Origin of the sequence: Lihuaxuella thermophila (assembly GCF_900110165.1) — a bacterium.
GTDB lineage: Bacteria > Bacillota > Bacilli > Thermoactinomycetales > Thermoactinomycetaceae > Lihuaxuella > Lihuaxuella thermophila.
Map to the genome: position 1 here is coordinate 57,672 of NZ_FOCQ01000004.1, position 57,671 is coordinate 115,342.

Genomic DNA, 57,671 nt, shown 5'->3' on the forward strand with positions numbered 1-57,671 from the left:
GTTGCATGTCTCTTCGCTTACCATTCACAGCTTGATCGCTCAAATGAAACAGGGGGGATCATCCCCCCTTGGGAGTGCGTTCCTCCCTTTTTAGTACTTCAAACGGGAGTCGTTGATTATAGTAATCCTAAGCGTGGAAAGATCCACCAGCGCAATTTTTTGCGCTTTTGCTTTCTTTTTCTCAGTTTCACCATCGTCACTCCTTTCAAGCTTCATCATTTGATTTACCTTCATTCCCATCTCCGCAGTCGTGTTTTGCTTTTATTTTACCGCGACAATGTCAATTTGGCTATTCTCATTATGTGAGGACAAACTGCAAAATATGTGTCCGGATTCTCCATTTGTCCTTCCGCTATTGTTATAATAAGGCTGATTCCGCTTATTGAAGCGGTCATCGCTCATCATGCTACCGATCTCTGGATGGCTGGAGGTACACTCATGACAATAGCAAATCAAGCCAATTATACCACAGAAACAACTTTGCGGGTACGCTATCAGGAGACGGATCAAATGGGAGTCGTTTATTATGCGAACTATTTGGTCTGGTTTGAAGTGGGGCGTTCTGATTTTATTCGCAATCAGGGATACTCCTACCAACTGTTTGAAGAGCGGGGCTTGCTTTTGCCCGTGGTTGAGGTTCAATGCAAATATTTGGCGCCTGCCAGATATGATGAAGAAATCGTGGTACTCACCCGATTGGCTGAGTTCTCCGGCGGGAAGATGGTTTTTGAATACCGGATTATGAGAGCCGAAGACCGGAAGCTGCTGGTAACGGGTATGAGCAAGCATTTATGGGTAAATAAGGAGATGAAACGGGTGAATATCAAGCATCTGTACCCGGAAGTGTTTGACAAACTGGCGGCGTTGTGCCCGAAGGAAAAGGATGGGTCACGGTGTTCTGGTTGATTGTAGGGATCATCATTCTGGTTCCGGTGATCGAGCTGTGGGGTCTGATTACGGTCGGCAGCTGGATTGGGCCGTTCCCTACGATTTTGCTGGTAATCGCAACCGGAGTGATCGGTGGCTATTTAGCCCGCAGAGAAGGCTTAAACACCTACCGGCTGGCGATGATCCAGCTCCGAAACGGGGAACTGCCCGCGGATACATTGCTCGATGGCGCATGTATTCTGGCCGGCGGCATCTTTTTGTTAACCCCTGGCTTTTTCACGGATCTCATCGGATTTATCCTGGTGTTTCCGTATACGAGAGGCATGGCCAAGTTGCTTATCAAACGCTGGCTGAATAAGAAAATCCGGTCCGGTCACTTCAGCTGGTACCGAAAACGGTAAATTGCTTGGCGAGGAGAGTGACATCGGACCCGTTCGCTTAGAACGGGTCTTTTTTCATGGAGAGACGGGGGTTTTGCCTATAATAAATTTCCAGATATCGCGGAATACATGAGCCCTGTGCAAGGCGAGTAAAATAACGGATGAAACCGGTCCGATAATCAATCCCAGAAAGCCGAACAGCTTGAGCCCGACGAAAAGAGAAATCAGTGTCAGGAGGGGATCCAGCCCCACATTGGTGGCAACCAATTTGGGTTCCAGGAATTGGCGGACGACGATAATCACCCCGTACACGACGGATAAGCCGACTCCCAGATGAATATTTCCGGTGATGAATAAATAGATCACCCACGGAACGAGCACAGCGCCTACTCCCAAATAGGGAAGCAAATCGACCAGGCCGATGACAAAGGCAATAGTGAAAGCATACGGCACTTTTAAGATGACCAGGCCCAGGAACATGATGACCGCCGTAATGGAAATGAGCGTAAGCTGGGCCCGGATAAAGCCGAACAACGCTCTTTTCATGTCCTGAATCACCATGCCGCCGGTGGTTTGAATCCGGTACGGAATCACTCGGAGCAGTTTCAGGCGTAGACGCGGCCAATCCAATCCGATAAAAAAAGCGGCCAGGGTGATGAACACAAGCACGCTGAGCAGATAAGGCAGATCGCTGAGAAAGCGTCCGATTCCCGCGAGGATGCCGGTAATCATCTCTGTTCCTTTGTTGGTGATAACCCCGATATTTTCCTGAATGCTGGCTGTGATTTGCTGCTGGTGTTGAGGATTCTTCTGCAGGTATGTCTGAACGGTATCCATGATCCGTTTGAGATCCGTGTTTTCTCTGGTGAAGGTGTCTATAAAAAGCTGGCCCATTTTATTGAGAAATGCGGGCAGAAACTCTGCCAAACGGGTCAGCTCGACGACAATTTCCGCTACCAAAAAGATGAAAAAAGAAAAAATAAGGGTAAGTAACAGAAAGAGAACGAGCGTGACGCTTGCCCAGCGAGGAAGCCGTACTTTCCTTTCCAACCACTGCACCAGAGGCTCGATCATCATGGCGATCACCCAGCCGATGATAAATGGGTAGAGAAGAGGAAGTGAAAAGCTTATCAAATAATATGCGCCGACTACGATGATGAACACCGTAAAAGTCCGGATCGCGGGACCGAGCCAATAACTGTAATTCATGCAGTTGACCTCCCGAGTTTAAATCGCCGCTGAGCAATATTATAGCATTTTGGGGCTCTCCATGACAGGAACAGGGAGCCGGATTTATGTTTATTCATTCACAATTCTGACTCCCGTTGCTTGGAAGAAAAACACATAGGATGCGAATTACTTCAATTTGTGTTAAAATGATTAACGAATGAACTACGGGCACTTAAAAGGCAGATAATTTCTTTGTTTATGAAAAACTGTTTTTGTTTGCATAAGACAGTGTAAAAATACAACGGGAATCTGTTTCCAACATAAAAAAATTTGTGTAAATGCGAACATGCACTGTCTTTTCAGTAAAGTTCCCTTATAATAAAGATAAAGAATGATGGTTCATTCAGTTTGTAGCTTCAATATAAACATCTCACACAACCCGTTTCTCATGGTCAGAGGTGCTCTTGAGGTACCCTTATTATACAAGCCTGTTGTAAAGGAGCGATCATATGACGGTTGCAAAAGGTTTAGAAGGTGTTGTAGCTGTAACTTCCGAAATCAGCTCGATTGTGGATAGTGTTTTGACTTATCGTGGATATAATATTGATGAGCTGGCGGATTATTCTACTTTTGAGGAAGTTGCTTTTCTGCTGTGGAACGGCCGTCTTCCTTCCAAGGCCGAGCTGGATCAATTGAAGCGGGAACTGGATGAGAATGCAGCCATCCCGGATGCTTTGCTCGAACAGTTGAAAATCTTTCCGAAAACGGCTCATCCGATGTCTGTCCTGCGTACAGCCGTTTCCGCCCTGGCTTTGTATGATGACGAGGCCGAAGTACAGACGGTTGAGGCCAACCGCAAAAAAGCGATTAAGCTTACAGCCAAAATTCCGACAATTGTAACCGCTTTTGCCCGGATCAGACAAGGGCTGGACCCGGTCGCGCCCAAAGCGGGGATCGGCTTTGCCGCAAACTTCCTCTATATGTTAAACGGCGAAGACCCTTCCGAAGTTGCCGTTAAGGCGTTTGATAAAGCACTCATTTTGCACGCTGACCATGAGTTGAACGCTTCTACTTTCGCCGCTCGTGTCACCACCGGCACTCTGGCCGACATGTATTCGGCGATCACTTCAGCCATCAGTGCTCTGAAGGGGCCTCTTCATGGGGGAGCCAACGAACAGGTCATGGCCACTCTGGAAGACATTGGCTCGCTGGATCGGATTGAAAGCGTGATCCAAGCCAAACTGGATAATAAGGAAAAAATCATGGGCTTTGGCCACCGCGTTTACAAAGACGGGGATCCGCGGGCAAAACATTTGCGTGAGATGTCCCGCCAATTAGCCGAACAAAAGGGCAACACCCTGTGGTATGAAATGTCCACAAAAATTGAACAGCTTGTCTATGAGAAAAAAGGGCTAAAACCGAACGTCGATTTCTACTCTGCTTCTGTGTACACCTATCTCGGCATTCCCAGGGACCTGTTTACGCCGATCTTTGCCATGAGCCGCGTCACCGGCTGGACCGCCCATGTACTGGAGCAATATGCAAATAACCGGCTCATTCGCCCGCGTGCAGAGTATACCGGATTGACCAACCAGTCATATGTCCCCATCGATCAACGTTAATAGCGGTTGAGGGATAGCCATCCGTAATCTCAATTGTAGGTTCCCCTTGCGGGGATCTTCGCTGCAGCCGTATAATACTTCCAAGAAGTGCGGAAACACTTAAAACTAATATTCGAATGAAAACTCGGTCAATATGCAATTCGTGAAGAGCATGGCAAGAGTCGGCCCGATGAAGGGATCAGCCCGTCCGTTCACCGGTGCCGTGGTTGACATGGATGGGACGGGGGTCTACCCCGTCCCGGATCTTCAGTCTTTAACAGGAACTGACAAAAGGGGTGTTTTCATGGTACGGTTTGCAACGCTTGAACCACCGACAGTTGGCGAAAAAATTACAGTAACAGACGGGAAGTTACATGTACCGGACCAGCCCATTATTCCGTTTATCGAAGGGGATGGAACCGGCCCTGATATTTGGGCGGCTGCCAAGCGCGTTCTCGATGCTGCTGTGGAAAAAGCATATGGCGGAAAAAAGAAAATCGCCTGGTTTGAGGTGTATGCCGGCGAAAAAGCGAATGAAAAATTCGGCGAATGGCTCCCTGAAGACACACTGACGGCGATCCGTGAATACCGGGTAGCCATTAAAGGCCCGTTGACCACGCCGGTCGGAGGGGGAATCCGTTCCCTGAACGTGGCACTCCGGCAAGAGCTGGACCTCTATGTCTGCCTGAGGCCGGTTCGCTATTTTGAAGGAGTTCCATCGCCCGTCAAACGCCCGCAGGATGTCGACATGGTGATTTTCCGCGAAAACTCTGAAGATATCTATGCCGGGATTGAATGGGAAGCCGGATCTGAAGAAGTGAAAAAAGTGATCCGTTTCCTGCAGGAGGAGATGGGTGTCAAGAAAATTCGTTTCCCAGAAACCTCGGGAATCGGCATCAAACCGGTCTCTCAAGAAGGAACCGAACGCCTGGTTAAAGCAGCCATCGAATATGCGATCAACCATGGCCGGAAGAGCGTGACCTTGGTACATAAAGGAAATATTATGAAGTTTACCGAAGGAGCTTTTAAAAACTGGGGTTATGCTGTAGCCGAACGGGATTATGCCGGCAAGGTATTCACCTGGGCGGAGTATGACCGCATCAAAGCCGAAAAAGGGACAGAGGCAGCGAACCAGGCGCAAGCCCAAGCGGAAGCCGAAGGAAAAATTATTGTTAAAGATTCGATTGCAGACGCCTTTTTGCAACAAATCCTAACCCGTCCGGCAGAATATGATGTTATCGCTACGTTAAATCTAAACGGGGATTACATCTCCGATGCCTTGGCAGCGCAAGTGGGCGGAATCGGAATCGCACCCGGAGCCAACATCAACTACAACACAGGCCATGCGGTTTTTGAAGCAACACATGGAACCGCGCCTAAATATGCAGGGTTGGATAAAGTGAACCCGGGTTCAGTCATCCTGTCCGGCGTCTTGATGCTGGAGCACCTGGGCTGGCAAGAAGCAGCCGATATGATCTATGCCGCAATGAGCAAAACGATCAGCCAAAAAACCGTCACCTACGATTTCGCCCGCCTCATGGAAGGGGCGACCGAGGTGAAATGCTCCGAATTTGCTGATCACCTGATCAAGAATCTGTAATGAATAGCAAATCCATGACAGGTTCTTCTCAGCAATAAATTTTTAAAAGAGAGGTGAAAACCTGCTGCTTTCAGAGGAGTGACCCATCCGGCTTGCCATCACCCTGTAAACGGGAACCGGGCCGGGTGTCGGTTACGGCTTCACGAAGGAGGCACAACCCTCAGCTTGGATGAAGGCTGCCCCAAAATAGTACGGGCTCCGGGCCGGAGAAAGTACGGAAACACGAAGCCGGATGTTTCTCCGAGTTAGCAGCAGGAATGAAGATGGCAATTCGACGCAGAAAAATTTCGGTCATCGGGGCTGGTTTTACCGGTGCCACCACCGCTTTAATGCTGGCGCAAAAAGAACTGGGGGATGTGGTTCTGGTTGACATCCCGCAGGCGGAAGGACCCACCAAAGGGAAAGCGCTCGATATGTTGGAAGCCGGCCCTGTTCAGGGATTTGACGCCAACATTATCGGAACGAGCGACTACGCGGAAACGGCCAATTCCGACCTGGTGATCATCACCGCCGGAATCGCGCGTAAACCGGGGATGAGCCGGGATGATCTGGTAAGCACCAACGCCAAAGTGATGCGTGCGGTTACCGAGCAAGTGGTCAAATACTCTCCGGACTGTATTATCATCGTGTTGACCAATCCGGTGGATGCGATGACTTATGAGGTTTACCGGACGTCAGGATTCCCCAAACACCGAGTCATCGGTCAATCCGGAGTGCTGGATACAGCCCGTTTCCGGACATTTGTCGCGCAGGAGCTGAATATTTCCGTTGAAGACGTCACCGGATTTGTTCTCGGCGGCCACGGGGATGACATGGTCCCGCTGGTGCGTTACTCCTATGCCGGCGGAATTCCGCTGGAAAAAATGATTCCGAAAGACCGGCTCGACGCGATTGTGGAGCGCACCCGCAAGGGCGGCGGCGAAATCGTCAACTTGCTGGGAACCGGCAGTGCTTACTATGCTCCGGCAGCGTCGCTCGTGCAAATGGCTGAAGCCATCCTCAAAGACAAAAAACGCATTCTCCCGGCCATCGCATATCTCGAAGGAGAATACGGATACCACGATATTTACCTGGGAGTTCCCACCATTCTCGGCGGCAGCGGCTTAGAGAAAGTGATCGTGTTGGATCTGACCCCGGAAGAAAAAGCGGCCCTGGATCGCTCGGCCGAATCCGTCCGCAAAGTGATGCAAGCTCTGCCGGTATAATGGTTGATTGAACCTGAAAGCCTGGAGATCAAAACATTCTCCAGGCTTTTTTACCAGCATAAAAAATATAATTGGTAGACTATTTTTTCCACTGGTAATATTCTATTAAATACGCTAAAATGTAAGCGTATACAAGGAGGCGGTCATCATGGTTTTCGGAAAAGTCAATCCGACCGGAAAATACTGGGAAATGTGCGAAGTGGGGGACCGGGTAAGAGAAACGAGAACGGTCACCGTGAAGGATCTCTTTTCCTATCTCGGTGTCACAGATGATCAAAATCCGCTTTATTTGGAAGAGAATTATGCCATACAGGCAGGGTTTGAACAGGCGGTCGTTCCTGCCGGACTCTTTGTCGGCTGGCTTACCTCCCTGGCTTCGATGCATCTGCCGGGCCCGGGGAGTATGATCAAGGAACTTCGCCTATCTTTTCCGCAAGCGTTAAAACTGGGTGAAAAGGTAAATCTCTCTCTGGAGCTGACACATAAATGCGAACGTGAAAAAACGGTGACCTTGAAAGCGAGTGTGACGAGTCTCGGCAAGTCGATTGTAGAAGGAGAAATCGATGTGTTCCCGCCGAGGCCCCTTCGTTCTTTGTTGGACAATGCTTTTGAAAACTTTTGAATCCCTCGGAATCACGTTTTTGTCAAGGACCGCGTGGCAACCCCGGCTGACCAAGATTCATGCATGGTCAGCCGGGTTTTTATTTAGAAAAAAGAGACTGAACCCTGAGGTTCACATACGCTTGCATTCCAATTGTTCCACAGAGTGTGATAATCCCGACAATCACCGTGATTATGGGCCGCATTGACTTCACCTTTAAACGCTTCACTATTTGCATAGTTCAGCCATGCTTTTACTCCGAAGTAAACTCCAGTGGTCAGCAGGATCACTACAAAAAACCAATAAGCCAGCCTTTCTATCGGCGATGGACATACTCTTTCCAAGTTTCCAATCGTTCTCCTCCTAATTCTGTTTACAGACACTATCATACATAGAGCGAAATGTTTATTGGGAATAAAAAAGAATCTCGGATTCTCACAATGCTTCGGAGTCTCCCGCATCTTCGCGGTTGGCGGGCGATACAACAGCGGTTTCATGCTGTTTCCGACAACACGGCTTTCCCGGCAAAATTCACCTGATCGGGACCGTCACTTCTCTCCTGCTCGCTTCGATCCCGTTACCTTTCTCCATGATCCAGTTTTATTTCATTTTAGAAGGAAATTGTTTTTGTTTCTAATAAATGGGCGGATTCTTTACTGTTTCTTAACTTTGTTATGGTATGATTTGTTTTGTAAAGGAATGATGAAGCAGTTTGCTACTTCAAAATTGGAGGCCAAAAGCATGTCAAAAAAGATTTTGGTTGTTGATGATGAGCCATCCATTGTCAAACTTGTCCAGTTCAATCTGGAAAAAGAAGGATTCGATGTTGATGTCGCCTTTGATGGGCAAGCCGCCCTTGAAAAGATGAAAGAGAGGCTTCCAGATTTACTCGTGCTGGATTTAATGCTGCCCAAAGTGGATGGCCTGGAGGTGTGTCGTCGGATCAGGCAAGAAAAACGCCATATCCCCATTCTCATGCTGACGGCTAAATCCGATGAATTTGACAAGGTTCTCGGCCTGGAGCTCGGGGCCGATGATTATATGACCAAACCCTTCAGTCCCAGAGAGTTGACCGCGCGTGTCAAAGCGATTTTACGCCGGGTAGAAGCTCTTCAGGGGGAGAACAAACCGGATTCGGATCAACCGTTGATTCAAATCGGCGAATTGACCATTGATCCCGAAGGATATGTCGTAACCCGCGGCAATGCCGAAATCGATCTCACCCCGAAAGAGTTTGAGCTGCTTGTCTATATGGCCAGCCGCCGCGGTAAGGTGCTGTCCCGCGACCAACTGCTCAATGCTGTATGGAATTACGATTATATCGGGGATTCCAGAATCGTGGATGTCCATGTGAGCCATTTGCGTGACAAAATTGAAGCCGACTCACGCAACCCCGTTTATATCAAAACGGTCCGTGGAATTGGCTATAAATTTGAAGGTCCGAAAAAAACATGAGATCCTTGCGCGGAAAAATCACGGGGTCTTTTCTTCTGTTGATCGGATGTTCCGTGCTCGGAACCGGGATCTTTGTGGCCCTTTTGCTTCAGTCATCCTATTTGGACTCATTAACCGGACGGCTCACAAAAGAAGGAAAGATGATCGCGGAAACGATTGAATGGGAGAAAAACCTCGATGACCCGCATCATTTTGAACGTCAGGCCAACATCTACGGACGAACCCTGGGTGCACGGGTAACCTTTTTTGATGCTGAGGGAGTGGTACTCGGGGATTCTGCAGAGGGAAATCAGCTCAACGGGAAAGCTTTTCCTGAAGTGAAGCGGGGTTTACTCAAAAGCAGTGAACCGACTGTCATCAAAAATGATTTCCTGCACGCCACGCTGCCCGTGATCAGAAACGGCAAAGTTCTGGGGGCGATTCGCGTCTCAATGGATCTCGAGGAAGTGAATCGCTCTCTGGAGAAAGTTTGGTTGTCGCTCGCAGGGGGGCTCATCATCGCCTATTCCTTGGCGGCCTTTTTCAGTTCGCGGATTGCGGGCGGAGTGACGAGACCCTTGGAAGAAATTACACAGGTGGCAGTGGATATCGCGCAAAACAGAATCCACAAGCGGGTCCAGCAGACAGGAAACGATGAAATCGCCCGGTTGGGACGGGCGATCAACCGCATGGCCCACAGCCTGCAAAAACAGATGGAAACCATCCGGAAAAGCGAGCGCAGACTGGGAAGCATCATTGAATCGATGGAAAGCGGTCTGATCATGGTCGACTCGACAGGCCGGGTGAGCCTGGCCAACCGGGCTTTTGAACGGATGTTTGGTGTGCCGGCAGCAGATATTATCGGGGTTTCCTACAAGCGGCTTACCTATCCTTACGATTTGACCGCACTCATTACCGAATGTGCCGAAAGCGGATCACGGCTTCGCAAGGAGATCCATCTCTACTATCCGGAGGAGCGGATGCTGGAAGCCAACTTGGCCCCGATGTGGGTGGAGAAAAACGGGGTGGGTGTCGTCATCGTTTTTCACGACTTGACAGCGATCCGGCGTCTGGAGCAGCTCAGGAGAGATTTTGTGGCCAATGTCTCCCATGAGTTGAAAACGCCCATTACCTCCATTCTGGGATTTGCCGAAACTCTGTTGGACGGAGCTCTCAAGGACCCGGATACATGCAGGGAATTTTTGAAAATCATCCACGATGAAAGCCTGCGCTTGCAACGGTTGATCGGTGACCTGTTGGATCTGGCCAGCATCGAGTCGAAAAAGCTGCATCTCAATCTGAAGACCGTCTTCGTGGATTCGCTGATTCAGTCGGCGGTCAAAACGATTGAAGACCAGGTGCGCGCAAAAGGGCAAAGACTGGAAGTGCACATCGAAGAGCCGTTCGAGATCGAAGTGGATCCGGACCGTTTCAGGCAAATTATCCTCAATCTATTATCCAATGCGATGAATTACACGCCCCAGGGCGGGAGCATTACACTCGATGTCAGCCGCGAACCGCACCGGTTTCGGTTGAAGGTAACGGACACGGGAGTAGGAATCCCTCCGGAAGATCTGCCGCGGATTTTTGAGCGTTTTTACCGGGTGGATAAAGCCAGATCGCGCGATTCCGGCGGGACAGGACTGGGGCTGGCCATCGTGAAGCACCTGGTCGAGGTGCACAACGGTGAAATTGACGTGAAAAGTAAAGTAGGAACAGGAACCACCTTCACCCTTTCCTTCCCGCTCAAACAAGATCGCGATGGACCCGGTTAAACGCCGGGTTTTTTTGTACCTTAACATAATCTTTACATTCCGTTGATTGAAGGCTAATAGTCCCCCTTTATAGTTAAAGGTGATAAAGGGATTTATTTATAACTGGTAGGGGGTAAACATCCTTATGTTGAAGAAAGGTCTACTGTTAGGCGGCGTATTTGCGCTTGCATTCGGAGCAGTTGTCGGATGCTCTTCCGGTCAAGCGGGAAATGGCAATCAAGCCGGCGGGGACAAGCAATTGACCGGCTCCATCCGCTTGGACGGTTCCAGCACCGTTTACCCGATTTCCCAAGCGGTCGCTGAAGAGTTTATGAAAGAGAATCCGGGTGTGAAAGTAACTGTAGCTGAGTCGGGAACCGGGGGCGGATTCAAAAAATGGGCCAACGGTGAGATCGAAATCAGCAACGCTTCCCGACCCATCAAAGATGAAGAAAAAGCAGCAGCGAAACAAAAAGGAATTGAACCGGTTGAAATTCCGGTCGCGTATGACGGAATTGCCGTTGTTGTAAATAAAGAGAACAAATTTGTTGACAGCCTGACCGTTGAAGAATTGAAAAAGATCTGGGAACCAAACAGCAAAGTGAAAACCTGGAAAGACGTCCGTCCGGAATGGCCGGCAGAGCCGATTAAATTGTACGGGCCGGGTACGGCTTCCGGAACCTTTGACTACTTCACTGAGGAGGTCGTTGGTGAAGGTGGCAAAAGCCGTACGGATTACACGGCTTCCGAGGATGACAACGTACTGGTCAAAGGTGTGGAGGGAGACAAAAACAGCCTGGGTTACTTCGGATATGCTTACTATATGGAAAACAAAGATAAGTTGAAAATCGTAAAAATCGATGCCGGTAAGGGCGCCATTGAACCTACTGATCAAACCATCAAAGATGGCACCTATGCTCCGCTCTCCCGTAAAATCTTTATCTACCCGAGCAACAAAGTCTTAGTAAAGCCTGAAGTGAAAGAGTTTCTGAAGTTCTATCTCGAAACGGCCAAAGACTTGGTGAAAGAAGTGGGTTATGTTCCGCTGCCGGATGCGGATTACCAAAAATCTCTCGAACTGGTGAAATAACATTCCCAAGTCCCGGCTGAAAAAAGTGTGGTCCCTCCTTCCATAAAGGGAGGAGGGTGCCACATTTTTGCCTGTTTTTAACGGAAGGAGGAAGGTTAAAGCAATGTCACGATCCACAGCCCACATGCCGGACGCCGATCGGATGTTCCGCAAGAAACGGACCTGGAAGAACAGCATGGAAGCATGGATTCCTAAATTTTTGTTGTTTTGTGCGCTGATCTCGGTTGTCACCACCGTAGGAATTGTTTTCACTTTGATCACTGAGACCATTTCATTTTTTAAGGAAGTTTCGTTTGTCGAGTTTATCACGGAAACGGAGTGGACTGCTCTCTTTAGTGAAGATCAGCAAAAATTCGGGATTTGGCCGCTCATCTCGGGGACGATGCTCGTCACCGCAGGCGCGGCGGTTGTGGCGGTTCCGATCGGGCTTTTCAGTGCCATTTATCTGAGTGAATACGCACCGGACCGGGTGCGCCGGATCGTCAAACCGGTTTTGGAAATTCTGGCGGGAATCCCGACGATCGTCTACGGATATTTTGCCATCACGTTTGTGACACCGCTGCTCAGAACGTTTATGCCCGACTTAAACTTTTTTAACGCTTTAAGTGCCAGCATCGTGGTTGGCATCATGATCATCCCCATGATCGCTTCCCTCAGTGAGGATGCCATGAGCTCTGTGCCGAACAATATCCGTGAAGCTGCCTACGGGCTGGGATCCACCCGCCTGGAAGTGGCTTTAAAAGTGGTTGTGCCCGCGGCTTTGTCGGGGATTGTGGCATCGTTTGTGCTGGCTCTCTCGCGCGCCATCGGGGAAACCATGATCGTAGCGATTGCGGCTGGATCGACTCCCAATCTCACTTTCAATCCGACCGAAACGATCCAGACGATGACCGGTTATATGGTTCAGGCAGCGATGGGGGACATCAGTTATGAGAGCATTACCTATAAATCGATCTATGCGGTGGGAATGACGTTATTTGTATTCACCCTGTTGATGAATATGCTGGCACAGTATATCTCACGGCGCTTTAAGGAGGAGTATTGATGTCTGCACCTGAGACCGTATCCAAGGAGCAAGCGATCCATCAGACATCTGAGACCCGGAGCGACCGCTTTGACACATCCCGGGTGGCCTACAGGCGGATGAAAAATAAAGTGGCTCACGGATTGTTCTTTTCAGCCACATTGATCGGCGTGGTCGTGTTAGCTGTATTGCTCTTCGATATTTTTCAAAAAGGCTGGCCTTATCTGACTGCTGATTTCTTCAATAATTTTGCTTCCCGCCTTCCTTCGCGTTCCGGGATCAAAGCCGCCTTCTGGGGCTCCATCTGGATGATTGCCGTAACGGCTCCGCTCACTTTCATCCTCGGGGTCGCGTCAGCCATCTATCTGGAAGAATACAGCAAAAAAGGGTGGCTGAGCCGTTTTATCCAGCTGAACATCTCCAACCTGGCGGGTGTCCCGTCCATCGTGTTCGGCATTTTGGGTCTCACTTTGTTCGTACGGGGGATGGAGTTGGGAAAAAGTGTGCTCGCCGGCTCTTTGACGATGACTCTGCTGGTCCTGCCGACCGTGATCGTTGCTGCGAGAGAAGCGATCGCCAGCGTGCCGGGTTCGCTCCGGCAAGCATCTTACGCGATGGGGGCAACCCGTTGGCAAACCATCCGTCATGTCGTTCTGCCCTATGCATTTCCGGGGATTTTAACCGGTACGATTCTCGCCCTGTCCCGGGCCATCGGAGAAACGGCACCGCTGATTATGGTCGGGGCAGTGACCTTCCTGGCGTTTACGCCTTCTTCTGTGCTTGACGAGTTTACGGTTCTGCCGATTCAGATTTACAGCTGGATCGCGCAACCCAAAGATGAGTTTCAATATTTGGCGGCAGCCGGAATTATCGTTCTGCTCGTGATCCTTCTTTCCATGAATGCCCTGGCCATCTATCTGCGCAATAAATTTCAGCGCTGATGGATGGTGAATCGAATACCAAGGAAAGGAAGATTTCTCTTGAATCAGCTGGCAATTTCCGTACAGGATTTAAATTTGTATTACGGTGATAAACAAGCGTTGAGAAAGATCAACATGGAGATCGAAGAAAAATCGGTGACGGCATTAATCGGGCCTTCCGGTTGCGGGAAATCGACGTTCCTGCGTACGTTGAACCGCATGAATGATCTGATTCCGGGCGTCAGAATCGATGGGGAAATCATGATCCACAACCAAAATATTTATGACGATGAAGTAGATGTAGAGATGCTGCGCAAACAGGTGGGCATGGTTTTCCAGGCTCCCAACCCGTTCCCCAAGAGCATTTATGATAATGTCGCCTATGGTCCCCGCATCCATGGCATTAAGAATAAAAGCCGCCTGGACGAAATCGTGGAAAAAAGTCTGCGTGGCGCCGCTTTGTGGGATGAAGTGAAAGACCGGCTGAAAGACCGGGCCACCGGTTTATCCGGCGGACAACAACAACGCTTGTGCATCGCGCGTGCCCTGGCAGTGGAACCGGAGATTTTGCTGATGGACGAGCCGACTTCTGCCCTGGACCCCATTTCCACTTTGAAAATCGAAGAGCTCGTTCAAGAGTTGAAAAAGAATTACACCATTGTCATCGTGACGCACAATATGCAACAAGCGGCCAGGATCTCTGATAAAACGGCGTTTTTCTTAAACGGGGACATGATCGAGTACGACAATACGGATAAGCTGTTCTCCAACCCGCAAAACAAACAAACCGAAGACTACATCACCGGCCGATTCGGTTAAGGAGGAGAGATCATGGCACGCCATTTTGACCAATCCTTGCAAGATGTGAAAAAACTCCTGTTAGAGATGGGGGCCAGGGTGGAGATTGCTATTGATAAGGCCGTCAAGTCGCTGGCCTCTCTCCATGTTCCCATGGCGCAAATGGTTTGTTCAGAGGACCAAAAAATCGACGAGCTGGAATTGCAAATCGATGATACCGTTGCAAAGCTAATCGCCACTCAGCAACCGGTAGCCAAAGACTTACGCCTGCTGATCGCTGCGATGAAAATCGCTTCCGACATGGAGCGGATGGCCGACTTAGCCGTGAATATCGCTCAGGTGACGATTGAACTGAAAGAGAATAATCTGGGTTTGTTCAAGGAGCTGGAAGATATTCCGCGTATGGCGAAAATCACCCAGAAAATGGTGCATGACGGAATCAACAGCTATATTGACGGCAATATCGAATTGGCGAAGTCATTGGCCAAAACGGATGACCAGGTGGATCAACTGTACTTTGCCATCATCAAAGAACTGACCGCTTATCTGCCAGGCAGCAATGAAAACGCTGAAGTGGCGCTCAAGCTGTGTTTTGTGGCCCGCTATCTCGAACGGATTGCCGATCACGCCACCAATATCGCTGAAAGCATCGTTTATATTGAAACCGGGAAGCAAGCTGATCTCAACTAGCCGGGTTACGGAAAACTGTTCCTGTTCAAAGGAACAGTTTTTTTTCGCATAAAAGTGTATGTCCTGATGTGAAGCCGCTTTGAAAGATCCTATGGGCCGAATGCTTCGTTTTTCATTCCAATGCCTTTCAGTAGATGCGATCATTCGTTCGTTTATTTTGTGCCATTGTACTGGAAGCGGAAGGAAGCCTCATGATACAATAAACATGTTCTTATGTTGAGCGAGATGTGTATGGGTCATTGGTTCAGATAGATCGATAAAGATACGGAGGATGACCGTGGGTAAATTCGTTTTGATTGATGGAAACAGTATAGCTTTTCGCGCTTTCTATGCCTTGCCGCTCCTGTCCAGTGCCAGCGGTGTGTATACGAACGCCGTTTACGGTTTTACGATGATGCTGATGAAGGTGTTGGAAGAAGAGAAGCCGACACACCTGTTGGTGGCGTTTGACGCCGGAAAAACCACCTTCCGTCACCAAGATTATCAGGATTATAAAGGAGCGCGGGAGAAAACCCCGGGGGAACTGTCGGAGCAGATCCCTTTGATCAAACAAGTGCTGGATGCTTTTCAGATCCGTTACTTTGAGCTTGAAAACTATGAGGCCGATGATATTATCGGAACGCTGGCCCATTCCGATGAAGCGGGAGGGATGGAGACGCTCATCGTCAGCGGGGACAAAGACTTGCTGCAGCTCGTGAACGAGCGTGTGCAAGTGTTGCTGACCCGAAAAGGGGTGACGGAAACGGAGCGGTATGATGTTAAAGCGATTGCCGACAAGTACGGGCTCACCCCCAAACAGATTATTGATTTAAAAGGCTTGATGGGCGACGTCTCGGACAATATACCGGGGATCCCGGGCGTTGGGGAGAAAACGGCCTTAAAGCTGCTCCGTCAGTACCCCTCCGTCGAAGAGGTGGTCGAGCATGCGGATGAGCTGCCCGGCAAAAAACTTCAGGAAAAAGTCCGCGAGTATAAAGACCAGGCTCTTCTCAGCAAAAAATTGGCAACCATATATACCGGGGTTCCGCTGGAGTTCAGCGTCCAAGATCTGGAACTTCCGCCGCTGGATACCAACAAAGTGGCCGAGATCTTCAAAAAGCTGGAATTTAGGACGTTGCTCAACAGGCTCCCCGGAGGGAAACACGCAGACGAATCGGATCAAGCGGCTGCAGCGCCGTCGGAGATCGCTTATCAGATGGTTACCGATCAGAACCGCTCCGCAGCGGAAGGGTTGCTCAAACAGGATGATCTCGCTGTGTTTGTGGAGACCACCGAGGACAATCCCCACCGCGCCGATGTCGTGGGCATCGCAGTCTCTGACGGGGAGACCCACTTGTACATCCCGGTGGAGACAGCCCTTCACTGGAATGAATTTCAAAACTGGCTGGCCGACCGGCATCGCCGCAAGTTGGTTTATGATGTAAAAAAGACCAAGATCGCTCTGGAAAAGATAGGATTTCAACCGGCCGGTTTTCAGTTTGACGTGCTGTTGGCCGCTTATCTTCTGAATCCCTCGGAGTCTCAGTATGAATTGAGCGAGCTGGCTGCCCGTTATTTACAGAGCTCCATTCCCGCCGATGAAGAGGTTTACGGAAAAGGGGCGAAACGGCGCGCTTTGGAAGGCGAAGAACTGGCCGAGCACTTGGCCCGAAAAACTTCAGTCATTTATCAGTTGGCTCCGGTTCTGCTCAAAGAGCTGGAAGAAGCGGGTTTAAGTGAACTGATGTGCGATCTGGAAATGCCGCTTGCCCTTGTGCTGGCCGAAATGGAACAAGCTGGCGTGCTGGTTGACAAAGACCGGTTGAACGAGCTGGGCATTGAATTGAAAGAGAGTATGGACCGGCTGACGGTGGAAATTTATGACCTGGCCGGGACGGAGTTTAACATCAACTCACCCAAACAACTGGGAGAAATCCTGTTCGACAAATTGGGGCTGCCGGTGATCAAGAAAACCAAAACCGGGTACTCCACCAGCGCCGATGTGCTGGAGAAATTGGCACCGCAACATGAGATTGTGGAGAAAATCCTGCATTTCCGCCAGGCGGGCAAATTGTATTCCACTTATATCGAAGGGCTGAAAAAAGAGATCCGAGCCGACGGGAAAATCCATACCCGTTTCAATCAGACGATCGCAGCCACAGGCCGTCTCAGCAGCACCGAACCCAATTTGCAGAATATCCCGATCCGCGAAGAAGAAGGGCGGCGGATTCGCCAGGTTTTTGTCCCCTCGGAAGAGGGTTGGTACATCCTTGCGGCTGACTATTCCCAGGTGGAACTCCGCGTGCTGGCTCATCTGTCGGAAGATGAGAATCTGCGGGAAGCGTTCAGAAAAGGGGCGGATATCCACACGCAAACGGCGATGGATGTATTTGGGGTCAGTGAAGAAGAAGTTACCCCGCTCATGCGCAGGCAGGCCAAAGCGGTCAACTTCGGGATTGTTTACGGAATCAGCGATTTCGGCCTGTCGCAAAACCTGGGCATCACACGCAAGGAAGCCAAGGAATTTATCGAGCGTTATTTTGCCACGTATCCGGGGGTTAAAAGATATATGGACGCTGTGGTGGAACAGGCGAAAAAAGAAGGTTATGTCACCACTTTGCTTGGGCGCCGCCGTTATCTCCCGGATATCAACTCCCGCAATTTCAATCAGCGCAGTTTTGCCGAACGGACGGCCATGAACACCCCGATTCAGGGGACAGCCGCCGATATTATCAAACACGCCATGGTGGAGCTCGACCGGGAGATGAACGAGAAAAAGCTGAGGAGCCGCATGCTGTTGCAAGTGCATGACGAGCTGATCTTTGAAGTGCCCGAGGAAGAACTCGGGGTAATGCAGGAATTGGTCCGAAAAGTGATGGAGGGGGCTCTGCCTCTTTCCGTACCGCTGCACGTGGATGTCAATTACGGAAAAAACTGGTATGAAGCGAAATAACAACAGGGGGAGACAGGATTGCCAGAGTTACCGGAAGTAGAAACAGTCAAACGTACATTAAAGAAACTGATTGTGGGGAAAACCATTCAAGACGTATCCGTTTACCTGCCCCGGATCATCCGGCGTCCGGATGATGTAGAGTTGTTCCGCCATCATCTGACCGGTACCACCATTACCGATGTCCGGCGCAGAGGCAAATTTTTAAAAATCAATTGCGATCCCTGGGTGTTAGTGTCCCATTTGCGTATGGAAGGAAAGTACCGGCTGGCGGAACAGGATGAACCTTTGGAAAAGCATACCCATGTCCTGTTTCACTTTACAGACGGAACAGAACTGCGTTACCGCGATGTGCGCCAGTTTGGTACGATGGATCTCTTCCGGCTGGGAGAAGAGGACCATCATTTACCTCTCGCCAAGCTGGGGCCGGAACCGCTCTCTGAGGATTTCACTCCGGAGTGGTTGCTGAAGACGCTCCCGGAAAAGAAAAGCAAAATCAAAGCAGTGCTGTTAAATCAGGAATATCTGGCGGGATTGGGGAATATCTATGTGGACGAGTCCCTTCACTTGGCGGGACTGCATCCCGAACGCAATGCATCCTCGTTATCCCCGGAGGAGATCCGCCGATTGTATCACGCCATCAGGAAGACGCTGGCCGATGCGGTCGAAGCCGGAGGTTCATCCGTTCGCTCCTACCTGAACGGGCAGGGGGAAATGGGGATGTTTCAACTGAAAATCCAGGTTTACGGCCGGAAAGGTGAGCCGTGCAACCGCTGTGGACATCCCATTCAGCGCATCGTGGTCGCAGGCAGGGGAACGCACCTTTGTGCTGAGTGCCAGCGCTGAGAGCTTTTCACTCAGCCAAGCTCCCTTCGCATAGGATAGGTTATCATCCTGTCTTGCGGGGGAGTGTCGTTCATGTGGCACGGTGTATCCGTGATTTTGTTGGCATTCGCGGTGAGTATGGACAGTTTTGTCGCCGGAATCACTTACGGAATGCGCAAAATCCGTATTCCGTTGCTGTCAACGGTTATTATTGCCGTCTGTTCGGGTGCGGTGATTTTCGCTTCGATGACAGCGGGCCGTTGGCTGGGTGGTTGGTTTACCGGAACGAACGCCAGTATGACCGGGGCGACGATATTGATCGGACTGGGGATATGGACTCTTTATCAAGGACTTGTGCATTCGCGAGAGAATGAGGAGAAGCAAGTGCTGCCGGCGCGGCTGGAAACGCCCCGGGTACAGGTGTGGACATTTGAGGTGAAAACGATCGGGCTCGTGATCCAAATTTTAAAGACACCAATGGCAGCAGACATGGACCGTTCAGGCTCCATCTCGGCAACAGAAGCGGTTTTGTTGGGGACGGCACTCTCCCTGGATGCGTTTGGCGCCGGTTTGGGAGCGGCCATGATCGGGTTGTCCCCGGCCACCGTTGCGCTGGCGATTGCCGGAATGAGCGCTCTCTGTTTACGATTGGGCATGTGGGTTGGATTCCGCAGCGCAAAGAGGAGCGGAGCCGCCCGCGCTCTTCTTTATTTGCCGGGAATTTTACTTATTTTGACGGGTCTGTTGCGTTTCTTTTAAGGGAGTGTTGCATCGATGATACTGGGTTTAACGGGCGGGATTGCCACCGGGAAAAGTACGGTTGCGGCCATGCTGAAAGAGCGGGGGGCTGTCCTGATTGACGCCGATCAGGTGGCAAGGGATGTGGTGGAACCGGGCACGGAAGGTTTGGAGAGAATTCGCGAACGGTTCGGCAACGGGGTGATCCAGGAAGACGGCCGCTTAAACCGGGCCGCTTTGGGGAAAATCATCTTTAAGGATGAAGCGCTCAGGAAGGAGTTGAACCGCTTGCTTCATCCCCTGATCATGGAAGAGATGCAACAAAGAACCGGGAGTGCGCTCGCGAAAAATCCGCATGCGATTGTCATATGGGATGTGCCTTTATTAATAGAAGAAAATTTGACACAATTTGTCGAAAAAGTTATTGTGGTATATGTACCCGAATCGGTTCAGCTTCAGAGACTGATGAAACGGAATGCACTGTCTGAAGAAGAAGCGCGAGAGCGCATGGCGGCTCAGCTCAGCATCGAGGAAAAAAAGAGAGTCGCAGATTTTGTCATCGATAACAGCGATTCTTTGGAGATGACAGAAAGACAGGTTGATCAACTATGGAACTATCTAACCTTAAAAAGTGGATCAAACCAGCCATAGTTGCATTGCCGCCAAAGAGGACCATGCTCATTGCTTTTGTGCTGCTGCTCTTTTTTTTGCTGGTGGCTTCGCCCATCTTTAATCGTTTGATTTATCCGCTGGAATATGAAGAGCACATTTTTAACAGCGCGGAAGCAACAGGGGCTGACCCTTATTTGGTGATGGCCATCATTCGTGTAGAAACCAAATTTGATCCCGACAAAAAATCACGAGTCGGTGCCAGAGGGCTGATGCAACTCATGCCGGAAACCGTCAATCTGGCCATAAAAAGGGGAAATTTTTCACCTGCTTTTCGCGATTATGTCGATGATCCGGCAATCAATATACATATGGGAAGCTGGTATTTGGCGGCTTTAACGAGAGAGTTTAAGGGAAATAAAATCGCCGTGATGGCGGCTTATAATGCCGGTCCCGGCAATGTGCACAAATGGCTGGATCAGGGGATCTGGGACGGAACCCGGCAAAACGTGGCACAGATTCCTTATGGGGAAACCCGGCATTATATCCAACGCGTCTCTTTTTACTATGAAAAATATAAGCAATTGTATCGGGATCTGCCGAAAAATAAGCGGTAATTCGTTACCCTGTTCCGATTGGAACAGGGTTTTTGTTTGTTTTTGTTGCAAATTGTGCCATACTTATTATAATAAAAAGAGAGATTGGTATGTAACATAAGAGCGGAAGGAGACCTTATTCATGACACTTCGCATAGCTATCAATGGATTTGGACGCATCGGACGAATGGTGTTCCGCAAAGCCATCAGCGATCCGTCCATTGAAGTGGTGGCGATCAATGCCAGTTATCCAGCCGAAACGCTGGCCCACCTGGTTAAGTATGACACAATTCACGGTATGTTTCATCACGAAGTATCGGCCACAGAGGAAGGCATTGCGGTGAACGGTCATGTGGTGAAACTCGTTTCCAACAGAGATCCCCGTGCGCTCCCGTGGAGAGAGCTGGACATTGATATTGTCGTGGAAGCAACCGGAAAGTTCTGCGACCGCGAAGGAGCTTCCAAACATCTGGAAGCGGGCGCGAAAAAAGTAGTGATCACCGCCCCCGGTAAAAATGAAGATATTACGATCGTAATGGGTGTGAATGAAAGCGGTTACGATCCCGAACAGCACCATATCATTTCCAACGCCTCCTGCACCACCAACTGCCTGGCTCCGGTGGTGAAGGTATTGCACGATGCGTTTGGCATTGAACACGGTTTGATGACCACGGTTCATGCCTATACCAATGACCAGAAAAACCTGGACAACCCGCACAAAGACCTGCGGAGAGCACGTGCATGCGCCCAATCCATCATCCCCACCAAAACGGGAGCGGCCAAGGCACTGGGGCTGGTTATTCCTGAGCTGAAAGGCAAGCTGAACGGTTTTGCCCTGCGCGTTCCGACCCCCAACGTTTCCGTCGTTGATCTGGTGGCCGACTTAAAAACGCATGTAACGGTCGAAGAAGTTAACCGGGTCTTGAAGGAAGCTTCCGAAACAACGATGAAAGGGATCATCCAGTACTGTGAAGATCCGCTCGTATCCTCCGATTTCAACGGAAACTCCCACTCTTCCATCGTGGATGCCCTCTCCACCATGGTGATCGGTGACCGCCAGATCAAAGTCCTGGCCTGGTATGACAATGAGTGGGGTTATTCCTGCCGCGTTGTCGACCTCGTGAAGCATGTGGGCGAGGGGATGGCCCAAAAACGGGTGTTAGAGGAATTATCAGCTTAATTGTTACAAATGATCATCCCATATGTAAAGCCGTTACTAACCACGTAACGGCTTTTGTATCCGGGCCCAACCGGCCTCATGACGGCGGGATGCGTATGAATCAGCCGCCACCGGTTCCCGTTGATGGTCCTTGTGCCTTCCTCAACCTCTAAAAAAGCAGTTCCCCCGGCTTGACTCAAGCCGGGGGAAACGTTTATTTTTTGATCGGAACATAAATTTCATAGGTGCAGGCAGGAGAAGCCGGATCGTGGATGGAAGGGACAAAGCGGTGGTCATACACTTCCAGGCCCAGGGTGCTGTGATCTTTTTGGTAACCCATCTTTTCAATCCATTTCCATGCTCTCTGGTACGTGGCGGGAGCACTCTTAATGGGTCCCTTATGCGTGAAAACAGCATAGCGCTGTGTGGGAACCGTTAATGCTAACATTCCTTCCGGAACGTGATCCGCATTTTTAACCTCCACCCCGATATAACAGGTAAAATCGGTGACGCGATCATGGCAAGGGCTGACAAATACACCGGGACGCATTTGGTGGGGGATTTCGTCGATTCGTTTGAGAAATTTTTCCCAAAGCTTTGGAATCTCTCTGGACATGGTATATGGTCCTGTCCAACCAAATCCGACGATCTGAAAGGAATCTTTGGTCACGATCCGACCTTGCATGAGCGGCCTCCTTAGTTTTGAGGTAAAAAAATATAGTTTTACATAGAATATATGTTCTAAACAATTGTATTTCATCTTCTGAAAATTGGCAAGCCGGTTTTCGATTAAGAAAATTTTATTTTTTTGGCTGTCGACATTTAAATTTGCTTGTGGCTGCCTCAAAAACATGGTAAGAAAAAAGTAGTCAAGTTTTGAGCGTTGGCGGGCGAAATTGACATTGCCTTCCGAGATGTGACGTAAGTCTTCGGAGGTCTTTAAGAGGAAAAGTACCCGTTTTAACGGATCAGTCTAAAGCTTGATCGGTCGGTGACGTCAAACTAAACAAAAACAGATCGTGAGGAAGTTTCAAATGAAGCATCAAATATCTAAAAAAAATCGAATCAGAGGAATCATGATGGTGTTGGCCGGCGCCTCTCTTTGGGGGATTTCAGGAACGGTGGCGCAAGTGCTGTTTCAGCAAAAAGGATTTCAGACTGGTTGGCTGGTGTCTGTCCGGTTGCTGTTTTCAGGCGTGTTGTTGCTCAGTTTGGCCGCGCTCCGGAAACAGGAAGGGAGCATCTGGAGAGTCTGGAAGGATGCGAGGGACCGGTCAAGCATACTGATCTTCGGGCTGATCGGGTTATTGGGCGTTCAATATACTTATTTTGCGGCGGTCGAAACGGGAAATGCCACGACAGCCACCCTTCTCCAATTTCTCGGACCGGCATTTATTACCCTGTATCTTGCCCTCCGTCTGGGAAAAGTACCGCAGAAAAAAGATTTGTTTGCGCTTGTGCTGGCGATGATCGGTACATTTTTGCTGGTGACCAACGGCTCTCTGGACGGATTGACCGTATCGGGAATGGCGGTATTTTGGGGTTTGGCCTCAGCCGTTACAGCGGCATTTTACACCCTTTACCCTGACAGGCTGATTGATCGTTGGGGTTCGACGATAACGGTGGGATGGGGCATGCTGGTCGGCGGTGTCGGATTGAGCCTGATCAGTCCTCCCTGGAACCTGCATGGCCAATCGTGGTCCGTCTATACGGGATTGTTGGTGCTGTTTGTCATTCTGTTCGGTACGTTGATCGCTTTTTATTTATACCTGGACAGCCTGCGCTTTATATCGCCGGCTGAGGTCGGAATTCTCGGGAGTGCAGAGCCATTGTCCGCCGCTGTCATGTCCGTTTTATGGCTCAATCACTCGCTTGGATTGTACGAGATGATCGGAGGTTTGTTCATCATCGCAACCGTCTGTATTCTTTCAGTCAAAGCGGACGTCAAAGAAAGGGTATTTTCTGTTCCCGGCGGGAAAACCGGATGATCATAACGAAGATCAGTGCCATGTCTTCCAAGCGGATGGCCCTTTATAGTCAGAAAAAATTCCCGGAGCAGCCGGGAATTTTATTTGTCATCACTTTCTTCGGATTCCAGGATGTATACCCACTTGAGCGTGTAGCGGGGGCCGAACGGGTGGCGGATCAACTCTTTTACATGAGATTTGACCAGATAGGAATCAGTGACATAGTAAAGCGGTACAAGTGCCTGATCGTCCTGGATGAGAAACTTTTCCGCCTGGATCAGGTAACGGATTTGTTGATCGATCAGAACTGAATTGAATGCGCGTTTCATCGTCTCATCAAAAGGCGCATCTGAATATTTTCCGGTGTTCATCAGATGACCGGAGGTAAAAGTCTCCAGAAATGCAGCCGGATCCGGGTAGGTGGCGGCCCAATCCGACAGAGCCAGGTCAAATTTGCCCGCATTTTCCAACTGCAGTTTATCCGCCCGGGAGGTCGTGTTGAGCATCAGAGTCAACCCCAGGTTTTCTTGCAGTTGTTTTTTAATCTCGAGTGCCAATTCTTTTCGATTGTCTTCATAGTTCAACATGATCAACCGGAAAGGGGGCTTCGTCAATCCCAGTTCTGCGAGTCCCTCGTTGAATAACTGCCGGGCTTTGTCCACGTCTTGTTCGGGAGCTTGCATAACGGCTTCCTGACGGAACGAGGATTTGTACCCTTTCATCGAAGGGGGGATCAGTCCGCCGGCCGGTTCAGCCGCATTTTTTAACTGATCAATGATGATACCGCGGTTGAGCGCATAGGAAATCGCCTGGCGGATTTTCTTGTTCCGGAAAAAGGGATTTTTGTAATTAAAACGGATGTATTGGGTTGTGGCTGTTTGAAGCTGGTGAAACTCCGGGGATTTTTTATATGCTTCGGCAAATTCCCGTTCTACACTGGTGACGTCGATTTTGTCTGCATTGTACCAGTTTAGCTGACGGGTAGCATGATTGGAGACAAAGAAGTAGACATGCTCCAGGCGGACATTTTTTTCATCCCAGTAGCGCCGGTTTTTGCTCAAAATCACAGTCCCGTCTTCGGTTACCCGGCTGATCGTGAAAGGGCCGATATATACCATCCGCGTCGGATCTTTACCGTACGATTTTCCCTGCGATTGGATGGTATCTTTGCGGGCGGGGAGAAACGGGGTTAACGCGGCCAGGCTCAAAAAATTTCTGACCTGCCGTTTTAAGCGGACTTCCAATGTCCGGTCATCAAGAGCCCGAATGCCCACTTTATCTTCTTTCACTTCTCCCTGATGATAGCTTTCGGCATTGACGATCGGGTAAAAAAGGTAGGCGGAAGGGGAGTGGGTGCCGGGAGCTAAAATACGTTTCCAGGCATATTCAAAATCGTGGGCCGTCACCGGCTTGCCATCGCTCCACTCCGCTCTCCTCAAAGTAAATGTGTATACCGTTTGGTCAGGGCTGATGGTCAGCCTGGAAGCCATTCCCGGAATCGGTTGATGGTTTTGATTGAGACGCATTAACCCTTCGCCCGTATTGCTCAGGATATCCAGCGTGGAAGAATTATGAACGACTGCGTGATCAAAAGTTTTAATGGGATAAGGAATGGTCAAGCGTAGGATTTGTTGATCGCTCAGTTTACCGGAGGCCGAATCCGAAGCGGCTTTGCCGGCGCACCCGACCAGGCCGGCAGCCAGGCTCAAGCTGAGAACCAAGGAAAGAACCCGTCGTTTCATCAAAGCGAAAGCCCCCCATTCTTTTCGTAGAATTCCATTCGTATACAATATGGCTGATTATAGTAAACAAAATTTAATATTTTGATGGGGGGGTTATATCGTTTCATTAGGTTATTGTAAAGAAATGATTAAAAATGGGGGTGGGATGGAGGAGCTCCGCTGTCAGACCGAGCGGTTTTGTTGAAGCCACGCGATCGTTTCCCGGATGCCTTCCTTGATCTTTGTAAAGGTGAAATCGGGAAAGGCGGATTTGAATTTGCTGCTGTCCAGGTAAAACGGCGCATCATAGAGATAGTACATTTCCTCCACTTCTCTTACATCTTTGTTCAACAAGCCCATGATTCGCAACAGCAATGCTCCCGCTCGCTTGACAGCCGGTTGGCAGGAAAGCAGGTTGGCAACGTGGGAAAGGATCTCTTCTCCGCTGATCGGCTGTTCATCCGAGACATTCCAGACTTGAAAGCCGGGATGACTTGTCTCACAGATGCGAAGCAGCGCTCTGGCGGCATCCGGTACATAGATATACTCTCTTTTTAGCTGCAAAGAGCCGAGCCAGTATGCCGTCTTTCTGTTTACGATCGCCTCAAAAACCGAATGCAAAAAAGTGTTTTTGGCCTGTGGGCCGTAAAAATCGGGAAAGCGGGCGATGATGCCTTCGATTTTTCCGTCTTCATGCGCTTTTTGCAGCATTTGTTCCATTTGTTTGCGGATGTTTCCTTTTTTGGTGTGAGGGGCAACGGGATGCTGCTCGGATACTTTTTCCGTCTGCGGACGGCCATAGGCATAAACGGGATGGACCAGCACCAGTCGTCTGGCATGGCCGCTTGCTCCTTCCAAGATGGAGGACATCAGGGGAAGCTGAAGGTGTTCCCAGTCGCGGTAAGGGACATTGACGGCATGAAAGAGGAGATCGGCATTTTGTGCAGATGCTTGTACAAAGGATGGATCAGAGACGTCCCCGCGCATGATCTGCACCTGGGGCATAGCGCCGAAGAAACGATCCAATTGTTCGCCGCGTCTGGCAACGGCACGAACTTGATATCCGGCGTTGACACATTCTTTAACCAGTGAGTGGCCCATTCCGCCTGTTGCACCAAGTACAGTTGCCATCTTCTGCTTTTGTCCCTTCATGAAACAACACTCCTTTTTGACCACTGGTCAAATTTGTGGTGAAAGTTAGAGGCCCAAAGAAGTGATTTACTTCGTCAGGCCTCGCAAAATCATGTCAACAAATGATTCGGCCAGAGTCGACAGGTCTTCCCAGGAAACGGAATCCTTCAGATTGCGGGAGATGAACCCGTGCGCAGCCATGAACATCATCCAGGCGATTTGCGCGGGCGGAAGGTTTCTCAGCTCGGATTTCGCGCGCCATACATACTCCAGCAAAATCTGAAAAGCTTGATCTCCTTCCGCGACTTGATGCTGTTGAAGCTCTGCATCCCGTTCTATGAACATCAACCGGTACGGGTGCGGATGCGTCACCCCGAAGCGGATAAACGAATAGAGAACGGATCTGAGCGTCTCAAGCGGATGATGATCGGCCGTCTGCTGAAGCATCTGGTTACGCATTTCAGCAAAGTCATGCTTTAAAATTTCGCTGATCAAGGCTGCTTTGTCCTTAAAGTGATAATAAAGCGTGCCATGGGAGTAACCAAGCGTTTGCGCGATTTTCCGCATGGACACGGCTTGATAGCCTTCTTCGACAAACAAAGCTCTCGCTGTTTGCAGGACTTTTTCCCGATTAAACTTCGCCATTTTCAACACTCAGTTCCATTATTTTTGACCATTGGTCGAAAAAATCTTTATTTTAAAGTACTCTATTTTTGATCTGTTGGCAAGGAGAAAATATGATTTAATGGAAGGGGATTCAATTTCCGAATCTAGAATAATGAGTAGGGAAACGGCTCAGAAGATGAAAATTGCAGACTTTTACGGTGCGATTGTCTAATATGATAGAGAGCAGCATAATAAATAGAAGGAAGGAGGAGCTGTATTTGAAATGCCCATTTTGCGGTAACAACGGAAGCCGTGTGTTGGATTCCCGCCCTGTTCACGAGGGGAGAGCGATTCGGCGCAGGCGGGAATGCGAACAGTGTGAACAGCGGTTTACGACATTTGAAATCGTCGAAGAACAACCGCTGATTGTCATCAAAAAAGATGGGAGCAGGGAAGAATTCAGCAGGGAAAAACTGCTCCGAGGACTGATTCGCGCCTGTGAAAAAAGGCCGGTTCCCCTTGAGCAACTGGAGAGTGTGGTCGTTGAAATCGAACGGATATTGCGGCAAGCGGGTTCCGCGGAAGTTCCGTCCAAAGAAATCGGAGAAATGGTGATGGAACGGCTGGTCGAAATCGATGAAGTGGCTTATGTCCGGTTTGCTTCTGTCTACCGTCAATTTAAAGATATTAACGTTTTTGTGAATGAATTGGAAGATTTGTTGAACCGTTCAAGACGGGCGCTTGCGGATGAAAAAAGAAGGGATTCATAGGGCGGATTGGTTAAAAATGAGGTTTGTCCTCGGGTGGGGGGCCTGTGTTACAATGATACAATCAGTCTGTAACGCAGGATGAGGAGGGTCAGTAGATGGCGATGTTACGGAAAGATATCGGATGGCGTTGCCGTACCCGACGACCGATTCACAGTGATGATCTGTTCGGGCTGACCCATTTATACCAGCCCATCGTGGGAACAACAGCCGTCGCTCTTTACATGACACTGGTATATCAACTCCCTCTGCACCGGGCAGGGGTCTCGGATGTATACAAGCATTCCTACTTGCTGAAACTTTGTGCCCTCACCTTCGACCAGATGCTGGAAGCCAGATATCTCCTGGAAGGGGTGGGACTGCTCAACACTTATGAAAAACAAGACCCGGACAACGGCCGTTATTATGAGTATGAAGTGATTCCCCCGCTGACGCCAGCCAAGTTTTTCCAAAGTGATGTTTTGAGCATGACCTTGTATAACCTGCTGGGAAAAGAGCGGTACCTGGCGATTCGAAGACAATTGATCGAACCCCGGGAAACGGAAAACGCTTACACCCTGTCCGCCAATATTACCAAGTCATTTCAGGATGTATTTGGCAGTCTGTCTCCGATGGAGATGGTCAAAGCGGCTGAATTGGAGAAAGAAGCGGTTCTGGAAATCGGGACGGTCGACGAAAGCCTGCTCGACGGGCAATATCCCAGGTGGGACGACGATGATGATCTTTCCATGGTGCGCATGCGCCTCAGTTCGATTGTCGATGAAGATGTGTGGACAGACCAACTGATTGCGGAACTGCGCGAAATTCGCTTTCTCTATCAACTGGATGACTGGGATTTGCTGAAAGCTCTGCAAAACCCCTATGTCACCAGGCATGGGAGAATTGATCTCGACCGGCTCAGATCCTATGTGAAAAGCGAGTATCGCCTCCGGTTCGGCGGACCGCCGGTGATTTTGAAGCGAAACAGCCATCTGCGCGCAATGGAGCCCCCTCAGCCGAAGCAGGCGAACCGGCAGGAGAAAGAGCCGATGACGGAAGAAGAGAAGCACTTCCGCCAATTGGCGGAGATGTCTCCGTTAGAGTTGCTTGAAGCCTATCAAGGCGGGGCGAGAATCCCCGACAGCGATGTGGAGCTGGTTGAGACCCTGGTGCGCCACTACGGTCTTCCCCATGGAGTGATCAATGTACTGCTTGAATATGTTTTGCTCAAATACAACTACAAATTGCCGCGGAAATTGGTGGAAAAAATTGCGGGACAATGGAAGAGACTGGGCGTGCAAACGGTAGAAGAAGCGCTGGAACAGGCGCGCAAAGAAAACTGGGAAATCAGGAAGAAAAGATCGGAGACAAAACCCGGCGCAAAGACGGGCTGGGCGCGTTCTTCGCTCGGTGATAAGCTCCCCCGGGCAGTTCAGAAGCAGATGCAGGAAAATGCCGAGATGAAGGGGGATTCCGCTTCTGAAACCGATGATGATTTAGCGGAAAAGCAAGCGAGAGTGCAAGCCAAGCTCAAGTTGATGTATGAACGGCTCAGCGCCAGAAAACAAGAGAAGGAGAATACGCAGTGAATCGGATTGGAGAAGTGGTTAAGGCCAGCTTTCAAAAGAATAGATCTCCGATCTCTGTGGAGCAACAATTGGAGATCCTTCTCAAACATCCGGTGATTCAGGAGTTCAGGCGGAAGCACCCGGAGCTTCCGCGCGAACATTACCGGCGTTTCCTGGGACAACTCAACCAGGTCGTGATGGAGAGGGAAAACTGCAACCGCTGTTCCGGGCTGGATCGATGCCCCAACCTGGTTGCCGGCCATTTTTCTCAACTGGTCGTTTACCACGGATTGTTGGATGTGCGAATGCAGGCATGCGGCAAATTGAAGGCGCGCCAGGAACAAAAGCGGCGCAAAAGCCTGATTCGCAGCCATCATATTCCCAAAAATATCGTTGAAGCTTCTTTTGCCTTGATCGACCAGGACAATGGACGGATCGACGCGATTGAAGCAGCCATCGATTTTTGCACGCAGTTCGGGGAAGGCAGGCCGGAAAAAGGATTGTATCTGTACGGTCCGCTCGGGGTGGGGAAAAGCCTGATCGCCGGAGCCATCGCCAATGAACTGGTCAAATATGACGTGGACTCATATATGTTGTATGTACCTGATTTTATGCGTGAGATCAGCGAATCGATCGAAGATAACTCCCTCGCCGATAAGCTTTGGGAACTAAAAACCGTAACCGTACTCATTCTGGACGATATCGGAGCGGAATTTTTGACTCCCTGGAAAAGGGATGAGGTACTCGGAGCCATCCTGCAATACCGTTCGGCAGAGCGTTTGCCAACGATCTATACGTCCAATCTCGATTTGGACGAGCTGGAAGAACACCTGGCCCATACGCAAAAGGGCGGTGCCGACTGGATGAAAGCCAAACGGATCATGGAGCGGATCCGCCATTACGTCAAACCGTATTTTGTGGACGGACCCAACCGCCGTCAATCGCCATTCTCCTAGTTCTATAAAATTTTTTGGATCAAAAGTGTTGCACTCCGAACGCCGACCGTGCTATAATCACTTTTGTCAGCACTGACACAATAAAAAATGGTTCGGTAGCTCAGTCGGTAGAGCAGAGGACTGAAAATCCTCGTGTCGGCGGTTCGATTCCGTCCCGAACCACCATGGATTGCGGAAGTGGCTCAGGGGTAGAGCATCGCCTTGCCAAGGCGAGGGTCGCGGGTTCGAATCCCGTCTTCCGCTCCAATTTTTTATACGCCGGGGTGGCGGAATAGGCAGACGCACAGGACTTAAAATCCTGCGGTAGGTGACTACCGTGTCGGTTCGAGTCCGACCCTCGGCACCAAACAACACCCGTGATACGTGGAATCGCGGGTTTTTTATTTTGTTTTGGTAGGTATTTTTTGGAAGTATCATCAAACGCAACCCGAGAAGGCAGGTGGTTGGAGATTGGACATCCCTGCCCATTTCAATACTAAAATGTAAAAAATTTTATAAATATTATGTCCTTAAATGTTCCGGTCATAGCCTGAGCTGCTACTGGCTGCCTTCAAACCATTTGTTGTTTAGCTTAGAGAAAAACCTTAAAGCTCCCTGACCGGGTTTGTGTGATAAATCCACTGATCTAACAAGGATGTGTTTCATCAACCTTTGGACTTGCATCAATGTTGTATGATGGGAATGCATATCCGGATCAAAAACGAACCCGAGGAGGTTGTCTCATGCAGGGGAAAATTCAAATTGTGGGTGCTTGGGAAAACAACTTGAAACGCGTTTCCGTGGAGATCCCCAAATACAAGTTTGTCGTGGTGACCGGACCTTCCGGGTCGGGAAAATCCACGCTGGTGATGGATACGCTGCAGAGGGAATGCCAACGTTTGTATATGGAATCGATGGGCATGGTTTCCGATTCGATCAGCAAGCCCAAAGTGGATGCCATTCACGGCCTCTCGCCATCCATCAGTGTCGGGCAACATGCCACCAACCGCAATCCGCGATCCACGATCGGCACGGTCACCGACATTTATACGCTCATGCGCATCTTGTATGCGAAGATCGGGGAACGCCCCTGCCCCTCGTGCGGAGAGTTGACCCCGCCTTCCATCGCCATGGAAGAGAGTCCGGTTCGTGTCTGGGAGGAAGAAAATGCCGCCGATCAGAAACTGACGGAGCCTTGTGCCCATTGCGGCCACCCGCTTGAGAAACTGACCCTGTCCCATTTTTCGTTCAACAAACCGGAGGGGGCTTGTGAAACGTGCGACGGATTGGGCAATCGCGTCACTTTGAATTTGGATGCCGTGTTTGACCAGGAGAAGAGCTTGCGCGAAGGGGCCGTATTGATCTGGCATGATTTCGTCAAGGATTACCAACTGCCGGTTTTGGAAGCTTGCGCCAGGTATTACGGGTTCCGCTTCGACGCGGATCTTCCTTTGAAGGATTGCGATTCGGCGCAACGCGATTTGCTGTACTATGGCGTGGAGAGTGAGGAGTTCTCCCGGCATTTCCCGGATGTGAAGCCTCCGAAAACGGTAAGGCAAGGCAAGTTCGAAGGCGTCGTGACGGGAATTTGGCGCAGGTACAGGGAGAAAAACGGGGCGACAGAGGAATCGAAATTGTTTCATGAGGAGGTGTGTCCCGACTGCTGCGGGGCCAGGATCAAGAAGGAAAGCCGCCAAGTCAAGGTTGGAGGGGTGTCCATCGCGGAAGTTTCCCTGTGGTCGATCAAGGAAGCGGCGGCCTGGATGGAACGGCTTCAAAACCGATTGACACCGGAGCAACGGGAGGTGGTGGGTCCGGTTCTTCGCGAAATGCTGGTCCGGATGAAACGGCTCCTGCATGTGGGGCTGGGTTATCTGTCGCTCAACCGGCAGGTGGTCTCACTCTCCGGCGGGGAGACGCAAAGGTTAAGGCTGGCGTCCGTGCTGGATTCGGGCTTGACCGGCGTCCTCTATATTCTGGACGAGCCGACTGCGGGACTCCATCCGCGGGATACCCGGGGGTTGATCCAGGTGTTGAAACAATTGCGGGATCTGGGCAATACTGTATTGGTGATCGAACATGACGAGGAAGTGATGCGGGCGGCCGATCACATCATCGACATGGGACCGGGAGCGGGCAGCGAAGGTGGAGAAGTGGTGGGGCAAGGCCGATTGGAAGAATTGATGGAGAACCCCGCTTCCATCACCGGACGGTTTTTGAAGGAAGCGAGCCGCCCTGCCCAAAGGCGTGAACGAAGGAGCGGGAACGGCCATTTTTTGACCATCCGCGATGCGCAACTGCTCAATTTGAAAAACGTGACCGTTTCGATTCCGCTCGGATGCCTGGTATCGGTCACCGGTGTTTCGGGATCGGGAAAATCGACGCTCCTGTATGATGTGTTGGCCGCTTCGTACGAAAAGAAGAAACCCATCGGATGCGGCGGCATCACCGGATGGGAAGCGGTCGGCAATCTGATCACCGTCGATCAGTCGCCGATTGGCCGCATGCAGCGTTCCAACATCGCCACTTATACCGAAGTGTACACTGTTTTGCGCAATTGGTATGCCAAATTGCCGGAAGCGAAACGACGCAACCTGACATCCAAACATTTTTCGTTCAACACGGAAGGCGGCAGGTGTGAAAACTGCCAGGGTCTTGGCGTGGTTTCCGTTTTCATGCATTTTCTCCCGGAAATGGAAGTCCGTTGTCCCGTATGCCGGAGCCGGCGTTTCAAAGAGGAAATCCTGCACGTCACTTACAACGGGTACTCCATTTCGGACATTTTGGAAATGACCGTTCAGGAGAGTTTGCCGGTCCTCGCTGATCTGGGGAAAATCACGGGAACGATCAACCTGTTGTGTGAAGTGGGGCTGGGTTATCTGAAATGGGGCCAATCCATCCGCACATTATCGGGGGGAGAGGCGCAACGGATCAAACTTGCCAAAGAGTTGAGCAAAAAAACGAAACATCATGCGGTCTACTTGCTGGATGAACCGTCGACCGGACTCCATCCCGAAGATGTGCGCCAATTGCTCGTTCTTTTGGACAAACTGGTCGATGCCGGAAATACGGTCATTCTTGTCGAACACAACTTGGATCTCATCTCCGAGTCGGACTGGGTGATCGATCTCGGCCCGGAAGGAGGCGAAGAAGGAGGCCGCATCATGGCCGAAGGGACGCCTGAGGATTTGGTCAATATCGCGGCATCCCATACCGGGCGTTGCCTGAAACGGAAATGGGATGGGAGCTTGTGATGAGTGACAAATATGCAAGGAGAAGCGAATTTGCATGGCACGGCTGCCGGCGGAAAACCCGGTAGCCGTTTGGCTTTTTTGCCCGTCAGTCCAACAATTTCGCCACTTGGCATAGCCGGTACAAATAGTGGATGCCCCTGAGTTGTCCTTGGTTTTTGCGGTTCAGGTTTTCCAGGGAATCACGGGCGATTTTTTTCGCTTGTTCGATCTGGTCGTGATCCAACTTGTGGATGAGTTTCCGGATCAGGTCCAGGGGATAATGGGCGGTCCGCAATGTACGGATCAGGAGGATGCGCCGCACCTGGGCATGGCCGAAACGCCGGTAGCCGTTTTCTTTGTCGCGCGGAATCGAGATCAAGCCCATCTTTTCCCAGTGCCGGATCGCCGAAGCGGGAACGGATGTCTCCCTGGATGCTTCCCCGATGCTCATCCATTTTCTTTTTTTGCTGTGGATGGTCTCCAGTTCCTCGGTTTCAAGGATTTCAATCGTTTTTTCCGTGACCGTTTTCTCCTGGTGAAGGGTGGCCTGCGCCTCATTCACCAGCCAAAATGCTTGATCCAACTCTTTGCGCTGAATATGCTTCATCACTTGTTTCGTCAATGTCATCCCGAAAACGGGGGCCATCGCCCGGATGCATTCAAAATATGCGACATGTTCTTCCGTATAAAGCCGGTAGCCGTTCGGCCCGCGGGGAACAGGCGGGACAATGCCCCATTCCTCATAATGCCTCAAGGCGCTCGTGCTGACGGACAGTTTTTTGGCGATATCGATCGGTCTTACTTTCATGGATTCACCTCTGTGAAGCGTGCGGCATCTTTCTTCTTCATCATAATGGATGGAGACCAAAATTTCCTCTGGTTGGTTACTCCATATTTTCACCATGAATCGGCGATGTTTTCCAAGAGTGCAGCCGTCAGGAAACCGAAGATTCGGAGAAACCGAATACGAAGAACATGAGGGTCATATGCGCCATTGGTTTGCATGAATGGAATGTGCATCCGCAAGAAGGAATTCGGAATATTGATGAATAAAAAGTAAGCGGTGTCGCATGTTTGTGTTGACCGATGGAATGTTTGCGGCGAATCCTCCCAAGATAAGCCAAAGGAGAGAATGCGTTTGAAAAAGCGGATCTGCATGATCGGAAGCGGAACGGCGGGGTTGCAATTGGCCTATGCCTTGAAGGATGATTTTGCTGTCACGGTGGTGCAGCCTCGTTCAGCGGAGGAAATCCGGCAGGGTAGAATCATGTCCACGCAAGTCCATTTCGGAGAGGCAAGGAACAGGGAAATCCGTTACGGGATGCCTCAATGGCCGGACTCTCCCCCGATCGTCAGCGTCCACCTGACGATCGGGGATCAAAAACTGCTGACGGGAATGCTGAAGGAAGCGGCTGTTTCGGTGGATCAACGCCTTTATTGGACTGCCTGCATGGAAGATTTGGAGGCGAAAGGGGTTACATTCCGATGGGGACGCATCCCCAAAGAAAAGGCGGGTGACTTGGTCCGGGAGTTTGACCTCGTCATCGATTGCACGGGAAAACAAGGCCCCTTGTTCCCGTTTCAGCCGGTGCCGGAACTGACCCGCTTCGACGCTCCCCGGCGGAAATGCATCGTCGGGTATTTTGTGGGAGTGAAACCGCTGGAACCGCTGGGGGTGAGCGCCACCATCATCCCGGAAATGGGGGAGATGTTCGAAATCCCCGCCTTGACGGAATACGGCCCCGTCACCATTTTGTTTATCGAGGCCATTCCGGACCGGGAGCTGGATGTGTTTAAGGGAATCAAAGAAGGAGAAGCGTTTGCCGGCAAGATGAAAGAGGTTGTGCAACGCTTTTTCCCCGGCATCGCCGAGCGGATCGATGAGCAAACATTTGCCCTGTGCGATGAGAATGCCTTTTTGCAGACCGCAGTCACCCCGGTGATCCGAAAGCCGTATACGATGCGGGACGGGAGGCTGGTGGTTGCGTGCGGGGACAGTGCTTTTCTCAATGATCCCATCACCGGTCAGGGTTGCAATCTGGCCTCCTACTGCGCGGAACAGCTGGCCGATACGATTCGGGAGCATGCGCGGTCGGCATGGGATGAAGCGATGGGGGAGGACTATTGGCAGCGGGTACGGGGGAGGGTCCGTGAAGTAACCGAGTGGACCAACGCCATGACTCAGCCGCTACCGCAACACGTGGTCCAATTTTTGCTGGGCACCCCGGGCGACCAACAAAAAGCGGATCAAGTTGCAGGCTGGTTCGCACATCCCGACACCGCGCATCGCTCCTTTTTTCCGGATGCAACGCCTTGATGGCAGAATCGTCGGGGGAACCCAATCTTTCCGCCATGAATGATCGGCAGCTTGCTTTTAAGGCGGAAAAAATGATCTTTGTATTGGTAAAGAAATCAAAGTTTGAGATAGAGTGGTTTTGCTGCATGCAATCGAATAGGCATTGATTTTGTTTGGTTGGGAATAATTGTATAAAAACAAGTATAGCCATTTTTCCGAAAATCGTTTCTTCATCGCTTCGGAAAAATGGCTATTTTGCTTGAGTTGTGTTTATTAAGAGTCTGCCCCGCTATCATCATCACCCATGTGTGCGCGCATGTTAAATAAAAGCATGGAAGTGTCATCCTCATTAACCGTCTTCGCTGCTATCATCACCCATTTGAGAGCGCAAGTTAAACCAAATCATGGAAATATCCTCCTCATCCTTTACATAAATCTCGTGTTGTAGTTTAAGCAGTTTTTTGGTACAGGATTTCCACTCAGCTTCTAGGCCCATCATATCAAAGCAATTGGATAACTGCAAGAGTGCGGAATATTGCCGCTTTTTATCCCTTCCTTTTTCTGCTATTTCTTCAGCTTTCTGATAAAAGGTCACCGCTTCACTCCATTTGTTTTGTGCGGCATAAATATTACCCGCAACTAATAACACCTTGGGGAGGAAGTAAGGTACGTTCTGTGCCAACTTTAAGGCATCTTGAATGATGTCTTCTGCTTTGGTCCATTCATGAAAAAAAACTTGAGTAGTTGCTAAATAGATCAGTGCGTCGATGCGGCTTCTCGGGAAAGCTACTTCATAATCATAGTCCAGAACTGTTTGAAATAGTTGTTTCGCTTGATGGAGTTGATTTTGCATCAGATAAATGCTTCCTAATATGTTCATCAAATCAAGATAGCGGTTCTGTATACCGTTTCGTCTGGCTAGATCCACCCCTTCTTTGCAAACTTGAAGGGCTTCCGGATATTGTTTCAATTTCTTTAATATTATCGCTTTATATCGGTGCAAATTCAAAACGATTTTCATATTGCGTATTTGTGGCATGGATGCCCACAACTCGCTTAATACCTGCTTCGCACTGTCGAATTGATACGAATTGAGAAGATACCAGACTTTATTGCTGTTTAAAGCGTACCATATATTTTGTTCGCCTTCGTTATTATTGTATGCATCTAACCCTTTTTCTACGTAGTCCAACGCTTTATCCATTTTATTTTGGAGATGGAAGCAAATGCTCAACCTGTTGTAACAGATGGAAACAATATTGCCCTTTAAGTTTAAATTGTATTGCTTGCGTAACCGGATTGCCAATCTATAATGCTTTTCAGCTTTTGTCCAATCTCTTTTTGCTTGATAACACCTTCCTTGCAAATAAGTATGATATGGAGATAGCGGGTGATAACTCTCAATCTCGATGTCCTTCAACAGTTGCCTCGCTTTGCCTGTCTTGTCATTGTCCAGCATGGAGTCGATTGCCTCTAATTGGAAATTAAGAGCCTCAACCTGCTTCTCTTCCTTTTGAACCAAGCTTTTTAACCGGTTTTCCGTCAGGCCAAGTTGTCTTAAATATCCTCTCACCGTCTCTGGGTCTACATAGTTGGTTCCCCGCTCAATGTTGGATACCGTTCCGTGTGAAATCCCCTTTACATCTTCCTGCCGCCATCCTTTCTCATGACGGGTTTTGCGAATGATATACCGAACAATACAGGAATTTAAATCAACAGTCATGCACGGGCCTCCTTCATGTTCAAAACGAATTATTTCATGTTTGAAAACAAATGCGTAAAGATCAAATTTCTGGTGCAAACATCGACTTTGTACGGGATATTTGCATGGATAATGAATGACAAGGGAACCAGTGTTAGATAGCTATTAATAAAAACCGCAATCAAAAAGATGCAAATGAAAATAATTAAATGAAATTTGTGTTGTCCAACTATACGGAATTATATTACAATTTCATTGTCAAAACCAGTCCTTGGCAAAAGGCTTCCAAACTTGAACCATGATCGGAGGGATCGGATGCAGGATCAAACGATGGGGATGAAACCCGACGCGGATCACCGGCCGTCGCGCAGACTTTCATATGTACATCTGGAGGACATTCATGGTGAGGTGCTCTCCATTCCCGTGCTTGACTTGATTTGTGTGGAAATTGAAGAAGGCAAAAAGATTTTTGCCGGTCGCAGCATGGACATTTTGACCTGAATACCCTTTATAGAAAAAGAACGGTTTCCCGGCAAAATCCCCAGAGGTAAGGCCGGAAGCACATTCACAGGAACCATATTTATACAAAAAAAAAGAGCCATACAAAAGGGCTCCGAAAAAAGTTTTTGTCGTAACCCCATTATAGCAACACGGCAAGCCAATTGGGAACCGTTTTTGGATGGGAGCGGAAGGTTCTAATCTACAGGAGGGAAGATCGGTGGAAGAAAGAGAGATCAAAATCAAGCTCGACCATGAAACCAAACGAATCCTGTGCCGCCTGCTGGACAAACACATCGAATCATTGCGGGAAACAGCCGAAGGGCAAAAGACCTTCACCCGGCTGCTGATCGCACACGAAGCAGAAAGAATCGGTGACGTACTGGGACAAATTCATGAAGGATGGAGGCAGGCACTCCCTTCACTGCCTGCCCCTTCCGGTGAGCTGAATCAATGAACTGGCCGAAAAATTCCCTGCAAATGATGATGTTTGGATCTAATTCCCGCAACACAACAACATGATTCCTCTCTCCAACGCCCTGTCTATTGCCTTCACAGCTTTAGGTGGGGCGTTTGATAGTTCATGAGTACGTAAAATTACAAACCGTGATTAATTTTTTGTTATTGTTTGGGTACTCCCACAATTTGATCCAGATGATACTCTTCATTTCCTTGTTTTGAGAATGATAGAGCGTATTTTTTGTTAAGTTCAAGAACCAGCCATAAATCTTCCGATTCCACGTGAACTTTATACTTTTCTCCTGCTTCACTTTGCACAATTATCCAATCACCTTTTTTATCTATTATTTTAAATTGTCCACCTACACTATTGGTTTCTGGTTCAAACCATGTCTTGTATGCAAAGAAAAGTGAAAGTATAAGGATGATTGCTACAACAACTTTCTTCATTTAATCACCCCTTTTCCAAAAATTATAACATAGGTAATTGTGAATTAGAATGGGGCCAGAAACTTACCCAGCTTGCTAAGGAATTGGAAAACAAGCTCGGCAACCCGTTGCGCGGAACCCGGTTCAATCTCCAAAATAGTCGTCCTCCCGGCTTGATCGGCCGCACTGCTCCCTTCAAACCACCCAAGGATGTATTTTTCCTTTAATGTATAGCTAATTCCAAACTATGGATCATCAATACACCTGAATGATTATAGAAACCTATAATTATTATAGAAAAGGATACATTGTTGTTTAATAAACGATAAAATAGTTATCTGAATTCAAAACGAATATAAGTATTTTTGTATGTTTCGATGTTTTATAATTTTCCTTACACAAATGGCCATTGGGTAATAGATACCCCGATGATGTTACTGCGTGTACTGATCTTCTGGTTCATTTGGTAAAAGGGGGAATATGGATGTCATTGGTCACTGAAAAAGAGAATGTCATAGGAATAACGGTAGAGACGAAAAAGAAAACGCGTAAAGGCGTATTTTGGCCGGCTTTTCTCGTCGTAGGGGGAGGGGCTGTTCTTGGAATCGTGAACAACAAAATGCTGGCTGAGATTTCGATGAACGGGTTTTTAGGTTCTTTGCGCGGGCTTGGATGGCTCTATCAAATCATATCCATCGTAGCACTCGTCCTTGTGGGGATCTTGACGTTTTCGAAGCTGGGGAACGTTCGTTTGGGAGGGGAAGACGCTAAACCCAAATATCCGTTTCCTGCCTGGTTTGCGATGGCATTAACCGGAGGAATCGCCACAGGCGTCATTACATATGGGGTAAATGAGCCGATTATTTATTTTGCCAGCATTTATGGGGAATTGAAGCAAACCGGTGTCAATCCGGGAACCCCCCTCGCTGCCATCTATGCCATGGCACGCAGTTTTTACAATTGGACGTTCATCCCGTATGCGATGTATTCGTTGAGCGGGTTAGTCGCAGCGTATGTGTATTTCAATCGCAAGAAATCATTGTCTGTAACGGCAACATTAACTCCTTTGTTTGGAGATAAAGTTACGAAGGGTATATGGGCAGGTATCGTTGATACATTGGCTGTGTTGGCCATCGCCCTGGGGTTGGCATCTTCGCTGGGAGCAGGACTGGCGCTGGTCGGGTCGGGAATCGAGGCGACATACGGCATCAAGCAAGGGCCGGTCGTGTGGCTCGTGTTAACGTTCGTGATTACAGCGATGTTTACGTTTTCCGCTTTAAAAGGATTGGACAAAGGAATTAGCCGGTTATCAGATATCAACGCCAAAATCTTTTATATCATTCTCATTGCACTCATCATTATTGGACCCACCTTATATATTTTGCGGACATCCACCGCCGGGATGGCATATTGGCTGCAGAACTTCTGGATCTGGGGGCTTGATCCGATCGATATAGGCGGGGAAGCTCTGGTGATGTGGTGGACGTTGTACGATTGGGCGATCTGGATCGCTTATGCACCGCTCATGGGTATTTTTCTTGCAGTCATCTCGCACGGCCGCACGATTCGTGAATTTATGATTGTCAACTGGATTTTACCCTCTGTATTCGGGATGATTTGGTTCGGCATTTGGGGAGGAACGGCTTTATACTGGCAGCAGCACAACGTTGTCGATTTAGCGACCACAATCAAAAACAGCGGAGCCGTTGCGGGTCTGTGGGCATTTTTAGCCAATCTCCCTTTGGGGACAATCATTATTCCCGTAGTGATGGTCACGTTGATGCTTTCATTCGCTGCGGGTGCCGATTCAATGGTACGTACCATTTCTTCCTTATGTACGGTAAACATTCGGCATGACGAAGAACCTGCAAATTGGAAGAAGCTTCTCTGGGCACTTTCGATCGGAACCATCGCGTTCGTTATGGTCGCTTTCGCCGGTGGGGTGCAAGGGGTGGACGGAGTTAAATATCTGGCCGCACTTGGCGGTTCAACCGTACTGTTTGTGTTCGTATTGCAAGTCGCTTCCGCAATAAAAATGTTCTTCATGGATAGAGTTGAATAGTCACGGGCGGGCAGAGGAGGAGAAAATCTTGCGCGCAAAAGACATAAAAAAAGTAACCCTTGGCGATCCCATTTCAATGGAAGAATTTGTGGCAATTGCGCGTTTTCGGGCTGAAGTTGAGTTTTCCGACGGCTATCGTCAACGGGTGCACAGATCCCGTGAGCTTGTAGAAAAGTGGATGGAAGAAGGAAAGGTCATGTACGGGGTCAACACTGGCTTCGGTGCCCTCTGTACGGAATGGATATCACTGGAAGAAACGGCTCAATTGCAAAGAAATATTCTTCTGTCCCACGCCACGTCTGTAGGAGAACCGCTATCGGAGGAAGAAGTGCGGGCGACGATCCTGATGGTCCTGCAAAATCTTGGTCAAGGATATTCCGGGGTCCGGCTCGAGACTTTGGAGATGTATCGCCAGTTTTTAAATCTCGGCTTGACGCCTTTTGCTCCCCGGGAAGGTTCTGTCGGGTATTTAAGTCCGGAAGCCCATATGGCACTCGTATTGATGGGGGAAGGAATGGCCTTTGTGGACGGAGAGCTTCTTCCGGCAAAAGAAGCTTTACAGCGAGTTGGCCTGAAACCGATTACACTGACTGCAAAGGAGGGACTGGCCCTTATCAGCGGGACAACGAGCCCGACAGGCATCGGAGCCTTAGCGCTGTATGATATGCTAAAGTCGGCTTTGGCCGCGGATGTGATCGGCACGATGACGCTGGAAGTATTAAAGGGAACAACGCGCGCCTTTGACGATCGGCTGATGAGCGTCCGTCCCCATCCGGAACAGATCCATACAGCGGCAAACATACGAAAAATGCTGAGTGACTCCATGATTGCCGAGAAGCACGTTGATGATCGCCTGCAAGATGCCTTGTCTTTGCGCGGTATTCCCCAACTACACGGAGCAGCCAAAAAATCGTTGTACGATGCGTTGAAAACGATCGAAATCGAGATAAATTCCTGTACCGATAATCCGATCTTATGGCCGGATGAGGAAGGCGGCGGAGCTATATCCGGTTGCAATTGCGATTCGTCGTATGTGGGAATCGAGTTAGATTCCGCATGTATTGCCTCCACAGCCATCGCCAAGATGTCTGAACGGCGAAACAATCGGCTTATCAACGGCCGGCTTTCCGGATATCCATCCTTTCTCATCCGTAAAGCGGGACTGAACTCCGGACTGATGATTCCCCAGTATACACAGGCGGGTCTGCTAAATGATATGAAGATATTATCCCATCCGGCGACGGTGGATAACATTCCGACGTGCGCAGACCAGGAAGATTATGTAGCCATGGGATACAATGCGGCCAAAAAAGCACGGGAAGTGGCTGTCAAGCTGGAATATGTGCTGGCGATTGAACTGTTGTCCATTTACTGTGCCCATCAGTTCGTTGAGAGCGATCTTCTGCCGGGTTCCGCTTCCCGAGCTGTTTTAGACCGGATTTCCCGTACTGTTCCCAAAATGGAGGAAGACCTGTATCTTTATCCCCATCTGGAAAGGCTGAGAGAGATGATCCATTCGGGTGAGATTATCGAATGTGTGGAGGATACGATTGGAAAGCTTCTTTAGAAATGGTCAATCAGGTAAAAAGTCTTGTGACAAAAGACTCAATTTTAGGAAATGATAAACAGCGACTCCCATCGAATCGAGAAGACCATTTAGACCAGTAAAACATTAAGCTGGAACGGAAATAAAAAAGCCCAAGATGACTTCGCAATTGCGATGCATCCTGGGCATTTTTTGCGTATGGCGGTCAGTCTCATCGGATCACCTTGCTAAGAATACTTGTCCAACAACTCGGCAAGCATCCGTTTGATGCAAGTCACCAATTCCGGCGGCCCTTTCACAGTCGCCTCCTTGCCCAGACCGATGAAAAATCGGGCGAAGAAGGGAAAATCCGTTTTCGGGAACGGGGCGTCCAGCCAACCCGTTCCGTCTTCGCGAATATGCAGTTGAGGCGCCAGCCACGGTTCCGCCTCGCACCGCTGAACGCCTTCCCGGGTCAACTCCGCGCAAATGCGGACACATTCCTGATCTTGATGGATCAACGATTTCACGTTGCCAAGGTGCACTTCCCGAAGATCCACCGGCCGGGTGCCGGAATCCGACTCTTGGATCCCATGGATTCGGTCACATCGGAATATGCGGAACGCTTTTTGCCGAAAACAATAAGCGGGACAATACCACAACCCGCCGCTGGCATAGATGCCGACTGGTTGGATCTCCCGCCGGGTGCGGCGGCCGCTGCGGGATTCATAGTCCATGAGGAGAACTTTTTGATGAACGGCCGCATCCAGCAGGATGGACAAATGGGGGGAGGCCGCCTGCCTTGTCGGGGCGACCAAATCCACCCGGTTTTTCATCTGGTCGATGCGATCCCGGACATCCCCCGGCATGGCGGCGTAAAATTTGGTCAAAGCCGAAGAAAGTTTGGCTTCAAAGGGGAGGGACGAATAGTGGCGCAAGGCGTTGCTGGCAAAAAAGATAGCGATGGCCTCTTCCTCGGTGAATGCGATGGGAGGGAGCATGCGATCGTTCAACACCCGGTACCCGCCATGCGGTCCCACTTCCGAATACAAGGGGACTCCCCATTCGCTCAATTCCTGCAAATCCCGCAGAATCGTCCTCGGCGACACGCCAAATTCGCGGGCGAGTTCCTTGACGGTGAATTTACGTTTTCGATTGACGGTCATCAACAATTTCAAGAGTCGCTGGGATTTGGACATTGGATTTTCTCCCGCTTTATGTTTTATTTATGACAATTCTTGTCACTATTATACGATACAATGGGATGCGGACCAAATGAATAAAAGAAGAACCACAGTCATCCTGCCCTGAAAGGAAGTGGAAAAAATGGGAGAGAAACACACGGGTCCAAAGGCGACTTTCACACGAAAATATTTCACGGGCCCTGACAACACCAAGCTGTCATATATCGACTACGGCGGTGATGGCCCGCCTCTTCTGGCTTTGCATGGACACATGAATGAGGGCCGTTTCGTCCAGGGATTGGCGGATGCAATCCATCATGAGTACCGTGTGGTCGCCTTGGATCAAAGGGGGCACGGCGAATCCGAACGGCCAACCAGCTATGCCAATGACCGGTATGTGGATGACGCATTGGCCTGGATGGATGAATTGGGCTTACAAAAAGCCATCATTCTCGGCCATTCACTGGGCGGCGTGGTTGCATACCGATTGGCGGCGAAACAGCCCCGGCGAGTTGCTGCCATGATTGTAGAAGATGTCGGCGCAGTGGTAGACAGCGACCTGTCATTCGTGGCCGAATGGCCCCGCCGGGCGCCAACCCGGGAAGCGCTTTGTGAAGCGATGGGCCGGCTGGGTCCGCCTCATTTGTATTCGATGCGCCAATACGACGACGGGTGGGGGCTTCCTTTCGAAGCGGAAGACATGATAATTTCCACACGGGAAACCAACGGCGACCACTGGAGCGACTGGCTGGCCACCGATCTGCCCGCTTTGCTGTTGCACGGCACGAGAAGCGTTGTTCTTTCCTGTGAACATGCGGAAGAAATGGCGCGAAGAAGGCCGAACACCACCTTGGTGCATATGGATGCGGGCCATGCAATCTATTACGACAACTTGGATGCCTACGTGAAGGCGATCCGGGACTTCCTGACACGCATTCAAGCGGATTGAGTACTTGGATTTTCGGGGGGCATCTATGCCGATGGTACTTGGGGACGCCCACCGGGAAAGTAGGACGTTTTTCTACAGTCTGATGCTCCTCTATTTTTATAGAGGAGCACTAAGTTTTTGCAACAGTTTCTCAGGGGGGTATTCAAGCTGTTCTTAACGAATATGAAACTAAAGGTATGTAATACATTGAGGGAGAAATGAGTCCATGATAGGCCCAGAGAAAACAAGCAAGTCAAGAAAGGAATGAACAGCAAACAATGATGAGGGATCGTTTAACAGAAGCTATTCAACTCCGTGAAGAGGGACGGGCCAAGCAAGACAGAGCCATTTTGGAAGAAGCTCGAACGCTCCTTTTAGACTTGCTGGCTGCTTACCCGGATAACGCTGAGATCAATTTTCAGACAGGAGTGGTTCATGATAACTTAGGATTAGGTCGAGAGGCTATTCCTTACTATTTGCAGGCCCTCGAATTAGGGCTCGCCGGACCGGATCTTGAAAGATGCTTGCTTGGACTGGGAAGCACGTATCGTGCTCTGGGGTACTATCAGCAAGCGGAAGAAACATTACGTCGTGGTGTGAGACAGTTTCCTGACAACAGAGCTCTCCAAGTTTTTCTTGCGATAGCCCTGTATAATACGAACAACTACAAAGAGTCGGTAGAACTCCTTTTGACCAATTTGATGGAGACAACCTCTGATGAAAAACTTCAGTACTTCAAACGAGGTATTATGTACTATGCGCAACACCTTGATGAAACCTGGTGATGCGGGGCTTTCCGAAATGATACTTTCACCCCCACATGGAAATCAGGCCTTCCAGAAAACCCCTATGGCACTTTAAATCTCCCAATGACCATCATGGTGTGAGAGGTTTTTGCTTTATTTTTCACACCGATTCAACCGATGTGTACAAACAACTTACACTTCGATCTGTAAGATCCCCGTTATATCTGCCAGACAAAAAGGGATGGATGGCGGACTCCAAGACCTGATAGAACCCTCAAACTCACTGTTTACCGTTCCCCCGTCTGAAAACGGCAAAAGGCTTTTCGATTGGACAAAGGATCACAACTGGGAAGGTATGTGTGCAAAGCTGAAGACTCCCAGATTCATTTAAACTCACGCAGTTCCGATGCCAGTGGTTCAGTTCAACTGATTTTTACTTTTAGCACTCACTGGTGAGGAGCACAATGATAGTCATTTCTTTTATAGAATAAACTTTTGCCAAAATAAGCCCATTCACTTGAGAAAGGATATAAAGAGGTTTGAACTTAGCGGAGATGTACGGTGACCCCATCAAGAGCGTGGATGCTGTGGTGGCGATTACAAAATTAAATAATTTAAATATTTGCTCAATATTGACACCGCAAACAGCTGAGGTTTAAGGTTATGATGAAACCGTTTGCACAGCGGATAATCTCTCTTAATCCATGACAATTTGTCCATTTATTTGCAAGCGGTTTCACGAGAAACAAAGGGGGTTGGGTGATGAAAAAGTTTACGCTTCTTTGTCTTTTGTTGGCAGCGGCTGTAACTTGTACATTCGCTCTTCCCGTGGCCCGTCCGGGTCAGGTTGAAGCGCAGCATACGGGCGTGAACGGAACGATGTTCCAATATTTTGAGTGGTACTTGCCCAACGATGGCAACCATTGGACTCGTTTGCAAAATGATGCGGCCCGTCTAAAAAGCAAAGGGATCACGGCCGTTTGGATACCGCCCGCGTATAAGGGACAGTCCCAATCCGATGTCGGTTATGGTACCTATGATTTATATGATCTGGGTGAATTTAATCAAAAAGGAACCATACGAACCAAGTATGGAACCAAAAGCCAATTGACAGCTGCGGTGGATGCGCTTCATTCGCAGGGAATGCAGGTGTATGGGGATGTGGTGCTCAATCATAAGCTCGGAGCGGACGGGACGGAGCCGGTGACCGCTGTGGAAGTGGATCCGAATGACCGCAACCGGGAAGTATCCGGCGATTACACGATTCAAGCCTGGACCAAATTTGATTTTCCCGGCAGAGGCAATACGCATTCTTCTTTTAAATGGAGATGGTATCACTTTGACGGAGTCGATTGGGATGAATCCACCCGGCGGAGCAAGATTTATAAATTCCGGGGCATTGGAAAGGCATGGGATTGGGAGGTGGACCCGGAAAAAGGGAATTATGACTATTTGCTCGGAGCCGATTTGGATCTGGAGCATCCCGAAGTGGCAACCGAACTGAACAACTGGGGAAAATGGTATGTTGATACGGCCCGTTTGGACGGGTTTCGTTTGGATGCGGTGAAACATATGAAATTCGATTTTATGCGCGATTGGCTGAGCAGCGTCCGGAACGCCACCGGAAAGGAATTGTTTACCGTAGGGGAGTATTGGAACGGAGATATCAACCGGTTAAACAACTACCTGGCTAAGGTAAATGGCAGCATGTCTCTGTTCGATGTTCCGCTTCACTACAATTTATACCAGGCGTCAACCGGCGGGGGATATTACGATATGCGCAACATCCTGAACGGAACTCTTGTCAACAGCAATCCTGTCAAGGCCGTCACCTTTGTGGATAACCATGACACCCAACCGGGACAAGCTCTCCAGTCCACTGTGCAAAGCTGGTTTAAACCGCTGGCCTATGCGCTTATTTTAACCCGTGAAGGCGGATACCCCTGCGTGTTTTACGGAGATTATTACGGGACGGGAGATGGCGGGATTTCTGCTCATCAAAGCAAGATTGACCCCATTCTGACCGCCCGCAAGAATTATGCCTACGGCACACAACATGACTACCTGGATCACTGGGATGTGATCGGCTGGACGCGGGAAGGTGACAGCAGTCATGTGAAGTCGGGATTGGCTACCGTCATGTCCGACGGACCCGGCGGAGGCAAATGGATGTATGTCGGGACCGCAAATGCCGGCGAGACATGGGCAGACATCACGGGGAATCGTTCGGACAGAGTTACCATTGACTCCGGCGGGTGGGGGTACTTCCCGGTGAACGGGGGTTCCGTCTCCATCTACGTACAACAATAATTTTTTTCTAACCCCGCCGAAAAATGGATACATCCGGCTGGCAAGACAAGATGCAAAGTTTGTGATACGATAAACATGTTCGGGTATATCAGTCATGAACTAACACGATTATTATATCATTTTAGGAATCCGACCTGATCGGCTGGAGGTAGATGAAATGGCCAAGATCGACACGCTGTTACAGCGGGCGCTCAACGGTGAACGGCTCGGGTTGGAAGACGGGATTGCCCTGTGGGAGAGCGATCAAATTGAAAAGCTAGGTTGGGTCGCGAACCAATTGATGGAGCGGCGGCACCCTGAACCCATCACCACGTTTGTGATCGGACGCAATGTCAACTATACCAATATTTGCGATACTTACTGCCGTTTTTGTGCCTTTTACCGGGCACCCGGTTCAAAAGAGGGTTATGTCCTTCCGAATGAAGTGATCTTTCAAAAAATCCAGGAGACGGTAGATGTAGGCGGAACGGAGATATTGATGCAGGGGGGAACCAATCCCGACTTGCCGTTCAGCTACTATACGGATCTCTTGAGGGAGATCAAAAAGCGGTTTCCGACGATCCACATGCATTCCTTTTCTCCGGCTGAGATCATGAAAATGAAAGAAGTTTCCGGACTGTCGCTGGAAGAGGTAATCCGCCAGTTGCACGAAGCGGGCCTGGATTCCATCCCCGGTGGCGGGGCGGAGATCCTGGATGACCGCATCCGCAGGAAAATCAGCCGTTTAAAAGGTTCCTGGCGCGATTGGATGGACGTGATGCAGACTGCGCATCGGCTGGGCATGTCCACCACGGCCACGATGGTGATCGGCTTCGGTGAAACCCTGGAAGAGCGGGTGATGCATCTGCTCCGGGTGCGCGAAGCCCAGGATGAGACGAAGGGCTTTTTGGCCTTTATCGTATGGACATTCCAACCGGACAATACCAATCTGAAGCGCGACAAACTGCCGCCGGAAGAATACTTGAAAGCAGTGGCGATTTGCCGCATCATGCTGGATAACATTCCGAACTTCCAATCTTCCTGGGTCACCATGGGGCCGGAGATTGGAAAGCTGTCGCTTAGCTACGGCTGCAATGACTTTGGCTCCACGATGATGGAAGAAAATGTGGTTTCCGCAGCAGGAACCACCCATAAAGTGAACACGAATCTCACACTGCGCCTGATCCGTGAAGCAGGCAAGATCCCGGCTCAGCGCAACACCAAATACGAGATTTTGCGGGTCTTTAAAGAAGGAGAACTGGCAGAGCGCGATTTCGTCATGCAAAACTGACAACAACCCGGTGTCCAAACCACCTGACGGACACCGGGCTTTTTATTTTTCTGGACAGGTTGATTCATCCCTGAAGACTACTATACTAAAAATAGTCAATGCTTTTTTGATAGAAAAATATTTCCACAGGAGGATGGATCGTGGAAGGAAGGACACATTTTGCCATCGGAATTGCCAGCGGTGTCGGGCTGGCATGTGCGGCCGGGGAAACCGATGATGTGATGAAGTTAGGGGCTACGATTGTCGCAGCCGGGCTGGCGTCGATCTTGCCGGATATTGATGAAGACGGCAGCCTGATCAATAATTTTATATTTCCTTCGTTAAAGAGGGCTTTTCGCTCCTTTGCCCTGGCGGCCATCGGTGTGGTGATGGTGCTTATGTATTTCTTAAAGGATTTGCCGGAGTGGGTTTTATATACGGGCATATTTGCGGCCGGAGTGGCTTATGTTCCCCACCGCAGTGTCACCCATTCGCTTTTGGCCTGTGCTTATGTCACGTGGATCATCTACCAAGCCGACCCTGAATACACTTATGCTGTGGCGTTCGGGTATTTGTCCCATCTTCTCGCCGATGCATTTACCAGTGCGGGTGTTCCGTTTTTGTGGCCGTATTCCAAAAAATTCGGGTTGAAAGGCTTGGGCATCAAAGTGAAAAGCGGGGGAGTGGCCGACCGGTGGATTGCCAATATCGCGATCATCCTGGCGTGTCTTGGATTTGTATATCTCATCGGACAAATTTTTTACGAGGAAGCGGTCGCGCGGGGGTGGATTTCTTAAGGCAGGAACAAGTATACATCGGGTTCTTTGCAGACGACTCACCGTTTCCGTTCAGCGCACCAACCACCTCCTTCCCGGTGGCATGGACCATGCATGGGAGGGCACGCACCGCCGATCTGCCGGAAGGGCTGTTCTCTCCTGAGAAACCGGATCATCCTTGGTTCATGATGGAATGATGATTTCCCCGGCTCCCTACGTATATGGTCATTTCCCCGCCCATATACTAGAACTAATCCTGCAGGACAATGGAAAGGGGGAATGTCGGTGGTTTACCATATCTCCATTGACGACAGTGATCTGGCCAAGGTTGTTCAACTGAGAGCATGTATGGGAGCTTTTATCACGGAATGCCGGGCAAACGGATGGAACTGTACAATGGAAGAACGGATCATCGGGAACCGCCATGTTTTTCTGTGCGTAAGCGGAGTCCAGAGCCGGACCCGGGAACGGGAATGGCTCAAACAATTGGCAAAAGCAATGGCGGAGTATATCTGCGGCTCCCTGGAGCCTGAAATGATTCGAACGATTATTCAACAGGAGTATCGAATTCTCTCCGCTCAGGAAATCACCCAGGTGGAACATTATGCGGAACGCCTGCTGGAAGGCAGCGCCTGGGAACATGCACGGGTGATCTATGTCAACCGCAGGGATAAACTGGCCAAGCAGATATGGGTGTTTTTAAGAGAAAACAACAGGCTGGCCGTAGACGGATTTGTTCGCTTCAGAATGAAGTCATACCGCACAGCGCTTTCCAAATGTGTGAGGGATGCTGTGGAAGAATACGTGCTCGACCGGGAATATAAAGAGTTTATACAGTTGCTCAAGTATTTTTTGTCGGTACAGACCTCCAAAATGGCGCTTGTCCATGTCATTCATGAAGGGAAAAGCCGTTTCCGCATCTTAAAAGCGGACGGAAGCCCCCTCAGGTTGAAGGAAATGGGCGGAGCCCTGCAAGAAGTATTGGAGTACACCTTTTCGCATGAAGATTTCATCGTGAGTACCCTGCTTACCCTTGCACCGGAGCAAGTGGTTTTACATACGAAGAATCCCGGAGAGAATGTGGTCCGCACCTTGATCCAGATCTTCGAGGAAAGGATTGTTGTCTGCAACGGCTGCGGCGACTGCGGAATTCCGCTCAATTTTCATAGCGATGCTTGACTGAAATGACTGGAAATGGTTATAATACATACAAATTTTTCTTCGCAATAGCTAAGACGAGGACACGGATATTTTTCCATGGTCACAGAGAGCAGGAGCCGCCGGCTGCAAGCCCCTGCACCCGCTGGGAAAATATTTACCACCTCCGAGCTGCAACAGGGAACGTGCGGATCACCAGTATCTGTTGCCGGTTGCACACCGTTAAACGTGCTGAGAGGACCCTGGTGTTTGCATTTTTGGCAGGCAACCGGGTTGAATAAGGGTGGAACCACGACAGACGCTCGTCCCTTGGGGAACGGGTGTTTTTTATTTGTCCGGAAAAGGAGTGATTTGGAATATGAGTGTAGCGGTCAAGTTGCCTGACGGGTCGGTCCGGGAGTACGGACAAGCGGTAACGGTCAGGGATGTGGCTGAGTCGATCAGCCAGGGACTGTTGAAAAAAGCGGTAGCCGGAGAAGTGAATGGAAAAGTGGTCGATTTGAGCGCGGAAGTGCCTGACGGGGCCGAGGTGAAAATCCTGACGCTCGAAGACGAAAAAGGCCTGGAAGTCTACCGCCACAGTACCGCCCACCTGATGGCCCAAGCCCTCAAGCGCCTGTATCCCGATGTCAAGCTGGGAATCGGGCCGGTCATTGAAGACGGATTTTACTATGATGTGGACCTTCCCGTTCGCCTGACGCCGGAAGATTTGCCCAAGATCGAAGAAGAGATGCAGAAGATTGTCAAGGAAGATCTTCCGATTGTCCGCAAAGTTGTTTCCCGCGAGGAAGCGATCGCTATTTATGAAAAAGCGGGCGACCACCTCAAGCTGGAATTGATCCGGGATTTGCCGGAAGATGCCGTGATCACCATCTATGAGCAGGGGGAGTTTTTCGATCTTTGCCGCGGCCCGCATCTGCCGTCAACGGGGAAAATCAAAGCGTTTAAACTGCTGAGTATCGCAGGGGCCTACTGGAGAGGTGATTCCGACAACCAGATGCTTCAGCGGATCTACGGAACCGCCTGGCCGAAAAAGTCCCAGCTGGATGAATACCTGCAACGGTTGGAAGAGGCAAAAAGACGCGATCATCGTAAGTTGGGAAAAGAATTGGGTATTTTTACATTGGTAAAAGAGGTAGGACAAGGACTTCCGCTTTGGCTGCCAAACGGCTCAAAAATTCGCCGTGTGATCGAACGTTTTATCGTTGATCTCGAAGAACGATTGGGTTACCAACACGTATACACTCCCCACTTAGCCAGTGTGGAACTGTACAAAATCTCCGGCCACTGGGATCATTACCATGAGGATATGTATCCCCCGATGAAAATGGACAATGAGGAACTGGTGTTGCGACCGATGAATTGTCCCCATCATATGATGATTTATCGGAATGAAATTCGCAGTTATCGTGATCTTCCCTTGCGAATTGCCGAGCTGGGAACGATGCATCGATATGAAATGTCAGGAGCTTTATCCGGGTTACAGCGAGTTCGGTCGATGACGTTAAATGATGCCCACATCTTTTGTCTCCCCGAGCAAATTAAATCAGAATTTAAACGGGTCGTTGAATTGATTCTTCATGTTTATGAAGTATTCGGGATCAAAGATTACTATTTCCGCTTGTCTTATCGTGATCCCAAAAACACGAAAAAATATGTGGATAACGATGAGATGTGGAATTTGTCACAATCGATTCTCAAGGAAACCATGGATGAAATGGGCCTCAAGTATGTAGAGGCAGAGGGAGAAGCTGCATTTTATGGTCCAAAGCTTGATGTTCAGGTTCAAACTGCGCTCGGCAAAGATGAGACACTCTCAACGGTCCAATTAGATTTCCATTTGCCCAATAAGTTTGATCTTGAATATATCGGTAAAGACGGACAACGGCATCGGCCTGTGGTAATTCATCGCGGAATCGTAGGGACCATGGAACGTTTCGTAGCGTTTTTAATTGAGTATTATGAAGGGAACTTCCCAACTTGGTTAGCACCTGAACAAGTCAGAATTCTGCCTGTCTCGGATGCATTCCTGGAGTATGGAAACCAAGTATTGGAGTATTTACAATCAAAAGGATTCCGCGTGACGTTGGATAAACGAAATGAAAAACTGGGCTATAAAATTCGGGAAGCTCAACTGGATAAAATCCCTTATGTTCTGGTGATCGGAAGTAAAGAAGAAAGTGATCGGTCCGTTGCAGTGAGAAAACGATCTGTAGGAGATATGGGCAGCAAATCTTTAGAACAATTCGCCGCTGATTTGGAAGATGAGGTTCGCACCCGCAACTTCAATTGATTATGAAACAAATCATCTTTTTGTAAGGTCATGTGTTTCTGAAACACATGACCTGTTTTTTACGTGCAACCATTCTGTTTCACGAAACGTCTGATGGATGGAGAAGGCCATGATGTGCGCCTGTTCAATGATTTGTTGACAGGAGGGGTTTGTATTCATCCATACACTCGCTTATCGTTAATCCTTTTGCTTGTTTTTATGGCGGGATGTGGTGCGGGAAACGTGGACATTCAGCGAAGTTCGAATTCGGGAGCCTCCTCCGAGATAAAAACAAAAGGGGAATATCCCCATGGAACGCCAAACATCATCGGTTATATCACTGAAATGGGAGATGAAGGAATCTTGGTGGAGGATAAACCAAAGGAAGCTCATGCAGCGAATAAAATCATGACAAGACTTACAAAACACACGAAATACCTGATTCGAAACAGTCAAAGCTTCAAACGGGGACAAAAAAGCGACCTGAGGCTGGGCATGAAAGTAGAGGTCTGGTACAATGGCCCGATTCTCGAATCCTATCCGGGTCAGGGGACCGCTGGTTATATCGTTTATCATTTGAAAGGGGAACCAGACCCTGAGCCGGCGGGACCGCCCCATATCAGCGGATATATTACCTCACTCCATTCACGGGAATTCATGGTGGAAGAAGATCCGACCCGATGGAGCCGGGATAAAATGACGGCGCTGATTACCACAGAGACAAAAGTATGGGTTCGGAAAGGAAATAAGTTGGAAAAAGGCGACTGGACAGATTTAAAAAGAGGCATGAAAGCGGAAGTCTGGTTTGACGGGCCACTGGCAAATGCCTATCCCGGACGGGGCAGAGCCGTCCATGTCGTTTATGACCCAAAAGAGATAAGGAAATTTTAACCATCCGGAAAACCGAACGATGTAGGAGTGATCACTGGCATTGACAAGAAAAACCGCGGATTTTTGTGGAAGGAGCCCCTTTCCGCCCGGAATAGGAAAAGAGGATTCAGACCGACCTGACCGATTCCATCTCCAGGGATGCGGGCAACTGACAATAGGAAGCCCGGCTGGACTTGAGCGTGGGAACGAGGTTGAAACCTGGTATGATTATGAGGAGATTGCCAGTCCGAAGAAACTGGTTTCGTGAAAAGGATTCAATTCGATTCAGAAACAAAATGGCCGGTTGACTCGTCGCGTATTTCCCGATATATTGTACTAGTACGTTTTGTTGATTCGGTCTTTTCTTGACAATCATTTTCCTGTCTGATAGGATATAAATATCGTGCAAGAAGAAGCGCCCGCTTCTCACCTGTTCGACGCGCCAGGCAGTTGGCAGGTTGATTGAACTCAAGTGGATGTTCATGTTTCATGTCGGAAACTAAGTGTGGGCGCTTCGCGTTCACACTTTTTGTTTTTATTAACTTTTCCGGAGGTGGCAGGTTATCAGCAGGGAAAATCAACACCAGGTTAACGAAGCGATTCGTGCCCGTGAGGTCCGTTTGATTGGGGTTAATGGTGATCAGCTGGGGATCAAACCGTTGCGTGAAGCGCTCCGAATAGCGCAGGAAGCCAACCTGGATCTTGTCAATGTTGCTCCGCAGGCAAAACCGCCCGTTTGCCGCATTATGGACTATGGAAAATTCCGTTATGAGCAAAGTAAACGGGAAAAAGAAGCCCGCAAAAACCAAAAGGTCATTCAAGTGAAAGAAGTTCGTCTCAGCCCGTCCATCGAAGAAAATGATGTGCAGACGAAATTGAAGAATGTGAAAAAGTTTTTGCAAAAAGGCGATAAAGTGAAGTTGACGATCCGTTTCCGCGGACGCGAAATCACCCATCAGGAGCTCGGCCGCAAAATCCTGGATCGCATGGCCGATGAAGTGAAAGACATCTCGGAAATCGAACGCCAACCCAAACTGGAAGGCCGGCAAATGATTATGATTTTAACGCCGAAACAGTAGTCGCAAGGAGGAAAACCCATGCCAAAAATGAAAACGAAAAAATCCGCAGCCAAGCGTTTCAAAAAAACGGGAACCGGTAAAGTGAAGCGCAACCATGCATTCACCAGCCATTTGTTTGTCAACAAAACCCCGAAACGCAAACGCAAATTGCGCAAGAGCGCAATCATGTTCAAAGGTGACGTTAAGCGTATCGCACAATTGATCGCATACAAGTAATCATTCGCAGATCCAGATGTTCTTAAGTTCAGGAGGGATTCACAGTGGCAAGAGTAAAAGGCGGTACCGTGACTCGCGCACGTCGCAAAAAAGTACTGAAACTGGCAAAAGGTTACTTCGGTTCCAAACATAGACTGTTCCGTACAGCGAAACAGCAAGTAATGAAATCATTGATGTATGCTTACCGCGACCGTCGTCAACGCAAACGCGATTTCCGCAAACTCTGGATTACCCGGATCAATGCGGCCGCACGCATGAACGGTCTTTCCTACAACAAATTCATGCACGGCTTGAAAGTGGCCGGTGTGGACATCAACCGCAAAGTGCTCGCCGAGCTTGCTGTTTCTGATGAAAAAGCTTTTGCTGAGTTGGTCAACATCGCGAAAAACGCGAAGTAATGATAGATGCTGGAAGCCTGTGCCCCGAAGCGCGGGCTTTTTTATATTGTGTTTTACAAAGGCCGCTGCTATGGGTTTTCCCGCGCAGACGGCCCTTTTTTCAGTGCGATCGTTTTCCTTCTGTTCTGCTTCGAAAAGTTTTTGCATATTGCTTGTTCTAAGCGGAACTTCTTTCACGAAAAAAGCGAGAAGGATCCCGCCGCCCAATCCCCGGATGCCGCGGCAGGCGATCAAATGCAAGATGGTCGCGGACGTTCCGTTCAAAAACGAACCGATCATAAACAAAATAAGTCCGATGAGCAAGAACGTTTTCCGGCCGTACAGGTCCGACAGCTTCCCGACCCACATCGACGTAATGCCGGAGGTCAGCATGTAGATCGTAAACATCCGGTTAAAATCTTCCATTCGCCTTCTTCGCGGAAACGATATGCGGCAGAATGGCGCCGGCAATGGTTTGGTTGAGGGCGTCAAAGAGCATGGAAGCGACAATGGCGACCCTGATGGCAGCTTTTTGGTTCCGGCTTAACTGCTCCACTCCCGATCCTCCCGGAAGTTTAAATATGGCCCATTCCAGGGAGGAATGAGCGTGAGTGATTTAGAGCAATTTCTGAAGCAGCCGGCGAAGGGTTTCGATTTCCTCCGTGTCCAGTCGTTCAAATTTTTGACGGAGGTATTCCATTTTCTTCTCAGAGATTTGACCGACTAATTTTTTTCCCTCATCGGTAATATGGAGCTCCACGACGCGTTTGTCCAGGTGGGACCGTTTCCGGTGAACCAGCTTTTTCTTTTCCAGTTGGTCCGCCACATGGGTGATATGGCTCACGGACACCTCAAATTCCTGGGAAAGTGCCGTTACAATTTGCGGACTTTTGGATTGCAATTGTTTCAATACAGCGAACTCCGCGCCGGTGAGGGTATCGCCCCAGATCTCCGACAAATCCTTTCGGATTTGTCGGACGACATTTCTAAATGTTTGCTCCAACTCCAGTATGCTTTCTATGCGATCAGGCATATTCGTCTCCTTTGTGCAAAAATATTGCTTCCATTGTTTCAGTATATTAAATATTTTTTCTCGTTGATTATATATCTGCACGCAGGTTTTTTCAAGTCAGCAACCGACATGAAGCAACCAGGCCGGTTTCAAAAAAAATGCGTGACAATCAGATTATTATCATATAAACTGATATGAAAAATATTTGGACAATGAGAGGGAAGGTGCGACAGTTTGAGGAGTGACCAGATTAAAAAAGGGATCGAGCGCGCTCCCCATCGGAGTTTGCTCAGAGCCACAGGATTAAAGAATGAAGATTTCGACAAACCCTTTATCGGTATTTGCAACTCATTTGTTGAAATCATACCCGGTCATATCCATCTCAACAAATTCGCGGAAGTGGTGAAACAAGCCGTTCGGGAGGCGGGCGGTGTCCCCTTCGAATTTAATACCATCGGTGTGGATGATGGGATTGCCATGGGCCATATCGGGATGAGATATTCGCTGCCCAGCCGGGAGATCATCGCCGACTCGGTGGAAACGGTGGCACTGGCTCACTGGTTTGACGGGCTCATCTGTATTCCCAACTGTGACAAAATCACCCC

54 protein-coding genes, 3 tRNA genes, 1 pseudogene and 1 other annotated feature (1 of these 59 only partly in view) are annotated in these 57,671 nt (G+C 49.4%); of the genes and pseudogenes, 45 read left to right on the top strand and 13 right to left on the bottom strand.

The genetic code is table 11. The annotated features are described in order from the left end of the window. Nucleotides 1-90: 90 nt before the first annotated feature. Nucleotides 91-234 (bottom strand): hypothetical protein, encoded by a 144-nt coding sequence (locus BMW55_RS19255; protein ID WP_170839759.1) that lies wholly within the window; start codon nucleotides 232-234, stop codon nucleotides 91-93. Between the two features lie 204 nt (nucleotides 235-438). Here BMW55_RS19255 and BMW55_RS05455 point away from each other — a divergent pair, with 204 nt between their 5' ends. Further along, entirely contained in the window at nucleotides 439-906 is a 468-nt protein-coding gene (locus BMW55_RS05455; RefSeq protein ID WP_089966150.1) for an acyl-CoA thioesterase, read from the top strand. Then, on the top strand, nucleotides 894-1,289 hold the full coding sequence (locus tag BMW55_RS05460; RefSeq protein ID WP_089966152.1) for an FxsA family protein: 396 nt from the start codon (nucleotides 894-896) through the stop codon (nucleotides 1,287-1,289). Before BMW55_RS05455 ends, BMW55_RS05460 begins: the two co-directional genes overlap by 13 nt. A gap of 54 nt (nucleotides 1,290-1,343) precedes the next feature. On the opposite strand, the gene ytvI is transcribed toward BMW55_RS05460, so the two are convergent. After that, nucleotides 1,344-2,477, bottom strand: a complete 1,134-nt coding sequence (ytvI, locus tag BMW55_RS05465; RefSeq protein ID WP_089966154.1) for a sporulation integral membrane protein YtvI — start codon at nucleotides 2,475-2,477, stop codon at nucleotides 1,344-1,346. A gap of 470 nt (nucleotides 2,478-2,947) precedes the next feature. On the opposite strand from ytvI, the gene citZ reads away from it, so the two are divergent. From citZ to BMW55_RS05550, 17 genes are all read left to right on the top strand, one after another. Beyond that, nucleotides 2,948-4,060 (top strand): citrate synthase, encoded by a 1,113-nt coding sequence (citZ, locus tag BMW55_RS05470; RefSeq protein ID WP_089966156.1) that lies wholly within the window; start codon nucleotides 2,948-2,950, stop codon nucleotides 4,058-4,060. A gap of 283 nt (nucleotides 4,061-4,343) precedes the next feature. Then, the gene (icd, locus tag BMW55_RS05475; RefSeq protein ID WP_089966505.1) at nucleotides 4,344-5,639 is read left to right on the top strand and encodes an NADP-dependent isocitrate dehydrogenase; all 1,296 of its coding nucleotides are present in this window, start codon (nucleotides 4,344-4,346) and stop codon (nucleotides 5,637-5,639) included. Between the two features lie 263 nt (nucleotides 5,640-5,902). Further along, entirely contained in the window at nucleotides 5,903-6,844 is a 942-nt protein-coding gene (gene mdh, locus BMW55_RS05480) for a malate dehydrogenase (RefSeq protein ID WP_089966158.1), read from the top strand. A gap of 148 nt (nucleotides 6,845-6,992) precedes the next feature. Further along, a complete protein-coding gene (locus tag BMW55_RS05485; RefSeq protein ID WP_089966160.1) occupies nucleotides 6,993-7,466 on the top strand; it encodes a MaoC/PaaZ C-terminal domain-containing protein in 474 nt (157 codons plus the stop codon). 720 nt (nucleotides 7,467-8,186) lie between these two features. Then, the gene (locus BMW55_RS05490) at nucleotides 8,187-8,900 is read left to right on the top strand and encodes a response regulator transcription factor (RefSeq protein ID WP_089966162.1); all 714 of its coding nucleotides are present in this window, start codon (nucleotides 8,187-8,189) and stop codon (nucleotides 8,898-8,900) included. Next, on the top strand, nucleotides 8,897-10,654 hold the full coding sequence (gene pnpS / locus BMW55_RS05495) for a two-component system histidine kinase PnpS (RefSeq protein WP_089966164.1): 1,758 nt from the start codon (nucleotides 8,897-8,899) through the stop codon (nucleotides 10,652-10,654). The genes BMW55_RS05490 and pnpS overlap by 4 nt, the downstream gene beginning before the upstream one ends. 124 nt (nucleotides 10,655-10,778) lie before the next feature. Further along, a complete protein-coding gene (locus BMW55_RS05500; protein ID WP_089966166.1) occupies nucleotides 10,779-11,723 on the top strand; it encodes a PstS family phosphate ABC transporter substrate-binding protein in 945 nt (314 codons plus the stop codon). 103 nt (nucleotides 11,724-11,826) lie between these two features. Beyond that, the gene (pstC, locus tag BMW55_RS05505; protein WP_089966169.1) at nucleotides 11,827-12,768 is read left to right on the top strand and encodes a phosphate ABC transporter permease subunit PstC; all 942 of its coding nucleotides are present in this window, start codon (nucleotides 11,827-11,829) and stop codon (nucleotides 12,766-12,768) included. 98 nt (nucleotides 12,769-12,866) lie between these two features. Next, nucleotides 12,867-13,688: a phosphate ABC transporter permease PstA gene (gene pstA / locus BMW55_RS05510; RefSeq protein WP_244527464.1), complete on the top strand. Its 822-nt coding sequence runs from the start codon at nucleotides 12,867-12,869 to the stop codon at nucleotides 13,686-13,688. Between the two features lie 39 nt (nucleotides 13,689-13,727). Continuing rightward, the gene (pstB, locus tag BMW55_RS05515; protein WP_244527455.1) at nucleotides 13,728-14,486 is read left to right on the top strand and encodes a phosphate ABC transporter ATP-binding protein PstB; all 759 of its coding nucleotides are present in this window, start codon (nucleotides 13,728-13,730) and stop codon (nucleotides 14,484-14,486) included. A gap of 12 nt (nucleotides 14,487-14,498) precedes the next feature. After that, nucleotides 14,499-15,155 carry a phosphate signaling complex protein PhoU gene (gene phoU, locus BMW55_RS05520; RefSeq protein ID WP_089966175.1) on the top strand — a complete coding sequence of 219 codons (657 nt, stop codon included), beginning with the start codon at nucleotides 14,499-14,501 and terminating at the stop codon, nucleotides 15,153-15,155. Nucleotides 15,156-15,432: 277 nt separating this feature from the next. After that, entirely contained in the window at nucleotides 15,433-18,087 is a 2,655-nt protein-coding gene (polA, locus tag BMW55_RS05525) for a DNA polymerase I (RefSeq protein ID WP_089966177.1), read from the top strand. Nucleotides 18,088-18,105: 18 nt separating this feature from the next. Continuing rightward, on the top strand, nucleotides 18,106-18,930 hold the full coding sequence (gene mutM, locus BMW55_RS05530; RefSeq protein ID WP_089966179.1) for a DNA-formamidopyrimidine glycosylase: 825 nt from the start codon (nucleotides 18,106-18,108) through the stop codon (nucleotides 18,928-18,930). Between the two features lie 72 nt (nucleotides 18,931-19,002). Further along, nucleotides 19,003-19,668: a sporulation membrane protein YtaF gene (gene ytaF, locus BMW55_RS05535; protein WP_089966182.1), complete on the top strand. Its 666-nt coding sequence runs from the start codon at nucleotides 19,003-19,005 to the stop codon at nucleotides 19,666-19,668. Nucleotides 19,669-19,683: 15 nt separating this feature from the next. After that, entirely contained in the window at nucleotides 19,684-20,298 is a 615-nt protein-coding gene (gene coaE / locus BMW55_RS05540) for a dephospho-CoA kinase (protein ID WP_089966184.1), read from the top strand. Next, nucleotides 20,256-20,873 (top strand): lytic transglycosylase domain-containing protein, encoded by a 618-nt coding sequence (locus BMW55_RS05545; protein ID WP_089966186.1) that lies wholly within the window; start codon nucleotides 20,256-20,258, stop codon nucleotides 20,871-20,873. The genes coaE and BMW55_RS05545 overlap by 43 nt, the downstream gene beginning before the upstream one ends. A 121-nt stretch (nucleotides 20,874-20,994) precedes the next feature. Continuing rightward, nucleotides 20,995-22,032, top strand: coding sequence for a glyceraldehyde-3-phosphate dehydrogenase (locus tag BMW55_RS05550; RefSeq protein WP_089966188.1), 1,038 nt, complete (start codon nucleotides 20,995-20,997; stop codon nucleotides 22,030-22,032). Nucleotides 22,033-22,225: 193 nt separating this feature from the next. Here BMW55_RS05550 and BMW55_RS05555 read toward each other — a convergent pair whose 3' ends face one another. Then, entirely contained in the window at nucleotides 22,226-22,696 is a 471-nt protein-coding gene (locus tag BMW55_RS05555) for a GyrI-like domain-containing protein (protein ID WP_170839760.1), read from the bottom strand. Nucleotides 22,697-23,045: 349 nt separating this feature from the next. Between BMW55_RS05555 and BMW55_RS05560 the strand changes: the two genes are divergently transcribed. Beyond that, the gene (locus BMW55_RS05560; protein WP_089966192.1) at nucleotides 23,046-23,999 is read left to right on the top strand and encodes an EamA family transporter; all 954 of its coding nucleotides are present in this window, start codon (nucleotides 23,046-23,048) and stop codon (nucleotides 23,997-23,999) included. Nucleotides 24,000-24,079: 80 nt separating this feature from the next. Here BMW55_RS05560 and BMW55_RS05565 read toward each other — a convergent pair whose 3' ends face one another. The 3 genes from BMW55_RS05565 to BMW55_RS05575 all read right to left on the bottom strand — a co-directional run bounded on the left by BMW55_RS05565 (nucleotide 24,080) and on the right by BMW55_RS05575 (nucleotide 27,475). Next, nucleotides 24,080-25,720, bottom strand: coding sequence for a peptide ABC transporter substrate-binding protein (locus BMW55_RS05565; RefSeq protein ID WP_089966194.1), 1,641 nt, complete (start codon nucleotides 25,718-25,720; stop codon nucleotides 24,080-24,082). Nucleotides 25,721-25,882: 162 nt separating this feature from the next. Further along, entirely contained in the window at nucleotides 25,883-26,851 is a 969-nt protein-coding gene (locus tag BMW55_RS05570) for an SDR family NAD(P)-dependent oxidoreductase (protein ID WP_089966196.1), read from the bottom strand. A 66-nt stretch (nucleotides 26,852-26,917) separates the two neighbouring features. Next, nucleotides 26,918-27,475 carry a TetR/AcrR family transcriptional regulator gene (locus BMW55_RS05575; protein ID WP_089966199.1) on the bottom strand — a complete coding sequence of 186 codons (558 nt, stop codon included), beginning with the start codon at nucleotides 27,473-27,475 and terminating at the stop codon, nucleotides 26,918-26,920. Nucleotides 27,476-27,714: 239 nt separating this feature from the next. On the opposite strand from BMW55_RS05575, the gene nrdR reads away from it, so the two are divergent. The 7 genes from nrdR to uvrA all read left to right on the top strand — a co-directional run bounded on the left by nrdR (nucleotide 27,715) and on the right by uvrA (nucleotide 33,939). After that, nucleotides 27,715-28,206: a transcriptional regulator NrdR gene (gene nrdR / locus BMW55_RS05580; protein ID WP_089966201.1), complete on the top strand. Its 492-nt coding sequence runs from the start codon at nucleotides 27,715-27,717 to the stop codon at nucleotides 28,204-28,206. A gap of 95 nt (nucleotides 28,207-28,301) precedes the next feature. After that, a complete protein-coding gene (locus tag BMW55_RS05585; protein WP_089966202.1) occupies nucleotides 28,302-29,771 on the top strand; it encodes a replication initiation and membrane attachment family protein in 1,470 nt (489 codons plus the stop codon). Next, complete coding sequence (gene dnaI, locus BMW55_RS05590; protein WP_089966204.1) at nucleotides 29,768-30,706, top strand: primosomal protein DnaI; 939 nt, start codon at nucleotides 29,768-29,770, stop codon at nucleotides 30,704-30,706. Before BMW55_RS05585 ends, dnaI begins: the two co-directional genes overlap by 4 nt. Nucleotides 30,707-30,795: 89 nt before the next feature. Further along, nucleotides 30,796-30,871, top strand: a tRNA-Phe gene (locus BMW55_RS05595). Nucleotides 30,872-30,877: 6 nt separating this feature from the next. Beyond that, nucleotides 30,878-30,952: transfer RNA gene (locus BMW55_RS05600), tRNA-Gly, on the top strand. Nucleotides 30,953-30,963: 11 nt separating this feature from the next. Continuing rightward, nucleotides 30,964-31,052 (top strand) — tRNA-Leu (locus BMW55_RS05605). Nucleotides 31,053-31,428: 376 nt separating this feature from the next. Further along, entirely contained in the window at nucleotides 31,429-33,939 is a 2,511-nt protein-coding gene (gene uvrA / locus BMW55_RS05610; RefSeq protein ID WP_089966206.1) for an excinuclease ABC subunit UvrA, read from the top strand. An 85-nt stretch (nucleotides 33,940-34,024) separates the two neighbouring features. Here the strand turns inward: uvrA and BMW55_RS05615 are convergent, their stop codons facing one another. After that, nucleotides 34,025-34,726, bottom strand: a complete 702-nt coding sequence (locus BMW55_RS05615) for a MerR family transcriptional regulator (RefSeq protein WP_089966507.1) — start codon at nucleotides 34,724-34,726, stop codon at nucleotides 34,025-34,027. A 330-nt stretch (nucleotides 34,727-35,056) separates the two neighbouring features. Between BMW55_RS05615 and BMW55_RS05620 the strand changes: the two genes are divergently transcribed. Beyond that, nucleotides 35,057-36,235, top strand: a complete 1,179-nt coding sequence (locus BMW55_RS05620) for a styrene monooxygenase/indole monooxygenase family protein (protein WP_089966208.1) — start codon at nucleotides 35,057-35,059, stop codon at nucleotides 36,233-36,235. A gap of 328 nt (nucleotides 36,236-36,563) precedes the next feature. Here BMW55_RS05620 and BMW55_RS05625 read toward each other — a convergent pair whose 3' ends face one another. Continuing rightward, nucleotides 36,564-37,937: a tetratricopeptide repeat protein gene (locus BMW55_RS05625; protein WP_089966210.1), complete on the bottom strand. Its 1,374-nt coding sequence runs from the start codon at nucleotides 37,935-37,937 to the stop codon at nucleotides 36,564-36,566. A gap of 294 nt (nucleotides 37,938-38,231) precedes the next feature. On the opposite strand from BMW55_RS05625, the gene BMW55_RS05630 reads away from it, so the two are divergent. Both BMW55_RS05630 and BMW55_RS05635 read left to right on the top strand, forming a co-directional pair. Beyond that, nucleotides 38,232-38,417 (top strand): hypothetical protein, encoded by a 186-nt coding sequence (locus BMW55_RS05630; RefSeq protein WP_089966212.1) that lies wholly within the window; start codon nucleotides 38,232-38,234, stop codon nucleotides 38,415-38,417. Nucleotides 38,418-38,634: 217 nt separating this feature from the next. Further along, nucleotides 38,635-38,871, top strand: a complete 237-nt coding sequence (locus BMW55_RS05635; protein WP_089966214.1) for a hypothetical protein — start codon at nucleotides 38,635-38,637, stop codon at nucleotides 38,869-38,871. A gap of 164 nt (nucleotides 38,872-39,035) precedes the next feature. Here BMW55_RS05635 and BMW55_RS05640 read toward each other — a convergent pair whose 3' ends face one another. Beyond that, complete coding sequence (locus BMW55_RS05640; protein WP_089966216.1) at nucleotides 39,036-39,323, bottom strand: hypothetical protein; 288 nt, start codon at nucleotides 39,321-39,323, stop codon at nucleotides 39,036-39,038. 463 nt (nucleotides 39,324-39,786) lie between these two features. On the opposite strand from BMW55_RS05640, the gene BMW55_RS05645 reads away from it, so the two are divergent. Together BMW55_RS05645 and BMW55_RS05650 are read left to right on the top strand one after the other, a co-directional pair. Then, complete coding sequence (locus BMW55_RS05645; RefSeq protein ID WP_089966218.1) at nucleotides 39,787-41,364, top strand: BCCT family transporter; 1,578 nt, start codon at nucleotides 39,787-39,789, stop codon at nucleotides 41,362-41,364. A 28-nt stretch (nucleotides 41,365-41,392) separates the two neighbouring features. Next, the gene (locus BMW55_RS05650) at nucleotides 41,393-42,931 is read left to right on the top strand and encodes an HAL/PAL/TAL family ammonia-lyase (protein WP_211663657.1); all 1,539 of its coding nucleotides are present in this window, start codon (nucleotides 41,393-41,395) and stop codon (nucleotides 42,929-42,931) included. 206 nt (nucleotides 42,932-43,137) lie between these two features. Here BMW55_RS05650 and BMW55_RS05655 read toward each other — a convergent pair whose 3' ends face one another. Continuing rightward, entirely contained in the window at nucleotides 43,138-44,088 is a 951-nt protein-coding gene (locus tag BMW55_RS05655; protein WP_089966220.1) for a helix-turn-helix transcriptional regulator, read from the bottom strand. 127 nt (nucleotides 44,089-44,215) lie between these two features. On the opposite strand from BMW55_RS05655, the gene BMW55_RS05660 reads away from it, so the two are divergent. The 12 genes from BMW55_RS05660 (at nucleotide 44,216) to rplT (ending at nucleotide 56,075) form a co-directional block, all read left to right on the top strand. Beyond that, complete coding sequence (locus BMW55_RS05660; RefSeq protein WP_089966223.1) at nucleotides 44,216-45,022, top strand: alpha/beta fold hydrolase; 807 nt, start codon at nucleotides 44,216-44,218, stop codon at nucleotides 45,020-45,022. A gap of 257 nt (nucleotides 45,023-45,279) precedes the next feature. Next, nucleotides 45,280-45,786 carry a tetratricopeptide repeat protein gene (locus tag BMW55_RS05665; RefSeq protein WP_089966225.1) on the top strand — a complete coding sequence of 169 codons (507 nt, stop codon included), beginning with the start codon at nucleotides 45,280-45,282 and terminating at the stop codon, nucleotides 45,784-45,786. A gap of 723 nt (nucleotides 45,787-46,509) precedes the next feature. Then, nucleotides 46,510-48,057 (top strand): alpha-amylase, encoded by a 1,548-nt coding sequence (amyS, locus tag BMW55_RS05670; RefSeq protein WP_089966228.1) that lies wholly within the window; start codon nucleotides 46,510-46,512, stop codon nucleotides 48,055-48,057. 157 nt (nucleotides 48,058-48,214) lie between these two features. Next, nucleotides 48,215-49,327 carry a cyclic dehypoxanthinyl futalosine synthase gene (gene mqnC / locus BMW55_RS05675; RefSeq protein ID WP_089966230.1) on the top strand — a complete coding sequence of 371 codons (1,113 nt, stop codon included), beginning with the start codon at nucleotides 48,215-48,217 and terminating at the stop codon, nucleotides 49,325-49,327. A 140-nt stretch (nucleotides 49,328-49,467) separates the two neighbouring features. After that, nucleotides 49,468-50,103 (top strand): metal-dependent hydrolase, encoded by a 636-nt coding sequence (locus tag BMW55_RS05680; RefSeq protein WP_170839762.1) that lies wholly within the window; start codon nucleotides 49,468-49,470, stop codon nucleotides 50,101-50,103. Further along, nucleotides 50,091-50,279, top strand: coding sequence for a hypothetical protein (locus BMW55_RS05685; RefSeq protein WP_089966234.1), 189 nt, complete (start codon nucleotides 50,091-50,093; stop codon nucleotides 50,277-50,279). The genes BMW55_RS05680 and BMW55_RS05685 overlap by 13 nt, the downstream gene beginning before the upstream one ends. 88 nt (nucleotides 50,280-50,367) lie before the next feature. Further along, the gene (gene ytxC, locus BMW55_RS05690; RefSeq protein ID WP_170839763.1) at nucleotides 50,368-51,261 is read left to right on the top strand and encodes a putative sporulation protein YtxC; all 894 of its coding nucleotides are present in this window, start codon (nucleotides 50,368-50,370) and stop codon (nucleotides 51,259-51,261) included. Nucleotides 51,262-51,598: 337 nt separating this feature from the next. Next, nucleotides 51,599-53,533: a threonine--tRNA ligase gene (gene thrS / locus BMW55_RS05695; protein ID WP_089966240.1), complete on the top strand. Its 1,935-nt coding sequence runs from the start codon at nucleotides 51,599-51,601 to the stop codon at nucleotides 53,531-53,533. A gap of 222 nt (nucleotides 53,534-53,755) precedes the next feature. Continuing rightward, nucleotides 53,756-54,403, top strand: a complete 648-nt coding sequence (locus BMW55_RS05700; RefSeq protein WP_170839764.1) for a DUF3221 domain-containing protein — start codon at nucleotides 53,756-53,758, stop codon at nucleotides 54,401-54,403. Nucleotides 54,404-54,783: 380 nt separating this feature from the next. Further along, nucleotides 54,784-54,920 (top strand) — a sequence feature (ribosomal protein L20 leader region). Nucleotides 54,921-54,945: 25 nt separating this feature from the next. Beyond that, on the top strand, nucleotides 54,946-55,461 hold the full coding sequence (gene infC, locus BMW55_RS05705) for a translation initiation factor IF-3 (RefSeq protein ID WP_089966244.1): 516 nt from the start codon (nucleotides 54,946-54,948) through the stop codon (nucleotides 55,459-55,461). Nucleotides 55,462-55,479: 18 nt separating this feature from the next. Continuing rightward, a complete protein-coding gene (rpmI, locus tag BMW55_RS05710) occupies nucleotides 55,480-55,677 on the top strand; it encodes a 50S ribosomal protein L35 (RefSeq protein WP_089966245.1) in 198 nt (65 codons plus the stop codon). Between the two features lie 44 nt (nucleotides 55,678-55,721). Continuing rightward, nucleotides 55,722-56,075, top strand: a complete 354-nt coding sequence (rplT, locus tag BMW55_RS05715; protein WP_089966247.1) for a 50S ribosomal protein L20 — start codon at nucleotides 55,722-55,724, stop codon at nucleotides 56,073-56,075. 195 nt (nucleotides 56,076-56,270) lie between these two features. On the opposite strand, the pseudogene BMW55_RS19920 reads toward rplT, so the two are convergent. From BMW55_RS19920 to BMW55_RS05725, 3 genes and pseudogenes are all read right to left on the bottom strand, one after another. Further along, nucleotides 56,271-56,480 (bottom strand): annotated as a pseudogene (locus BMW55_RS19920) (MFS transporter); the annotation flags it as partial. Further along, the gene (locus tag BMW55_RS19260; RefSeq protein WP_170839765.1) at nucleotides 56,467-56,610 is read right to left on the bottom strand and encodes a hypothetical protein; all 144 of its coding nucleotides are present in this window, start codon (nucleotides 56,608-56,610) and stop codon (nucleotides 56,467-56,469) included. The pseudogene BMW55_RS19920 and the gene BMW55_RS19260, both read right to left, overlap by 14 nt. A gap of 60 nt (nucleotides 56,611-56,670) precedes the next feature. Further along, entirely contained in the window at nucleotides 56,671-57,087 is a 417-nt protein-coding gene (locus tag BMW55_RS05725) for a MarR family winged helix-turn-helix transcriptional regulator (protein WP_089966249.1), read from the bottom strand. A 213-nt stretch (nucleotides 57,088-57,300) separates the two neighbouring features. On the opposite strand from BMW55_RS05725, the gene ilvD reads away from it, so the two are divergent. After that, nucleotides 57,301-57,671: the beginning of a dihydroxy-acid dehydratase gene (gene ilvD / locus BMW55_RS05730; protein ID WP_089966251.1), read on the top strand. The gene runs 1,300 nt beyond the window's last position; the window shows 371 of its 1,671 coding nt (coding positions 1-371); the start codon lies at nucleotides 57,301-57,303; its stop codon lies off the right edge, out of view.

Bases quoted from the DNA above. Each gene is read 5' to 3' on its own strand.
- BMW55_RS05625 (WP_089966210.1), bottom strand. From the start codon at position 37,937: ATGACTGTTGATTTAAATTCCTGTATTGTTCGGTATATCATTCGCAAA.
- BMW55_RS05725 (WP_089966249.1), bottom strand. From the start codon at position 57,087: ATGCCTGATCGCATAGAAAGCATACTGGAGTTGGAGCAAACATTTAGA.
- BMW55_RS05615 (WP_089966507.1), bottom strand. From the start codon at position 34,726: ATGAAAGTAAGACCGATCGATATCGCCAAAAAACTGTCCGTCAGCACG.
- BMW55_RS05455 (WP_089966150.1), top strand. From the start codon at position 439: ATGACAATAGCAAATCAAGCCAATTATACCACAGAAACAACTTTGCGG.
- BMW55_RS05560 (WP_089966192.1), top strand. From the start codon at position 23,046: ATGAAGCATCAAATATCTAAAAAAAATCGAATCAGAGGAATCATGATG.
- BMW55_RS05640 (WP_089966216.1), bottom strand. From the start codon at position 39,323: ATGAAGAAAGTTGTTGTAGCAATCATCCTTATACTTTCACTTTTCTTT.
- BMW55_RS05500 (WP_089966166.1), top strand. From the start codon at position 10,779: ATGTTGAAGAAAGGTCTACTGTTAGGCGGCGTATTTGCGCTTGCATTC.
- BMW55_RS05485 (WP_089966160.1), top strand. From the start codon at position 6,993: ATGGTTTTCGGAAAAGTCAATCCGACCGGAAAATACTGGGAAATGTGC.
- ytaF (WP_089966182.1), top strand. From the start codon at position 19,003: ATGTGGCACGGTGTATCCGTGATTTTGTTGGCATTCGCGGTGAGTATG.
- BMW55_RS05630 (WP_089966212.1), top strand. From the start codon at position 38,232: ATGCAGGATCAAACGATGGGGATGAAACCCGACGCGGATCACCGGCCG.
- mdh (WP_089966158.1), top strand. From the start codon at position 5,903: ATGGCAATTCGACGCAGAAAAATTTCGGTCATCGGGGCTGGTTTTACC.
- BMW55_RS05570 (WP_089966196.1), bottom strand. From the start codon at position 26,851: ATGAAGGGACAAAAGCAGAAGATGGCAACTGTACTTGGTGCAACAGGC.
- pstA (WP_244527464.1), top strand. From the start codon at position 12,867: ATGAAAAATAAAGTGGCTCACGGATTGTTCTTTTCAGCCACATTGATC.
- citZ (WP_089966156.1), top strand. From the start codon at position 2,948: ATGACGGTTGCAAAAGGTTTAGAAGGTGTTGTAGCTGTAACTTCCGAA.
- BMW55_RS05660 (WP_089966223.1), top strand. From the start codon at position 44,216: ATGGGAGAGAAACACACGGGTCCAAAGGCGACTTTCACACGAAAATAT.
- BMW55_RS19255 (WP_170839759.1), bottom strand. From the start codon at position 234: ATGAAGGTAAATCAAATGATGAAGCTTGAAAGGAGTGACGATGGTGAA.
- mqnC (WP_089966230.1), top strand. From the start codon at position 48,215: ATGGCCAAGATCGACACGCTGTTACAGCGGGCGCTCAACGGTGAACGG.
- BMW55_RS05575 (WP_089966199.1), bottom strand. From the start codon at position 27,475: ATGGCGAAGTTTAATCGGGAAAAAGTCCTGCAAACAGCGAGAGCTTTG.
- phoU (WP_089966175.1), top strand. From the start codon at position 14,499: ATGGCACGCCATTTTGACCAATCCTTGCAAGATGTGAAAAAACTCCTG.
- thrS (WP_089966240.1), top strand. From the start codon at position 51,599: ATGAGTGTAGCGGTCAAGTTGCCTGACGGGTCGGTCCGGGAGTACGGA.
- BMW55_RS05645 (WP_089966218.1), top strand. From the start codon at position 39,787: ATGTCATTGGTCACTGAAAAAGAGAATGTCATAGGAATAACGGTAGAG.
- BMW55_RS05545 (WP_089966186.1), top strand. From the start codon at position 20,256: ATGGAACTATCTAACCTTAAAAAGTGGATCAAACCAGCCATAGTTGCA.
- coaE (WP_089966184.1), top strand. From the start codon at position 19,684: ATGATACTGGGTTTAACGGGCGGGATTGCCACCGGGAAAAGTACGGTT.
- pstC (WP_089966169.1), top strand. From the start codon at position 11,827: ATGTCACGATCCACAGCCCACATGCCGGACGCCGATCGGATGTTCCGC.
- pnpS (WP_089966164.1), top strand. From the start codon at position 8,897: ATGAGATCCTTGCGCGGAAAAATCACGGGGTCTTTTCTTCTGTTGATC.
- BMW55_RS05585 (WP_089966202.1), top strand. From the start codon at position 28,302: ATGGCGATGTTACGGAAAGATATCGGATGGCGTTGCCGTACCCGACGA.
- rpmI (WP_089966245.1), top strand. From the start codon at position 55,480: ATGCCAAAAATGAAAACGAAAAAATCCGCAGCCAAGCGTTTCAAAAAA.
- BMW55_RS05655 (WP_089966220.1), bottom strand. From the start codon at position 44,088: ATGTCCAAATCCCAGCGACTCTTGAAATTGTTGATGACCGTCAATCGA.
- ytvI (WP_089966154.1), bottom strand. From the start codon at position 2,477: ATGAATTACAGTTATTGGCTCGGTCCCGCGATCCGGACTTTTACGGTG.
- icd (WP_089966505.1), top strand. From the start codon at position 4,344: ATGGTACGGTTTGCAACGCTTGAACCACCGACAGTTGGCGAAAAAATT.
- uvrA (WP_089966206.1), top strand. From the start codon at position 31,429: ATGCAGGGGAAAATTCAAATTGTGGGTGCTTGGGAAAACAACTTGAAA.
- BMW55_RS05550 (WP_089966188.1), top strand. From the start codon at position 20,995: ATGACACTTCGCATAGCTATCAATGGATTTGGACGCATCGGACGAATG.
- BMW55_RS05665 (WP_089966225.1), top strand. From the start codon at position 45,280: ATGATGAGGGATCGTTTAACAGAAGCTATTCAACTCCGTGAAGAGGGA.
- BMW55_RS05555 (WP_170839760.1), bottom strand. From the start codon at position 22,696: ATGCAAGGTCGGATCGTGACCAAAGATTCCTTTCAGATCGTCGGATTT.
- BMW55_RS05490 (WP_089966162.1), top strand. From the start codon at position 8,187: ATGTCAAAAAAGATTTTGGTTGTTGATGATGAGCCATCCATTGTCAAA.
- amyS (WP_089966228.1), top strand. From the start codon at position 46,510: ATGAAAAAGTTTACGCTTCTTTGTCTTTTGTTGGCAGCGGCTGTAACT.
- BMW55_RS05565 (WP_089966194.1), bottom strand. From the start codon at position 25,720: ATGAAACGACGGGTTCTTTCCTTGGTTCTCAGCTTGAGCCTGGCTGCC.